This window comes from Dorea sp. AM58-8 (assembly GCF_003464045.1).
GTDB lineage: Bacteria > Bacillota > Clostridia > Lachnospirales > Lachnospiraceae > Claveliimonas > Claveliimonas ammoniilytica.
On sequence record NZ_QSDM01000002.1, the window covers coordinates 226,878 to 284,548 of the forward strand.

The 57,671-nt window shown below is 43.2% G+C and carries 61 protein-coding genes, 1 tRNA gene, 2 pseudogenes and 1 riboswitch (2 of these 65 cut by a window edge); of the genes and pseudogenes, 59 read left to right on the forward strand and 5 right to left on the reverse strand.

The annotated features are described in order from the left end of the window. The 27 genes and pseudogenes from DXA18_RS02885 to DXA18_RS03005 all read left to right on the forward strand — a co-directional run. Positions 1-139 carry the final stretch of a type II toxin-antitoxin system HipA family toxin gene (locus DXA18_RS02885; RefSeq protein WP_118382580.1) on the forward strand. It extends 1,145 nt beyond the left edge of the window, so the window shows 139 of its 1,284 coding nt (coding positions 1,146-1,284); its start codon lies off the left edge, out of view; it ends in the stop codon at positions 137-139. A 153-nt stretch (positions 140-292) separates the two neighbouring features. Further along, the gene (locus tag DXA18_RS02890) at positions 293-658 is read left to right on the forward strand and encodes a helix-turn-helix domain-containing protein (RefSeq protein ID WP_118382581.1); all 366 of its coding nucleotides are present in this window, start codon (positions 293-295) and stop codon (positions 656-658) included. Between the two features lie 13 nt (positions 659-671). Continuing rightward, positions 672-866: a helix-turn-helix domain-containing protein gene (locus DXA18_RS02895; protein WP_278337056.1), complete on the forward strand. Its 195-nt coding sequence runs from the start codon at positions 672-674 to the stop codon at positions 864-866. 216 nt (positions 867-1,082) lie between these two features. Next, positions 1,083-2,519 (forward strand): NAD(P)/FAD-dependent oxidoreductase, encoded by a 1,437-nt coding sequence (locus DXA18_RS02900; protein WP_243007004.1) that lies wholly within the window; start codon positions 1,083-1,085, stop codon positions 2,517-2,519. A 1-nt stretch (position 2,520) separates the two neighbouring features. Continuing rightward, positions 2,521-3,789: an NAD(P)/FAD-dependent oxidoreductase gene (locus tag DXA18_RS02905; RefSeq protein ID WP_118382584.1), complete on the forward strand. Its 1,269-nt coding sequence runs from the start codon at positions 2,521-2,523 to the stop codon at positions 3,787-3,789. Continuing rightward, positions 3,789-4,154: a DUF1667 domain-containing protein gene (locus DXA18_RS02910; RefSeq protein WP_118382585.1), complete on the forward strand. Its 366-nt coding sequence runs from the start codon at positions 3,789-3,791 to the stop codon at positions 4,152-4,154. Before DXA18_RS02905 ends, DXA18_RS02910 begins: the two co-directional genes overlap by 1 nt. Positions 4,155-4,181: 27 nt before the next feature. Continuing rightward, positions 4,182-5,684 carry a glycerol kinase GlpK gene (glpK, locus tag DXA18_RS02915; RefSeq protein WP_118382586.1) on the forward strand — a complete coding sequence of 501 codons (1,503 nt, stop codon included), beginning with the start codon at positions 4,182-4,184 and terminating at the stop codon, positions 5,682-5,684. Between the two features lie 379 nt (positions 5,685-6,063). Next, positions 6,064-6,324 carry an HPr family phosphocarrier protein gene (locus DXA18_RS02920; protein ID WP_118382587.1) on the forward strand — a complete coding sequence of 87 codons (261 nt, stop codon included), beginning with the start codon at positions 6,064-6,066 and terminating at the stop codon, positions 6,322-6,324. Positions 6,325-6,361: 37 nt separating this feature from the next. Next, the gene (locus DXA18_RS02925; protein ID WP_118382588.1) at positions 6,362-7,879 is read left to right on the forward strand and encodes a BglG family transcription antiterminator; all 1,518 of its coding nucleotides are present in this window, start codon (positions 6,362-6,364) and stop codon (positions 7,877-7,879) included. Between the two features lie 232 nt (positions 7,880-8,111). Beyond that, positions 8,112-8,405: a hypothetical protein gene (locus DXA18_RS02930; protein WP_118382589.1), complete on the forward strand. Its 294-nt coding sequence runs from the start codon at positions 8,112-8,114 to the stop codon at positions 8,403-8,405. A 12-nt stretch (positions 8,406-8,417) separates the two neighbouring features. After that, positions 8,418-8,813: a hypothetical protein gene (locus DXA18_RS02935; protein ID WP_147345564.1), complete on the forward strand. Its 396-nt coding sequence runs from the start codon at positions 8,418-8,420 to the stop codon at positions 8,811-8,813. 149 nt (positions 8,814-8,962) lie between these two features. Next, positions 8,963-9,421, forward strand: a complete 459-nt coding sequence (locus DXA18_RS02940; RefSeq protein WP_118382591.1) for a PTS sugar transporter subunit IIA — start codon at positions 8,963-8,965, stop codon at positions 9,419-9,421. 29 nt (positions 9,422-9,450) lie between these two features. Beyond that, entirely contained in the window at positions 9,451-9,750 is a 300-nt protein-coding gene (locus DXA18_RS02945; RefSeq protein WP_118382592.1) for a PTS fructose transporter subunit IIB, read from the forward strand. Between the two features lie 36 nt (positions 9,751-9,786). Next, the gene (locus DXA18_RS02950; protein ID WP_118382593.1) at positions 9,787-11,232 is read left to right on the forward strand and encodes a PTS galactitol transporter subunit IIC; all 1,446 of its coding nucleotides are present in this window, start codon (positions 9,787-9,789) and stop codon (positions 11,230-11,232) included. Between the two features lie 82 nt (positions 11,233-11,314). Next, positions 11,315-12,367, forward strand: a complete 1,053-nt coding sequence (locus DXA18_RS02955; RefSeq protein WP_118382594.1) for a 2-hydroxyacid dehydrogenase — start codon at positions 11,315-11,317, stop codon at positions 12,365-12,367. Between the two features lie 46 nt (positions 12,368-12,413). Then, the gene (locus DXA18_RS02960) at positions 12,414-13,094 is read left to right on the forward strand and encodes a class II aldolase/adducin family protein (RefSeq protein WP_118382595.1); all 681 of its coding nucleotides are present in this window, start codon (positions 12,414-12,416) and stop codon (positions 13,092-13,094) included. A gap of 17 nt (positions 13,095-13,111) precedes the next feature. Further along, the gene (locus DXA18_RS02965) at positions 13,112-14,137 is read left to right on the forward strand and encodes an alcohol dehydrogenase catalytic domain-containing protein (RefSeq protein WP_118382596.1); all 1,026 of its coding nucleotides are present in this window, start codon (positions 13,112-13,114) and stop codon (positions 14,135-14,137) included. A gap of 38 nt (positions 14,138-14,175) precedes the next feature. After that, a complete protein-coding gene (locus tag DXA18_RS15975; RefSeq protein ID WP_243007005.1) occupies positions 14,176-14,718 on the forward strand; it encodes an aldehyde dehydrogenase family protein in 543 nt (180 codons plus the stop codon). After that, positions 14,697-15,548 carry a hypothetical protein gene (locus tag DXA18_RS15980; protein ID WP_243007006.1) on the forward strand — a complete coding sequence of 284 codons (852 nt, stop codon included), beginning with the start codon at positions 14,697-14,699 and terminating at the stop codon, positions 15,546-15,548. Before DXA18_RS15975 ends, DXA18_RS15980 begins: the two co-directional genes overlap by 22 nt. Before the next feature lie 28 nt (positions 15,549-15,576). Further along, on the forward strand, positions 15,577-16,764 hold the full coding sequence (locus tag DXA18_RS02975; protein WP_199665532.1) for a thiolase family protein: 1,188 nt from the start codon (positions 15,577-15,579) through the stop codon (positions 16,762-16,764). 1 nt (position 16,765) lies between these two features. Further along, entirely contained in the window at positions 16,766-17,179 is a 414-nt protein-coding gene (locus tag DXA18_RS02980; protein WP_118382597.1) for a Zn-ribbon domain-containing OB-fold protein, read from the forward strand. Then, positions 17,179-18,504: a CoA-disulfide reductase gene (locus DXA18_RS02985; RefSeq protein WP_118382598.1), complete on the forward strand. Its 1,326-nt coding sequence runs from the start codon at positions 17,179-17,181 to the stop codon at positions 18,502-18,504. Before DXA18_RS02980 ends, DXA18_RS02985 begins: the two co-directional genes overlap by 1 nt. Positions 18,505-18,521: 17 nt before the next feature. Then, positions 18,522-19,799 carry a nickel-dependent lactate racemase gene (larA, locus tag DXA18_RS02990; RefSeq protein WP_118382599.1) on the forward strand — a complete coding sequence of 426 codons (1,278 nt, stop codon included), beginning with the start codon at positions 18,522-18,524 and terminating at the stop codon, positions 19,797-19,799. Positions 19,800-19,805: 6 nt separating this feature from the next. Then, positions 19,806-20,102, forward strand: a complete 297-nt coding sequence (locus tag DXA18_RS02995; protein ID WP_118382600.1) for a UxaA family hydrolase — start codon at positions 19,806-19,808, stop codon at positions 20,100-20,102. A 32-nt stretch (positions 20,103-20,134) separates the two neighbouring features. After that, positions 20,135-20,451 (forward strand): annotated as a pseudogene (locus DXA18_RS17270) (UxaA family hydrolase); the annotation flags it as partial. 141 nt (positions 20,452-20,592) lie between these two features. Continuing rightward, entirely contained in the window at positions 20,593-21,288 is a 696-nt protein-coding gene (locus DXA18_RS03000; RefSeq protein ID WP_334294366.1) for a hypothetical protein, read from the forward strand. A gap of 3 nt (positions 21,289-21,291) precedes the next feature. Beyond that, positions 21,292-22,203 carry an AEC family transporter gene (locus DXA18_RS03005; RefSeq protein WP_118382601.1) on the forward strand — a complete coding sequence of 304 codons (912 nt, stop codon included), beginning with the start codon at positions 21,292-21,294 and terminating at the stop codon, positions 22,201-22,203. Between the two features lie 205 nt (positions 22,204-22,408). On the opposite strand, the gene DXA18_RS03010 is transcribed toward DXA18_RS03005, so the two are convergent. The 3 genes from DXA18_RS03010 to DXA18_RS03020 all read right to left on the reverse strand — a co-directional run bounded on the left by DXA18_RS03010 (position 22,409) and on the right by DXA18_RS03020 (position 25,600). Beyond that, complete coding sequence (locus tag DXA18_RS03010; RefSeq protein WP_118382602.1) at positions 22,409-23,020, reverse strand: TetR/AcrR family transcriptional regulator; 612 nt, start codon at positions 23,018-23,020, stop codon at positions 22,409-22,411. Between the two features lie 143 nt (positions 23,021-23,163). Next, positions 23,164-24,555, reverse strand: a complete 1,392-nt coding sequence (locus DXA18_RS03015) for an alanine/glycine:cation symporter family protein (protein ID WP_118382603.1) — start codon at positions 24,553-24,555, stop codon at positions 23,164-23,166. 187 nt (positions 24,556-24,742) lie between these two features. Then, positions 24,743-25,600: a MurR/RpiR family transcriptional regulator gene (locus DXA18_RS03020; protein WP_118382604.1), complete on the reverse strand. Its 858-nt coding sequence runs from the start codon at positions 25,598-25,600 to the stop codon at positions 24,743-24,745. 276 nt (positions 25,601-25,876) lie between these two features. On the opposite strand from DXA18_RS03020, the gene ald reads away from it, so the two are divergent. Both ald and DXA18_RS03030 read left to right on the forward strand, forming a co-directional pair. Beyond that, positions 25,877-26,992: an alanine dehydrogenase gene (gene ald / locus DXA18_RS03025; RefSeq protein WP_118382605.1), complete on the forward strand. Its 1,116-nt coding sequence runs from the start codon at positions 25,877-25,879 to the stop codon at positions 26,990-26,992. Positions 26,993-27,234: 242 nt separating this feature from the next. After that, positions 27,235-29,385: a Tex family protein gene (locus DXA18_RS03030; RefSeq protein ID WP_118382660.1), complete on the forward strand. Its 2,151-nt coding sequence runs from the start codon at positions 27,235-27,237 to the stop codon at positions 29,383-29,385. A gap of 90 nt (positions 29,386-29,475) precedes the next feature. Here the strand turns inward: DXA18_RS03030 and DXA18_RS03035 are convergent, their stop codons facing one another. After that, the gene (locus tag DXA18_RS03035) at positions 29,476-30,099 is read right to left on the reverse strand and encodes an ECF transporter S component (protein WP_118382606.1); all 624 of its coding nucleotides are present in this window, start codon (positions 30,097-30,099) and stop codon (positions 29,476-29,478) included. Between the two features lie 124 nt (positions 30,100-30,223). Then, positions 30,224-30,355: riboswitch (FMN riboswitch) on the reverse strand. Between the two features lie 146 nt (positions 30,356-30,501). On the opposite strand from DXA18_RS03035, the gene DXA18_RS03040 reads away from it, so the two are divergent. The 17 genes and pseudogenes from DXA18_RS03040 (at position 30,502) to DXA18_RS03110 (ending at position 41,745) form a co-directional block, all read left to right on the forward strand. Next, complete coding sequence (locus tag DXA18_RS03040; RefSeq protein ID WP_118382607.1) at positions 30,502-31,683, forward strand: aldo/keto reductase; 1,182 nt, start codon at positions 30,502-30,504, stop codon at positions 31,681-31,683. Between the two features lie 82 nt (positions 31,684-31,765). Then, a complete protein-coding gene (gene tsaE, locus DXA18_RS03045) occupies positions 31,766-32,200 on the forward strand; it encodes a tRNA (adenosine(37)-N6)-threonylcarbamoyltransferase complex ATPase subunit type 1 TsaE (RefSeq protein WP_118382608.1) in 435 nt (144 codons plus the stop codon). Then, complete coding sequence (tsaB, locus tag DXA18_RS03050; RefSeq protein ID WP_118382609.1) at positions 32,188-32,925, forward strand: tRNA (adenosine(37)-N6)-threonylcarbamoyltransferase complex dimerization subunit type 1 TsaB; 738 nt, start codon at positions 32,188-32,190, stop codon at positions 32,923-32,925. The genes tsaE and tsaB overlap by 13 nt, the downstream gene beginning before the upstream one ends. Before the next feature lies 1 nt (position 32,926). Beyond that, on the forward strand, positions 32,927-33,367 hold the full coding sequence (gene rimI, locus DXA18_RS03055) for a ribosomal protein S18-alanine N-acetyltransferase (protein WP_118382610.1): 441 nt from the start codon (positions 32,927-32,929) through the stop codon (positions 33,365-33,367). Between the two features lie 103 nt (positions 33,368-33,470). Then, the gene (locus DXA18_RS03060; protein ID WP_118382611.1) at positions 33,471-33,704 is read left to right on the forward strand and encodes a hypothetical protein; all 234 of its coding nucleotides are present in this window, start codon (positions 33,471-33,473) and stop codon (positions 33,702-33,704) included. Position 33,705: 1 nt separating this feature from the next. Beyond that, positions 33,706-34,617 carry a ribonuclease Z gene (locus tag DXA18_RS03065; RefSeq protein WP_118382612.1) on the forward strand — a complete coding sequence of 304 codons (912 nt, stop codon included), beginning with the start codon at positions 33,706-33,708 and terminating at the stop codon, positions 34,615-34,617. Between the two features lies 1 nt (position 34,618). Next, a pseudogene (tsaD, locus tag DXA18_RS17275) lies at positions 34,619-35,646 on the forward strand (tRNA (adenosine(37)-N6)-threonylcarbamoyltransferase complex transferase subunit TsaD). A 3-nt stretch (positions 35,647-35,649) separates the two neighbouring features. Then, entirely contained in the window at positions 35,650-36,351 is a 702-nt protein-coding gene (gene ispD, locus DXA18_RS03075) for a 2-C-methyl-D-erythritol 4-phosphate cytidylyltransferase (protein WP_118382613.1), read from the forward strand. A gap of 186 nt (positions 36,352-36,537) precedes the next feature. Further along, positions 36,538-37,503 (forward strand): sugar-binding transcriptional regulator, encoded by a 966-nt coding sequence (locus tag DXA18_RS03080; protein WP_118382614.1) that lies wholly within the window; start codon positions 36,538-36,540, stop codon positions 37,501-37,503. A 144-nt stretch (positions 37,504-37,647) separates the two neighbouring features. Then, positions 37,648-38,166 (forward strand): PTS glucitol/sorbitol transporter subunit IIC, encoded by a 519-nt coding sequence (gene srlA, locus DXA18_RS03085; RefSeq protein ID WP_118382615.1) that lies wholly within the window; start codon positions 37,648-37,650, stop codon positions 38,164-38,166. A 21-nt stretch (positions 38,167-38,187) separates the two neighbouring features. Beyond that, positions 38,188-39,183, forward strand: a complete 996-nt coding sequence (srlE, locus tag DXA18_RS03090; RefSeq protein ID WP_118382616.1) for a PTS glucitol/sorbitol transporter subunit IIB — start codon at positions 38,188-38,190, stop codon at positions 39,181-39,183. Positions 39,184-39,228: 45 nt separating this feature from the next. Further along, positions 39,229-39,600, forward strand: coding sequence for a PTS glucitol/sorbitol transporter subunit IIA (locus tag DXA18_RS03095; protein WP_118382617.1), 372 nt, complete (start codon positions 39,229-39,231; stop codon positions 39,598-39,600). Between the two features lie 38 nt (positions 39,601-39,638). Next, on the forward strand, positions 39,639-40,172 hold the full coding sequence (locus DXA18_RS16565) for a hypothetical protein (protein WP_199665533.1): 534 nt from the start codon (positions 39,639-39,641) through the stop codon (positions 40,170-40,172). Then, positions 40,136-40,663, forward strand: coding sequence for a hypothetical protein (locus DXA18_RS16570; protein WP_330424373.1), 528 nt, complete (start codon positions 40,136-40,138; stop codon positions 40,661-40,663). The genes DXA18_RS16565 and DXA18_RS16570 overlap by 37 nt, the downstream gene beginning before the upstream one ends. 170 nt (positions 40,664-40,833) lie before the next feature. Then, a complete protein-coding gene (locus DXA18_RS16575) occupies positions 40,834-40,956 on the forward strand; it encodes a hypothetical protein (protein ID WP_330424374.1) in 123 nt (40 codons plus the stop codon). A gap of 131 nt (positions 40,957-41,087) precedes the next feature. After that, the gene (locus DXA18_RS03105; RefSeq protein ID WP_118382618.1) at positions 41,088-41,546 is read left to right on the forward strand and encodes a transcriptional regulator GutM; all 459 of its coding nucleotides are present in this window, start codon (positions 41,088-41,090) and stop codon (positions 41,544-41,546) included. Positions 41,547-41,659: 113 nt separating this feature from the next. After that, a tRNA-Ser gene (locus DXA18_RS03110) sits at positions 41,660-41,745 on the forward strand. A gap of 211 nt (positions 41,746-41,956) precedes the next feature. On the opposite strand, the gene DXA18_RS03115 is transcribed toward DXA18_RS03110, so the two are convergent. Next, a complete protein-coding gene (locus tag DXA18_RS03115; RefSeq protein ID WP_118382619.1) occupies positions 41,957-43,081 on the reverse strand; it encodes a DUF4317 domain-containing protein in 1,125 nt (374 codons plus the stop codon). Between the two features lie 225 nt (positions 43,082-43,306). Here DXA18_RS03115 and DXA18_RS03120 point away from each other — a divergent pair, with 225 nt between their 5' ends. The 13 genes from DXA18_RS03120 to spoIVA form a co-directional block, all read left to right on the forward strand. Continuing rightward, a complete protein-coding gene (locus DXA18_RS03120) occupies positions 43,307-44,458 on the forward strand; it encodes a D-alanyl-D-alanine carboxypeptidase family protein (RefSeq protein ID WP_243007007.1) in 1,152 nt (383 codons plus the stop codon). Between the two features lie 42 nt (positions 44,459-44,500). Continuing rightward, positions 44,501-45,451: a metallophosphoesterase gene (locus DXA18_RS03125; protein ID WP_118382621.1), complete on the forward strand. Its 951-nt coding sequence runs from the start codon at positions 44,501-44,503 to the stop codon at positions 45,449-45,451. A 35-nt stretch (positions 45,452-45,486) separates the two neighbouring features. Further along, a complete protein-coding gene (locus DXA18_RS03130) occupies positions 45,487-46,230 on the forward strand; it encodes a segregation and condensation protein A (RefSeq protein WP_118382622.1) in 744 nt (247 codons plus the stop codon). Positions 46,231-46,246: 16 nt separating this feature from the next. Continuing rightward, positions 46,247-46,819: an SMC-Scp complex subunit ScpB gene (gene scpB, locus DXA18_RS03135; RefSeq protein ID WP_118382623.1), complete on the forward strand. Its 573-nt coding sequence runs from the start codon at positions 46,247-46,249 to the stop codon at positions 46,817-46,819. A gap of 77 nt (positions 46,820-46,896) precedes the next feature. Continuing rightward, on the forward strand, positions 46,897-48,195 hold the full coding sequence (locus DXA18_RS03140; RefSeq protein ID WP_118382624.1) for a D-alanyl-D-alanine carboxypeptidase family protein: 1,299 nt from the start codon (positions 46,897-46,899) through the stop codon (positions 48,193-48,195). Positions 48,196-48,360: 165 nt separating this feature from the next. Further along, a complete protein-coding gene (locus DXA18_RS03145) occupies positions 48,361-50,349 on the forward strand; it encodes a 2-isopropylmalate synthase (RefSeq protein WP_118382625.1) in 1,989 nt (662 codons plus the stop codon). Between the two features lie 139 nt (positions 50,350-50,488). Beyond that, a complete protein-coding gene (locus tag DXA18_RS03150) occupies positions 50,489-51,928 on the forward strand; it encodes an acyl-CoA carboxylase subunit beta (protein WP_118382626.1) in 1,440 nt (479 codons plus the stop codon). Positions 51,929-51,942: 14 nt separating this feature from the next. Further along, positions 51,943-52,725: an OadG family transporter subunit gene (locus DXA18_RS03155; protein ID WP_243007008.1), complete on the forward strand. Its 783-nt coding sequence runs from the start codon at positions 51,943-51,945 to the stop codon at positions 52,723-52,725. Between the two features lie 13 nt (positions 52,726-52,738). Continuing rightward, positions 52,739-53,116 carry a biotin/lipoyl-containing protein gene (locus tag DXA18_RS03160; protein WP_118382627.1) on the forward strand — a complete coding sequence of 126 codons (378 nt, stop codon included), beginning with the start codon at positions 52,739-52,741 and terminating at the stop codon, positions 53,114-53,116. A 57-nt stretch (positions 53,117-53,173) separates the two neighbouring features. Continuing rightward, on the forward strand, positions 53,174-54,325 hold the full coding sequence (locus tag DXA18_RS03165; RefSeq protein WP_118382628.1) for a sodium ion-translocating decarboxylase subunit beta: 1,152 nt from the start codon (positions 53,174-53,176) through the stop codon (positions 54,323-54,325). A 55-nt stretch (positions 54,326-54,380) separates the two neighbouring features. Further along, positions 54,381-55,796 carry an oxaloacetate decarboxylase subunit alpha gene (locus DXA18_RS03170; protein WP_118382629.1) on the forward strand — a complete coding sequence of 472 codons (1,416 nt, stop codon included), beginning with the start codon at positions 54,381-54,383 and terminating at the stop codon, positions 55,794-55,796. A gap of 12 nt (positions 55,797-55,808) precedes the next feature. After that, positions 55,809-56,447: an HAD family hydrolase gene (locus DXA18_RS03175; RefSeq protein ID WP_118382630.1), complete on the forward strand. Its 639-nt coding sequence runs from the start codon at positions 55,809-55,811 to the stop codon at positions 56,445-56,447. A 79-nt stretch (positions 56,448-56,526) separates the two neighbouring features. Further along, positions 56,527-57,671, forward strand: the 5' portion of a protein-coding gene (spoIVA, locus tag DXA18_RS03180; protein ID WP_118382631.1) for a stage IV sporulation protein A. It continues 328 nt past the right edge of the window; 1,145 of the gene's 1,473 nt are visible here — the first part of the coding sequence; the start codon lies at positions 56,527-56,529; its stop codon lies beyond the right edge, outside the window.

Genomic DNA, 57,671 nt, shown 5'->3' on the forward strand with positions numbered 1-57,671 from the left:
ACGACTGGATACGCTACGAAAGAATTTTGTGGAGGCGTTAAATACTGGGGCTCAAGTGTTAGAAGAGCAAGGTTTTGAAGGAACTAAGGATATTGCAGAGCAGATTATGAGCTGTGGAGGCATACGAAATTACATATAAAGGATTCTGTAAAGGGTTCTGCTTGACGAGATACATCTGTCGCTCTGAGAAAAATTTTATAAAATTTAAACTACCGAGGCAATGCTATGCATATAATTAATGGTCATATGAAAGGCTATTCTTTACAATAACGGTAAGAATGCTGGAGGTAGGATGATGGATTATAAAAAACTGGGAGAAAGGATCAGACAGGCACGCAAAGCACTGCATTATTCGCAGGAACAGTTCGCAGGCGAAATCGGATATTCTGTACCGCATATTTCACATGTAGAAAATGCAAGAACCACTCTCAGTGTTGACTTCTTAGTTAAGGCGTCGAATGCCTTACATGTATCTGCTGACCAGCTTCTGTGTGACAGCCTGAAATATACCAATGATGTATACAAAGGCGAGATAGTGGAAGCGTTAGAAGATTGTAGCCAAACGGAACTTATGATTATCAGTCAGACAGTTATGGATCTGAAACGCAATTTGAGAAAGAACATAGGTGTTGATGATGAAGAAGGAAGAGTTGGGTAAGAATCTGAAGTATATGAGGGAATGTCATAACATGTCACAGAGTCAGCTGGCAGGGAAATTATGGTTAGACCGCAGCTCTATTTCCGGATATGAGATTGGCAAACGGATGCCGGATATCTTGATTTTGTGGGAAATGGCAGAGATTATGAACGTATCTCTGGACGAGCTGGTCGGAAGAAAAAAGATGAGTAAAGCAGTTGGATTATAAAAAGGTATTGCCATATTCTGAGAAAAGTGCTATGGTAATTACAGTTAAATAATGATTTTGGAGAAAACGGAGTACAAAAATAGACGGCGTGAAGCCGGCTTGTTTTTGTACTCTTTTTTTGTTTCGTTCAGAGCCCAGCAGAATTGGAAACAAAAGCGAAACGTGCAGCGTTTTGGAAGTGGCTCTGGACGAAAGTTAACAGAAGGAGGATATAATATGCGAGACATAGTAATAATTGGAGCCGGAGTCACGGGAAGTGCGGTGGCGAGAGAACTGTCCAGATATCAGTATGATGTACTGGTGGTGGAAGCTAACAGTGATGTGTGCGAAGGAACATCCAAGGCCAACAGCGGTATTGTTCATGCAGGATTCGACACAGAGCCAGGTTCTATGATGGCGAAGATGAATATCAGAGGCAATGAGATGATGGAGCAGCTGTCCAAGGATTTGGATTTTCCATTTAAACGAAATGGGTCACTGGTTCTCTGCTTCGACGAGAAAGATATGGATAAGTTAGTATATCTTCTGGAAAAAGGTCAGAAAAACGGTGTTCCGGGTCTTCGGATTATCACAAAAGAAGAAGTGAAAGAGATGGAGCCGAATGTCACCGATGACATGGTGGCAGCTTTGTATGCGCCGACTGGTGGAATTGTATGTCCGTTTGGATTGAACATTGCAATGGCTGAAAATGCATGTGAGAATGGTGTGGAGTTCCAGTTTGATACAGAGGTTCAGAATATCATACCGATCGAAGGTGGTTACAGACTGGAAACTTCTAGGGGTGACATGGAGACAAAGATGGTTATCAATGCGGCGGGTGTCTATGCGGATAAGTTCCATAATATGGTCAGTGAAGATAAGATTGAGATTATTCCGAGAAAAGGTGAGTACTGTTTGATGGATAAAAAGGTGGGAGATTTTGTAAAGAGTACAATTTTCCAGCTTCCTACAAAATACGGTAAAGGCGTACTGGTAACACCTACGGTACACGGTAATCTGCTAGCAGGACCAACGGCGGTAGATATTGAAGATAAGGAAAATACACAGACGACTGCCGAAGGTTTGGAAGAACTGCTGACAAAGGTAAAAGTCAGCGCACCGAACATTCCGACACGTCAGGTGATCACATCATTTACAGGTCTTCGAGCACATTGGACCGGACATGAATTTATTATCAAGGAAGTAGAAGGAGCACCGGGATTTATTGATGTGGCAGGTATTGAGTCACCGGGACTTACCAGTTCTCCGGCAATTGGAGAATATGTAGCAGAGTTGGTGCGGGGCATTTATCCGAAGGAAAAGAAAGTACATTTCAAGGCAACAAGAAAAGGAATTCCGAATGTGGCAGAGGCATCATTTGAAGAGCGCCAGGAACTGATCAGACAGAATCCGGCATACGCCAATGTGATCTGTCGATGTGAAGTAGTTACAGAAGGCGAAATTATGGATGCGATTCACAGACCACTTGGAGCTACAACACTGGACGGCATCAAACGTCGTACCAGAGCAGGGATGGGAAGATGTCAGGCAGGATTCTGTGCACCAAAACAGGTGGAGATCCTGGCAAGAGAGCTTGGCAAAGACGTATCGGAGATTACCAAATCCGGCGAAGGTTCTGCATTTTTAACAGGTTACGATAAGGAGGATATATAAGATGAAGACAGAGATCGCAATCATCGGGGGAGGACCGGCAGGACTGGCGGCAGCAGTTGCAGCCAGAGAGGCAGGGGTACAAGATATCCTGATCATAGAGAGAGATAATGAACTTGGTGGTATTTTGAATCAGTGCATACATAACGGATTTGGACTGCATACATTTAAGGAAGAATTGACCGGACCTGAGTATGCCGGAAGATATATTGAAAAGGTAAAGGAAATGAAGATTCCGTATCTGCTTCATACGATTGTTGTGGATGTGTCCAGGGACAAAGTTGTTACTGTAATGAATAAAGAACAGGGCATGTTCCAGATTGAGGCAAAAGCAGTGATTCTGGCAATGGGATGCAGAGAGCGTTCCAGAGGTGCACTGAATATTCCGGGTTATCGTCCGGCGGGTATTTATTCCGCAGGAACTGCACAGAGATACGTCAATATGGAAGGAAGAATGCCTGGTAAAAAGGTTGTGATCCTGGGTTCCGGAGATATCGGACTGATCATGGCGAGACGTATGACGCTGGAGGGTGCCAAGGTTCAGGTGGTAGCAGAGTTGATGCCATATTCCGGCGGCCTGAAACGTAATATTGTACAGTGTCTGGATGATTATGGTATTCCGCTGAAGCTGAGTCACACAGTGGTAGACATCAAAGGAAAGAAGCGCGTGGAAGGTGTAACACTTGCACAGGTAGATGAGAATCGCAAGCCGATTCCGGGTACAGAAGAATATTATGATTGTGATACCTTGCTTCTGTCCTGTGGATTGATCCCGGAGAATGAACTTTCTTCCCAGATAGGAGTAGAACTGAATCCGGTGACATCCGGTCCTGTAGTGAATGAAAGTCTGGAGACGAATGTAGACGGCGTATTTGCCTGTGGTAACGTGCTTCATGTCCATGATCTGGTAGATTATGTATCCGGAGAAGCAAAGACTGCCGGTGAAAATGCGGCAGCATATGTACAGGGCAATCTTCCGGAAGCTGGCAAAGAGATTCCATTAAAAGGTGAGAATGGAGTACGTTATACGGTGCCTTGCAGTGTGGATGTCGACCGTATGACGGATAAGCAGGTAGTACGTTTTCGTGTGGGAAATGTTTATAGAGACAAGTATCTCTGCGTGTATTATAATGATAAGTGTATCAGCAGGGTTAAGAAAAAAGTAATGGCTCCCGGCGAGATGGAACAGGTAATCCTTCTGAAATCCAAGCTCAAAGAATTTGAAGGACTTGAGAGCATTACCATTCGGATTGAAGAGGAGGAACAGAGATAATGAGAGAGAAAGAGTTAGTATGTATCGGATGTCCTCTGGGCTGTAGCCTGAAAGTGACCATCCAGGACGATAGCACTATGGAAGTAACTGGCAATACATGTCCGAGAGGAGCGGACTATGCCAGAAAAGAACTGACAGATCCAAGACGGATCGTCACGTCTTCAGTCCCGGTAGAGGGAGGCCATCTGCCATGTGTATCTGTGAAGACAGAATCAGATATACCAAAAGACAAGATATTTGACTGTATCAAAGCACTGAAAGATGTGAAGCTTCAGGCTCCGGTGAAGATCGGACAGATCGTATTGCCGGATGTGGCAGGTACAGGGGTCAACGTGTTGGCAACTAAGAATATTCAGGCCCTGTAGCAGAATCAAACAGAGAGGATGAATTGTATGGAGCAGTATGTAATGGCCCTGGATCAGGGGACGACCAGTTCCCGCTGTATATTGTTCAATCATGCGGGGGACATCTGTGGTATGGCACAGAGGGAATTTGAACAGATTTATCCGCATCCGGGCTGGGTAGAGCAGAATCCGAGAGAGATCTGGTCATCCCAGTATTCCGTTATGGCACAGGTGATGGCGGAAAATGGAATTGATGCGAAGCAGATAAAGGGAATCGGTATTACTAATCAGAGAGAGACGACAATTATCTGGAACCGTTATACGGGTGAACCGGTGTACAATGCAATTGTGTGGCAATGCCGCCGGACAGCGGAGATGATTGATGCATTAAAAGAAGAGGGATTCGATCAGGTGATCCGCGAGAAGACAGGATTGATCGCAGATGCGTATTTCAGTGCCAGCAAGATCGCATGGATTTTAGATCATGTAGAAGGCGCCAGAGAACAGGCTGAGAAAGGCGATTTACTATTTGGAACAGTAGATACCTGGCTGATCTGGAATCTGACCGGGGGACTGGTACATGTGACCGATTATACGAATGCATCCCGGACGATGTTATTTGACATTCATAAGTTGTGCTGGGATGAGGAAATCATGGCGAAGTTCCGTATTCCACGTGCAATGCTGCCGGAAGTAAAGCCATCCAGCTGCATTTACGGTTATACGGATGAGAAAGTTCTGGTAGGTAACGTACCGATAGCAGGTGCAGCAGGCGATCAGCAGGCGGCACTGTTTGGACAGGGATGTTATCAGCCTGGGGACGTGAAGAATACATATGGTACAGGATGTTTCCTGCTCATGAATACAGGAACAGATCCGGTAATGTCAGGCAATGGACTCCTGACAACGATCGCGGCCAGTACAGATCCGGAGAAGGTCGAGTATGCCCTGGAAGGCAGTATCTTTGTAGCCGGAGCCGCTAATCAGTGGCTGCGTGACGGCATGCGCCTTGTAGAGAGTACGCCGGAGACAGAAAAGTACGCCAGTCAGGTGGAAGATACAGATGGCGTATATATTGTTCCTGCATTTGCGGGAATGGGCGCTCCTTACTGGAATCAGTATGCCAGAGGTACAGTGGTCGGACTGACGAGAGGCTGTACCAGAGAGCACTTTATCCGTGCAACGCTGGAATCTATCGCATATCAGGCATATGATGTGATTAAAGCGATGGAAGAAGATGCAGGAGTACGGTTGAATGTGCTGAAGGTAGATGGAGGTGCCAGTGCCAATAATATGCTGATGCAATTTCAGGCAGATATCAATAATACCATTGTGCATCGTCCGAAATGTATTGAGACTACAGCGCTTGGAGCAGCATATCTGGCAGGACTTGCGACCGGATACTGGAAGAGCAAAGACGAGATCAAAGAGAACTGGCAGCTTGGAAGAGCATTTGAGTCAGAAATGGATGAAGAGAAGAGAAATCAATTGCTGAAAGGCTGGAAACGCGCAGTGCGCTGTGCGATCGCCTGGGCAGAAGATGATGAGTAAAAGAGAATAAAGCATAAAATGAGAGGCGTCATTGCGGTGGTAGCGATGGCGTCTTTTTTTGCATATCAGCAGGATTAATCATAGATTCTATTATAGAAAATATCTATTAGATGAAAATGTTATATTGAAGTAATCTATGCATATTGTTGAATCGATAATTTTAAATATACGCCAATTTGTGCGTGTTTTAGCACTTTTTTGCAATGTAATTGTGATGAATATGTTGATGAGTGCAATTTTTGCACGAATTGTCAAAAAATAAGTGCAAATGTTTGCTATTTTTTTGTTATTGATGTGTTGATAGAATGTAAAGCATAAAGAAAGTCCTTGGAGAGGGACGGTAAATACTACTACAAATAATAAATTATGAGGTGAGAAAATGTTTGAAAGAAATCTGGTAGTAAAAAACAAAACAGGACTTCATGCAAGACCGGCAGCAAGTCTGGCGTCACTGTGTGGCAAGTTTAAAAGCGAGATCAGAATTTACACAGAGGACACAGAGATTAATCCCAAAAGTGTTCTGAGCATTATGGCAGGCGGCGTGTACGCAGGAACGCCGATCAGATTAACCGTTGAAGGTGAAGATGAAGAAGAGGCTGGTGCAGCAATTGTTGAATTGATTGAAAATCTGGTTGACTAATTTAAAAGAAAAATGTTTCTGATAAGGAGCAGGTGACGTGGAATTACGAAAACGACAGGCAAAGATATTACAGGATCTTTTTGAAAAAAAGAGAATATCCGTAGATACAATACTGGACGAATATGGAATTTCAAAGAGAACATTATATTATGATTTGAATAAAATTAATGACTGGCTGAGTGAAGATAATTTTGGCATGGCCAACATTGAAGATAAAGAAATCGTGATAGAGATTACCAATCTTGCAAGTATAGAAAAGCAGATGCATAGAGGAAAAGAATATTATTTTTCTTCAGAAGAGAGAAGGGCGATAGAGTTTCTATTTATCACACTGAATTCTGAAAAAATTGTAATCGATGATCTGAAAAATGCATTTGATGTTAGTCGCAATACGATACTTTCTGATTTGAAAAGTGTAAAAAGCGAAATAGAAGAAAGTGGAGAATTGAAATTCTGTAATTCCATTAAACAGGGCTATTATGTTACAGGAGATGAATCCGCATTAAGAAAGATTATTCAGGAAAAAATCAATGAGTTGAAAACTCCGGAAGGAAAAGCAGTGTTGAAGATTTATATGCAGAATTCATTGTTCAGTCTTACGGAAAATGAAATTGATTTTTACAAACTGTGTATCTGTATCATTAAACAGTATGAACTGGATATTAAAAATGAATATATATTGTCAGATATGCAGACGGAAGGATTCATGATCCAGGTATCCTGGATACGTAGTCTGAAGGGATATACGATAAAACTCAGTGATGATGAAAAAAATGCACTTACAGGAACATTGTCGTATCGATCTGTTGAAAACAGTGTGGAGAAGATGGCAAGATGTGGCATCGAGATGGTGCAGGAAGAAGTATATTATCTGGCATCCATGCTGCTTGGAATCGAAACAACAGGATTCAAGACACACAGGGAAGAGGAGAGATTTATTGAAAAGATTGCCGATCAGTTTATCTCTAATTTTGAGAGAATTACTTGCTTAGTGTTTTATAACCGTAGCAAATTACGGCATGAGTTGTTTCACCATCTGCGGGCATTGTTTTACCGCATGAAATACGGAACACCGTCTGATAATCCGCTGACCAGAGATATTAAACAGATGTATTCGTTTGTGTTTGAGGCTACGAGACGGGCAATTGCAGAGGTGGGCAATAATTTTATGCGGGATATTCCAGATACAGAAATTGCGTATCTCTGCATTTATATGGTAAGTAATCTGGATGAAAAGAAAGTGCATCAGAGTGCAAAATACGATGGAAGTATTCTGATTGTAGGACCTAAAAATATGGCAATCGCGACTCTGATCAAAGAACAGATTCAGAATTTGCTTGGTGACAGCTTTGAGTATGATGTGATTTCGTTGAGCCGACTGAAAACCAGAATGCTGAGCGAGTATGTAATGGTAGTGCTTGTGGATGTGCCACGAGGGAAGGTGACAGGAGAAAATGTCGTTGAGACAGTATCGTACTTAACAAGGAAGATCAGCAGAAGATTGTGGATATATTGCAGAATGAGAAGCTGTTATCCAAATACAACAACAAAATAGAAGATATTCTATCAATAGTAGAAGAAAATGTGACACAGCCGATTGAACGAAAAGAACTTTATTTCAGTTTATTTCGTTATTTTAATTCACGAAAAGGATATAACCCATCAGAACAGCCGGGCATGGAATGTATTCTGGGCGAGAAGACCAGGACGGAAGTATTGCCGGATCATATGGATTGGGAAGATACGTTGCATTATGGCAGTGAGTTGTTGGATAGTTCGGAGGCCGATTGTGGGAACGAATTCAGAATCTGGTATCCAGAGACAAGTTGCAGACCTATCGTTTTGAGAAGGATGCAATCCTCATTCATTACCCGATGCAGGGTGAGCAGCAGAGAGAAATCAAGCTTCTCAAAATGATTTCAGAAGAAGGTGTGGTTTGTCCAGACGGCAAGAAAGCATATCTGATTTTATGCCTTACTACGATTGACAAATATTCTCATTTTTCTTTGTTGGATGAGGTATATCGTTTTTACGGAAAGAAGACGAAGATTACGGAACTGGTTGAATCGTATAAGCAATAGTCTGGGAGGATTATGATGAAGTGTATATATTGTGGAAAAGAAACCGAAAAGAATAAATATACAATTCGAGTTAATAAAGGTGCAGAAGAAGTTCAGTGCTGTGGACGGGAATGTTATCTGAAAACACGTAAATTTATCGATGCAGACAACAGTAAAAAGAAACTGCTGTTCTATATTATTGCAGCAGTACTTGTAGTAATTAATTTGTTTGTATTAGGTTACAAATTGCAGGTGTGGTGGATGTATATGCCAATGATTGGACTTGGAGCAATCGTGGTTGCACAGCCATCTATGTATTGCACACCATTCTTTTATGAAAGTTTCGGTATGGTGAAAGCGTGGAAAATTATACGCGTAATAGGTGTGGCCATTGTGCTGATTGGTGTATTGATTACGCTGTTCCAGTAGCGCGATATATTGATATTACACAAAAAAACACAACTTTTTGCATCGGATATGTGCGAAATAGTGAACGCTTTTGGTCTGTTTTGTGAAAAAAAAGAATGCTACTATATATTTAGCAAGAAAAATAAAACAAACATATGGGAGAGAGCAAGATGAAAAAGTTAAATGAAGCACTGATCGTGCTGGATGCAGATGTTGAGACTGCAGAAGACTGTATTCGCCTGGCAGGAGAGATGTTTGAGAAAAACGGATATGTAAACGCTGGATATGCGGATGCGGTTGTAGAGCGGGAAAAAGAATACCCGACAGGACTTCCTGGAAAAGGAATCAATATTGCAATTCCTCATACCAACAACAAGCTGGTAAACGAGCCGGCAGTTGGAGTGATCATTCCGAAAAAGGCAGTGACATTCAGTATGATGGGAATGAAAGAGAACAAGTTGGAATGCGAAGTGATTTTACCATTAGTGGTAAAGGATTCGCATCAGCAGATTGGCATGTTAAAGAAAATGATGTCAATCATTCAGGATGGTGAACTACTGAAGCGACTTAGAGATTCGAAAGATAAGACTGAGATTTTGAGTTTGTTAAGTGCTTTAGATGAAGTTTAAAACCCATATAAAAGGAAGGAGGAACTAAAATGAGACCAATTAACATTTTGTCAGTATGTGGATCAGGTACTGTTAGTTCAGCAATGCTTACATCCAAACTTACAGACATCCTGGAGGAGAATGGATACGAGGTAGAGGCTACTGAGGTAGCACCTGGCGGAGTAGAACTTGCAGTTCAGACAGCTAATTATGATCTGATTGCTTATACAAGCCCGGTAGAAGATAGCTTTGGCTTGCCTTTGCTGAATGCAACAGGCTTCTTGGTAGGAATCAATGAGGACGAATTCATTGAAGAGCTTATGGAAGTTGTAAGAAACTTAAAACTGTAAACAATCTAAAAATGAAATGAGAGGAGAGAAAAAGGCATGTTTGATACATTGAAACTTGTTTTTGACACCTTTGGAAAAGACCTCATGGTTCCAGTGATGATCTTCGTTATTTGTATGATCTTCAAAGCACCTGCGAAAAAAGCATTTTCATCAGCAGTGCTGGTTGGTGTTGGTCTGAAAGGTATGACATTCATTACCACTGAGTTTGGTGCGGTACTTTCACCATTGGTTCAGCAGCTGATTGCTACAACAGGACTGAACCTGAAAGCACTTGATATCGGATGGCAGGCGGTTGCATCTGTTGCATACTCTACCGATATTGGTATGATGTTTATCGGAGTTGGACTTGTATTCCAGATTGTTTTATGGCTGGTAAAATGGACAGACATTTTTATGCCGTCAGATCTGTGGAATAACTATTCTATCATTGTTTGGGGATCAATGTTCTATGCGATCAAAGCGAACCTTGCGGTTGCATTTGTACTGATGCTCTTCATCAACGTTGTGACACTGCTGATTGCAGAGGTTATGCAGAAGAGATGGTCTACATACTATCACTATCCGGGTTGTGCAATGACTGCACCTCACCATATGGGTGATGCTCCAATGTATCTTGTACTGAATATTATTGGTAACAAGATTGGGCTGGATAAGATTAAAGCTGACCCAGCTTCTATTAAAAAGAAATTCGGATTTATGGGTGAGCCAATGTATATTGGACTTATTGTAGGATTATTACTTGGTGTTGTAGGTAATATCGGAGATCTTAATACAATGGCAGCATGGGGAACTGTTATGAATGTAGCAATCACATGTTCAGCTGTAATGGCAATCTTCCCGAAAGTTGCCGGTCTGTTCGCATCTGGATTTACAGTACTTACAGATTATTCAAGAAAGACTCTGAAGAAGAGCAAATACGGAGCTGACAGAGAATTTATCGTATCAGTTAACGATGCTCTTGGATATGGTGAAACAGCAACACTTACTACCGGTCTTCTGGTAATTCCGGTATGTGTACTTCTGGCATTTATCCTGCCAGGTAACGTGGTAGTTCCTCTTATGGTACTTCCTTCTCTTCCGTACATGGTAGAGGTTCCTGTTTGCCTGTCAAACGGAAATGTAATTAAGTCATGGATCATGGCTTGTATCGTATTCAGCGCAAAGATACTTATGGCATCTTATTGGGCTGGAACATTTACAGAGATTGCTGCTGGAGCGGGATTTGAAGCTGCTACACAGGCTCTGGAAGGTGGAACGCTGATTATTGGATTTATCATGTCAAACTGTACAGCAGGTTTGATTACGATGGCGTTCTTAACCATGAACCCAGTTATTATTATTGCAGTAGTAGCAATTTACTTCGTACTGTATGTTCTGTTCAGAAAGAACAAATCTTCTGTGCGTGAGTACATTGAAAAGATTGCGCTTGGTGACAAATATGTAGCACCTGTAGCACCGGAAGCTGCTGCGAACGGACAATAAAGCAAAAGGTAAATATTGATGATTAACTTTCGTTCCATGGCTTAACTGCAATGGAACGAAAGTTTTTAGAAAGAGGCGTGTTATGAAGATACTGGTAATTGGAGATATTGTAGTGAGTTGTGATCTTCTGGTTGAAGCGGCTAAGTCACTTCCGGGTGGAGAGCATGAAGTGGTAGCTGTTGAATGGAAAAGTGAAACCAGACAGGAATTTCAGAAAAAGGCATTGAACATTGAGAAAAATGGACCGACAGCAGAGGAACCGCCAAAGGAAGCATATGAGCAGATTGGTGATGCTGATATCTTACTTTCTCATTTCTGCCCAATTCCAGAAGATCTGATCGAAGCAGGAAAGAACCTGAAACTAATCGGAACATGTAGAGGCGGAATGGAGCATGTAGACATTGCTGCAGCTACAAAGAGAAACATTCCGGTCATCCACTGCATCAGAAATGCAGAAGCTACTTCAGATTTTGCGGTTGGACTTATGTTTGCAGAGACAAGAAATATTGCTCGTGCACATGCGGCTGTAAAACAGGGAGTATGGAGAAAAGAATATGTGAATAGCCAGTATACAACATCTATGTGTGAGATGACAGTCGGTGTTGTAGGACTTGGGCATATCGGAAAACTGGTTGCAAAGAAATGCCTTGGTATTGGCATGAAGGTGATCGCACACGATCCATTTGTAACACAGGAAAAAGTAGATGAAATTGGTCTGGATGTCAAGATGGTGAGCAAAGAAGAACTGTTTAAGACAGCGGATATCATTACACTTCACCTGAGAGTAACACCAGAGACAAAGAACAGTATTAACAAAGAATATATTGGATTGATGAAGCCTACAGCATATCTGATCAATACTTCAAGAGCCGGAGTACTTGATAAGGATGCTTTGGTCGAGGCTTTACAGAACCGTACAATCGGCGGAGCTGCAATTGATGTGTTCTGGGAGGAACCGGTTCCGAAGGATGATGTACTTCTGACACTGGATAACCTGACAATGACACCTCATAATGCAGGAAATGTTGTAGATGCACTTCCGAAGTCCCCATTATTACTTGCAAGAACGATTAAGGAGTTCTGGGATACAGGAAAGAGCGATATGGTTGTAAATCTTAGAAATATAACAATTTAACACAAAATAATAAAATGATTTAAGAGCAGATTGGAGGATTACCGGCATGTTAATGGAGAAAGAAAGAATAGAGATTGTTGAGTATGGTAAGAAGATGAGCAGTGCAGGACTCTGCAAAGGCACAAGTGGAAATATCAGTATTTATGATCCGGAAACCGGATATATGGCTATCAGTCCATCCGGAATCGGATATTTTGAAACAGAACCTGAAGACGTAGTTGTTATGAAACTTGACGGAACAATTGTTGAAGGTAATCGTGCTCCATCTAGCGAACATGGTCTTCATTCAGTGATTTATCTGAATAAGCCGGAAGCAAGAGCGGTAGTACATACACATTCTATTTACTGTACTACGTTTGCTGCGCTGAATCAGCCGCTGAAAGCTGTTCACTATGTAATCGGCGGAGCTGGAGTGTCTGAGATTCCTTGTGCTCCATATTGCACATTTGGAACACCGGAACTGGCTGAAAGTGTAAAGAATACAATTGGCGACAGCAAAGCAGTTCTGTTGCAGAACCATGGTCTGGTAGCAAGCGGACCGAAGCTTGCAAAGGCATTCAGCCTTGCAGTTAACCTGGAATTCGTTGCAGAGATTCAGTATCGTGCACTTTGCATCGGACAGCCGTGCGTACTGTCTGATGAGCAGATGGCAGAAGTAATGGTTCGTTTCAAATCATACGGACAGCCGGCTAAGAACAATGAAAAGAAAGACGGAATGGGCTACTAAGATTAGGAGGAGCATTCATGTTAAGAGCGGTACTGTATAAAGAAAAGGAGCTTCGCATAGAGGAAGCTCCAATACCAGAGATTGGCGATGATGAAGTTCTGGTAAAGAACAAAGTATCGACAACCTGCGGAACAGATGTAAAGATCTATAAAAGAGGATATCCGCTTCTTACGCCACCACATCCATTTGGACATGAGTATTCTGGAGTGATCGCAGCAGTAGGAAAGAATGTGAAGAAGTTTAAAGAAGGTGACCGCGTAGCAGTTCATAACACAGCACCTTGCGGACATTGCTATTTCTGCAAAAAGGGTCAGTTCTCTATGTGCGAAGATATGTTGTTTAATCGCGGAAGCTACGCTGAGTACGTAAAAGTGCCTGGAAGAATTGTTGAACAGAATATGTTTAAACTGGATGATACGATCTCACACAAGACGGCGTCATTGATGGAACCATTTTCCTGTGCAGTATATGGAATCGATAATTGTCCGATTCAGCAGGGAGATACGGTTATCGTAAATGGTGCCGGACCGATCGGCCTTATGTTTGCAAGACTTGCAGTGCTAAGAGGTGGTAAAGTCATTGTATCTGATATGAAAGAGAATCGTCTGGAAACAGCGAGAAAGCTTGGCGTCTGGAAGACAGTGAATTTGACAGGAGTAGAAGATGCAGTTGCTGCGCTTTGCGCAGAAACAGAAAACGAGCGAGGAGCAGATGTTGTTATCGAAGCCACAGGCTTGATCGGCGTATGGGAGACCAGCGTACAGATGGCGAGAAAAGGTGGATTCATCCTTCTCTTTGGTGGTACAAAGGGAGGAAGCGTACTTCATGTAGATGCAACGCTTTTACATTATTCACAGGTAACGATAAAGGGTGTGTTCCATACCACTCCGCTTCATGTAATGAAAGCACTGGAGCTGTTGAAGATGGGTGTGATCTCAAGTGATGATTTCATTCAAAATGAATATCCGCTTCAGGAACTGGAAACAGCCATTCTGGAACATGCAGAAGGCAAGGTAATCAAAAACTGTATTATATACGATTAATAAAGATAGACAGGATATAGCATAAAAGGAGAAATAAAATGGAAGAATTAGAATTTTCAATGATTGATGAAATGCTGGAAAAGGCTAAAAAAGCACAGGCTGAAGTAGAGAAATATACACAGGAGCAGGTGGATGCACTTGTAAAGGCAATCGGAAAAGCAATCTATGACAATGCAGAAATGCTTGCAAATGAAGCGGTAACAGAGACCGGTTACGGAAGAGTAGACAGCAAGATTTATAAACAGAAGAAAGCAACTGCAGCGGCATGGTATTATCTGAGAGATAAAAAATCTGTAGGTATCATTGATAATGATACAATCAACGGAGTTGTAACATTCGCAAAACCAGTTGGAGTTGTTGCTTGTCTGACACCTAGTACAAACCCGACTTCTACAACAGGAAGCAATGGTATGAACGTAATCAAATGCCGTAATGCGATGATCGTATCACCACATCCGGCTGCAAAGAATGTAACTATTCACGGAGTTAATCTGATTAATGCAGCATTAGAGGAACTTGGCGCACCGGAGAATCTGATTCAGGTATCGAAGCTCCATCTATGGATGCAACAAAGGAACTGATGCAGAAAGTAGATGTTATCGTAGCTACAGGTGGACATGCAATGGTTAAATCCGCATATTCAAGCGGACGTCCATCATATGGTGTTGGACAGGGAAATGTACAGGTTATCGTAGCAGAAGACTATACAGATTATGACAAGATGGCTGCAACAATTGTAGGAAGTCGTGCATATGATAATGGTATTCCGTGTACAGGTGAGCAGGCAGTTCACTTCCCGAAAGAGAAGTATGATGAATTTGTTGCTGCAATGAAACGTGCAAAAGCAGCTATGATCCCAGATGACAAGGTAGATGAACTGCCGAAGATCCTCTTTAAAGAGAACGGAGCAATCGATGCAAAACATGTTGGTATGAAGCCGGTGAAGCTTGCTGCTGAAATGGGATTTGAAGTACCGGAAGATACGCAGATTCTTATCTTTAACAACAGAGGAATCAGCAGAGAAAACATCCTGTGCAGAGAAAAACTTTGCCCGGTAATCCAGCTTTTCCCATATGAGTCATTTGAGCAGGCAGTTGCAGATGCTAAGACAAATCTGCTTTGGGAAGGTGCAGGACATACTTCTGTTATCTATACAAATGATACGGAAAAAGCAGAGTATGTAGGACATGAACTTCCAGTAGGACGTCTGGTTGTTAACCAGGCTGGTGGAGCTGCATCAGGCGGAAACTATATCAATGGTCTGCATCCTACGATGTCTCTTGGATGCGGAAGCTGGGGTAATAATTCAATTTCAGAAAACCTTACTTACAAACATCTGATGAATACAACAAGACTTGCATACTACCATGACTGCACAATGCCAGAACTGGATGAAGTATGGAAACTGTAATCAGAAGTGAAAGATAGGAGACTGTGAAATGGCTATGAATGATTTGAAGAATAAAATTGCCATTGTCGGAGTCGGATATACACCACAAGGAAAAATCGAAGGTAGAACAGCGGTTGGATTTCATTGCGAAGCAATTCGCAATGCGATCCAAGACGCTGGAATAGGAAAAGAAGATATTGATGCAATGCTGCTGTATCGTCATTTTGATGCGATCGGTGGAGATTATGATGTTACAGCATTTACCGTTGCAGAACAGCTGGGTATCAACCCATCTGTAGTGAGCCAGGAAACGTATTGTACAAGAACCTGGCTTTATCATTCCGTAGGAATGTTACTTAGCGGGCTTTGCAAATATGTGGTGGTCTCTTACGGTGACAATGCGAGAAGCTGTCGGAGAAGTTTCGTAAAAGAACTCTCCAATGGAAAAGCAACTGATGAATTGGCAGCATATGGTGATCTGAGTACCATGGCTAAATATGCAATGTTGTCAAGAAGAGCAATGGAAGAATACGGAACCGGACCGGAAGTCTGGAAGGAGATTTCCATTGCACAGAGAAGATGGGCAAATTTGAATCCGCAGGCATCTATGTATAAAAAAGTTCTGGATGATCAGGGATATTACGATTCTGCATATGTGGTGGAACCACTTAGACTCCTGGATGCTACACCAAATTCAGACGGAGGACGTGCGATTGTACTTACAACGGCTGAAAATGCAAAAGCAATGAAGCAGAAAGCTGTATTGATCCGTGGATTTGGCAATGCAAACCAGACGGTATCTCCATATAGATTGAAAGCACTTGATGAAAACAGTGCAGCAGTCAGATCATCAAGACTGGCTTATGCTATGGCAGGAGTTACCGCTGAAGACATTGATGCATGTGAATTCTACGATTGCTTTACTTATACGGTTGAGGCAACACTTCGTGACTACGGATTCTTTAAACCGGAGAATGTCAGAGAATTTATAACCAGAGAAAAGATTGGACCGGGTGGAGATCTACCGGTTAATACTTCCGGAGGTATGCTTTCAGAAGGATACTTTATGGGACTGACACCGGTAAGTGAAGCAGTTATGCAGCTTCGCGGTGAGTGTGGAGATCGTCAGCTTGGAGTATATCCGGGCACAAAGAAACCAGAATTAATTATGTGCAGTGATAACGGAGCAGTGTTCCAGAGTAACAGTGCTTTGATTTTGGAAAGAGGGGATTTCTAAGATGGAAAAACTTGATTTTTTTGCACCCAGAATCAGTGCTGACACAAAGACGTTCTGGGAAGGCTGTAAAGAACATAAATTAGAGATTCAAAGATGTAAGAAATGTGGAAAGCTTCGCTGGCCGGCAGCATTCCTGTGTCCTGACTGTTTGAGCAGTGAGACAGAAATGCAGGAAATGTCAGGAGAAGGTACATTGTATTCTTATGTGACATTCCAGAAAGCGTTTCATCCGTCAGTGCAGGATAAGGTGCCGTACACAGTCGGTGTGGTTGAAATGGAAGGCGGCGTGCGGATCATCAGTAATATCGTAGACTGCGAACCGGAACAGCTTGCATGCAATAAGAAAGTAAAGATGAAATGGATGGACTGTGAGGAATACACGAAGCCAGTCTTTGAATTAGTGGAGGAAGCGTAATGAAAGCGTTAGTAATAGGTGGCAATCCGGCGGGAATGAGTGCTGCATCCAGAATGAAGAGAAAAGCTCCGGATACAGAGGTGATTGTATTGGAAAAAAGCCATGAGGTATCATACGGAGCATGTGGTCTGCCATATTATGTTGCAGGCTTAAATGACGATCTGGACAGAATTCGTATTCGAAAAGCACCGGAATTTGAAAAAAACGGAATCAGCGTTGGTCTTGGTCAGGAAGTTATCGCAGTGGATACAGAGAAGAAAATTGTAACTGCCAAGAATGAGCAGGGAGAAGAGAGTACATATAATTATGATAAATTGCTTATTGCGAGTGGAACCTCACCAAAAGTACCTCCGATTCCGGGAATCAGACAGAATAATATTTTCTGCCTGAAGACACTTCAGGATGCAGAAGCTATCAAAACTGCAATTCAGAAAAGCAAGGGAAATGTAGTTATCGTAGGTGGCGGATACATCGGACTTGAGATCGCAGAAGCCTGTGTATTACAGAAAGTGAAGTCAGTCCGCATTGTAGAAGCACTCGATCAGGTACTGAATGTATTTGATGAAGAGTTTGGACAAGCAGTAAAAGACGAACTGGAGAAAAACGATGTGGCTGTATGCACCGGCGAGCGGGTACAGTCGTTTGAAGGTATAGATGGAACGGTAACGGAGATCGTCACAGACAAGGGAAGATATCCGGCAGATATCGTAATCTTATCTATCGGTGTATCACCGAATACGAAATTTATCGACTCTGTTGAAAAACTTCCAAACGGTGCAATCATTACCAATACAGCAATGGAGACTTCCGTAAAGGATGTCTATGCAGCAGGAGATTGCGGTACCGTATATCATAAGATTTTAAAGAAACCGGCATTTATCGCACTGGGAACTTATGCCAATAAGCAGGGAAGATTAGCCGGAGACAGTATGATCGGAAAGGAAGTATGTTTTGATCGCGCACTTGGCACCTCTATGCTTCGTTGTCTTGGAATGGAGTTTGCAAAAACGGGTATTTCTGAAAAAGAAGCGAAAAGAGAAGGTCTGGACGTTAAGATCAAAACAGTAACAACCAGAAGCCATGCAAGATATTATCCGGATCCGGTAGAACTTACGATTAAATTTGTATATGATGCAAAAGATCATACACTGCTTGGCGCTCAGATCATGGGAGCGAAAGAAGCCGCATGGAGAATTGATGTATGTGCATGTGCGATCGATCAAGGGATGACGACCGAAGAGCTGGGGTATCTAGATCTCGGATATGCGCCAATGTTCGCTGGTGTCTGGGATGCAATTGGTATTGCAGCAAATGCTTCTAAATAAGCATAAGGAGAGAAGATATGCGTACAATTAAGATTCCATATTATACAAGTACCATGGAGCTTCATGTGGAAGAAGAGAATCTGAAAGCAGTGATGTATGCGAAGGCAGATGATTATCAGCCGGGTAAAACTGAGACAGAGGTCATCGAAGAGGCATTGGAGCATCCAATCGGTACAAAGAAATTATCGGAACTGGCATTAGGAAAGAACAAAGTAGTTCTTGTAACCAGTGATCATACGAGAGCAGTGCCGAGTAAGATTACATTACCGATTCTGTTAAAAGAGATAAGAAAAGGTAATCCGGATGCGGATATTACGATATTGATTGCAACAGGACTTCACAGGGCTACCACAGAGGAAGAACAGCGTAGAATGTTTGGTGATGCGATCGTAGACAATGAGAAGATTGCAGTTAATGATGCATTTAAACCAGAGGAATTTACTTATATGTGTAAATTGCCTTCCGGAGCAGACTTCTATGTGAATTCGCTTGCTGCAGAATGTGATCTGCTGGTTACGGAAGGCTTCATTGAGCCGCATTTCTTTGCCGGATTTTCCGGAGGAAGAAAGAGTATTCTGCCGGGAATTTGTAATGAAGTTACAGTAAATGAGAACCATTCATATCGTGCAATTTCTAATCAGAATGCGCAGGCAGGTGTATTGCATCATAATCCGATTCATGAGGACATGGTATATGCGGCGAGAAAGGTTAATGTGCAGTTTATTTTAAATGTGGCTCAGAACAGTGAAAAAAAGATTTTGGCAGCATTTGCAGGAGACCTGGAACAGGCACATGAAGAGGGTGTTGCGTTCGTACGGAAGCTGTCTCAGTGTCCAAGCATTGAAGGAGATATTGTAATCACATCAAATGGTGGATATCCGCTGGATCAGAACCTTTATCAGACACCGAAAGCAGTTGCAACAGCGGAAGCCTGTGCACGGGAAAATGCAGTAATTATTATGTGTGCATCCTGTGTTGATGGTATGGGCGGCTCGCATTTTGAGAAGCTGATCGTTAAAGGCTCTGTAGATGAAATTGATGCATATCTGTCTAAAATCCCACCAAAGGAAACGATTCCAGAACAGTGGTGTGCACAGATATATGCGCGGATTTTGAAAAAACATAAAGTGATACTTGTTACAACATATCTGGATAAAGAGACAGTTGAAAAGGCCAATATGATCCATGCATCCAGCCCTGATGAAGCATTGCGGATGGCATATGAGATGAAGGGAAAAGATGCAGAAGTGGTAGTAATACCAGATGGAGTGTCTGTTTTGGCTGTAAAGGAGTAAAAGTTTATGGAGCTAAAGATTGCATTAAAGGTAGATGATAAAGATAATGTCGCAACCATTTTTGCAAATGGGATTACGGATGGAACAGAAGTAGAGATCCGCGACAAAAAAGGAAATGTAGATCTCGTGAATGTAATTGGAGATATACCATATGGACATAAGATCGCAGTTCGAGATATAAAAAAGGATGAAGCTATTATGAAATATGGCGAATCGATTGGCGGAGCCAGTCAGGATATCAAAAAAGGCGAATATGTACATATACACAATATGGAAGCAAGAAGAGGTCGGGGAGACTTATAGGAGGAACCATGAGCATTACATTTCAAGGATATATGAGACCGGACGGAAGAGCCGGAAGTAGAAATTACGTGGCAGTCATCCCCAGCGTAATCTGTGCAACAGATGTTGCGCAGGCAATATGCAGACAGGTGCAGGCACAATCGGATTTTTTCATCATCAGGGATGCTGTCAGTTACCAATTGATCTGAAGCGTGTTACAGATACGCTGACCAGTTTGGCGTTAAGCCCGAATGTGGGTGCTGTCCTGCTGGTAAGTCTTGGATGTGAAGGCACAGATACACAGAAGATCATGGAAGAAGTAGAAAAAAGCGGCAAGCCATTAGAAGTAATCCGCATTCAGGAACTGGGCGGAATGAGTCGTGCAATTCAGCAGGGTACTGATCTTGCACAGAAGTTAGTTCAGCAGATTTCAGGGCAGCAGAGAGTTCCTGTTGACATTTCAAATGTTATCATGGGAATTAAGTGCGGAGGTTCCGATACAACCAGCGGAATGGCATCAAACTGTGTGATTGGATATGTAGCCGATAAGTTAGTTGATCTTGGAGCTACGGTTGTATTTGGAGAGACGACAGAATTCCTTGGAGGAGAAGATATACTGGCGAACCGTGCAGTAGGCGGACCGGATGGTCCGGTTGGCAGGAAGATATACGAGATTGTAAATCGTATGGAACAGAGAGCCAAGGCGATCGGAGAAGATATGCGAGGCGGACAACCGACTCCTGGTAATATTAAGGGCGGTTTGTCCAGTATTGAAGAAAAATCTCTTGGCGCAATTGTCAAGAGTGGTCACAGACCGATTCAGGGCGTGTTGGAATATCCAATGCGTGTAACCACGGAGAAAGGTTTGTGGATCAAGGATGCACCGGGACGTGAGCCTGAGATTCTTACAGGTATGGCAGCGACCGGAGCACAGGCACTGATGTTTTCTACTGGAAGAGGGGCACCGCAGGGATTCCCAAGTATGCCCGTTATGAAAATATGTGGTAATCCGAATACTTATGAGAGAATGCAGCATGATATGGATCTGAATGCCGGAGTGATCATTCAGGGAAAGAAGACGATTGAAGAAGTCGGTGAAGAAGCATTTGCAATGTTCCTTAGAGTATTAAATGGTGAAATGACTAAGAATGAAGCAATTCAGTATGTAAGCACGATGGATATATACTGTCTTGGACCGGTAATTTAAGCTATGCTGTTACTTCAACAGATGTTAGTACTGTTCATCTATATGATGCTGGGCTTTTTCCTGGCGCGTAAAGGGGTTCTGGATGAACGGGCTGGTAAGACATTTAGCTGGATGGTTGTAAATGTGGCGAATCCGGCATTGATCATTCTGCCTACAATTAATAAAGAAACCACATTATCGCCGGAACAGATTTGGGAAGCATTGAAATTGGCTGTCATTATGTATGTGGCATTGATTGTAATCGCGAAAGTCATTACGATGTTTATGCGTACATCAATGGAAAAGAATCTGTATCAAATGATGATGATTTTTAATAATATTGCGTTTATGGGATTTCCAATCGTAGCAGCGGCATATGGACCGGATGCACTATTATATTCGGCATTGTTCACATTACCGTTCTGTATGTTGATTTATACTTATGGAATTGTGCTTATCACAGCAAACGGCGAAAAGCAGGAAAAGCTGAAACTCAGGAGCATATTTAACATAGGTGTGATTGCGGTTATATTTGCGTTGGCAATGTTGTTTATTAAGCCGGATATGCCGGAATTTGTGATCACAGCAACCAAAGGAGTCAGTAATCTGACGGGACCGCTGAGCATGATGGTAATCGGAATATCATTAGCAGGAATGAAATTAAAAGATGTATTTTGTGATAAGACATTATGGTTGTTTTCATTTGTTAAACTGTTAGTGATTCCGATTATTGGAACGTTGATTGTGATTCGATTGCTGGACAATGATCTGCTTTGTCATGTCTGCATGGTAATGCTGGGAACACCGGTAGCAAGTATGGTTGTAATGCTTGCGCAAACTTATGATGCAGACAGTGAATTGATGAGTCGAGGAGTAGCATTGACTACAATTCTGTCGGTTATCACAATTCCGATGGTATCGTTTATTGTATTTTAGGCTATTAGAATTTAAATTAGAAATAGTATCCCAATATAAAGAGTCTTTTATAGATAGCATCTATAAAAGGCTCTTTATATTAAAAATACTGATTGGAAATTCCAATAAATGTGAGTTATAATAAAAACAATAAATGATTGACATGGCAATTAGCCAATTTGCTAATAAAAGAACTTTCAAGCCCGCTACTTGAAAGGTTCTTTTGTTAAATATCTTTATTAATCACGCCGTCCAGATAACATTCCAGTGATCTGCGCATATTCTGCTCAAAATCAGCCTTGCCATTTTTCAGACACCATTCGAATACATTTCCGATAACGATCATACGGATATCGGTGCTGACATCCTCTAATGGACGACGGAGTGCAATTGCTCCGGCATCGATTGATTTCTGGAGATAATTGTGTACAGTCAGAATCGGATAAGGACGTTCCGTACGAATATCCGGATTCAGTGACTGGTTCTTAGGCGTATAATAGTTGGATATGAATTCTAATCCCAGTTCCTTGCAGTATTCTACATAGTTTAGATAGACATGGACGATAGTGGTGATCGCTTCTTCGGCACTGCCAGGCAGATCCAGCAGATCAGGATTAATACTTGGCTGTTCCTCGATATAATAGGAAAGAAGATCATCCTTTGTCTTGAAATGATGATAAAAACTTCCGTTGGATACGCCGGCCTCTTCGCAGATGTTCTTTATAGAGAGAGCTTCATATCCTTTTTCCTGCAGGATAGTCTTGGCTGCTCGGAAAATCCGTCCCTTGGTTTCTTTTGATTTGAGTTGCTGTTTGGATAACTCCTGTGTATCAGACATTGTAAATACTCCTTTACGTTGATGGATTCAGTATAACATAAGAAGTGTACAAATACAAGAAAACCGAGCGAGCTCTGTAACGTTATCCATACTATGTTTTTGTCGTGCATTTGAAAGAAAATATACAAATTCGTTGAATATCCTTAACCTAATTCCTGAATGCCTTCAGCAGCAACGACAGTTTCTTTTACCTGAAAATATTTTCTGGTTTCGCTGATGACAACCTTACGCAGACCAAGAAGTGCAATTAGGTTAGGAATACCCATCAGGGCATTGGTAATATCTGCAAGCATCCAGATTGGATCAAGGGTCATGAACGGTGCAATTGCAATAGCAAGAATATAAATAATCTTAAAAGGCTTAATACTCTTTGTAGTTCCGGTCAGATATAAGATACAACGTTCACCATAATAATTCCAACCAAGAATTGTAGTAAATGCAAAGAAAATCAGACCAAATGAAATCAAATAAGTTCCAATATTGATCGGAAGTCCGGCATTATAGGCTTCTGTGACGAGAATACTTCCGCTTAACTCTGAATTGTCAAGCAGACCACTGGAAATAACAACAAGACCAGTCATCGTGCAGACAACAATCGTTGTAAAGAATACACTTGTCATAGAAATCAGACCCTGCTTTACACAGGAATTCGTTTTTGCGGCAGCGGCAACGATCGGAGAACTTCCGAGTCCGGCTTCGTTTGTATATACACCACGAGCAACTCCCATTCTCATAGCTGTCATAAATGAGATCACTGCAGTTCCGGCAGTTCCGCCCAGTACAGATTCTTTAGAAAATGCACATGCAAAGATGCGACCAAATGTAGCAGGAATTACCTTGCAGTTCCATACAAGAATCAGAACAGATCCGCCTACAAAGAAAAGTGCCATGAAAGGAACGATAAATTCCGCTACTTTGGAGATGGATTTGATTCCACCTAATGTTACAACAGCAGTCATAATGGTAATAATTGCACCGACAAGTAATACTGGAAGATGAAAAGAAGTGCTTACCGATTCTGTAATCGCATGTACCTGTGGAAAAGTACCACTTCCGAGAAGTGCAGTTACAGCGCCAAAAAAGGCAAATAATTTCGCGAGCCATTTGAATTTGTCGCCGAGACCATTCTGGATATAATACATAGGACCGCCGGCAATCTCACCATTCTCGTCCGTTGTACGGTATTTAATGGCAAGAAGCCCTTCGGCGTATTTCGTAGTCATACCAAGAATTGCGGATACCCACATCCAGAAGAGAGCACCGGGACCGCCGATACGCAGAGCGGTTGCAACACCGACAATGCTTCCGGTTCCGATACAAGCTGCAAGGGTAGTACAAAGAGTTGCAAAAGATGAAACGTCTCCGTCTCCATCTTCTTTTTCAAAAATACACTTTAATGCTCTTGGGAATTTTACGACTTGCAGTCCACCTAACGCGATCGTGAAAAAAAGCCCTGTTCCCATAAGTAAAAAGAGAGTGGGTGGTCCCCAAACAGCCGTCTGAATTTTTGCTAATACATGTGTTAATACATCCATAATATAAATGCCTCCAATATTTTTCGCTTTATTTGATAATAGACGGAAGTGAAAAATATTCTTCGTAAAATACACATGATGAAAAATTATATTTTTTGCTTGAGTTCATCCTAGCACATGAGAAATAAATGTGCAATAAAAGTTATTTCTTTCACGTGGATGATATTTTTTGGACATGACCGCAGAGCTAATAGTTGCCAAGTTTACTAAGATATTTGTCAATAGTAACGAGACGTTTTTCAATTCCTTTTGCTTTGTGACTGATTGTTTCCAGTAAAGCTTCAGATACAAACTGTGGGGCAATCATGGAATTGAAAAATGTATTGCTGTCTACGGGAACAGTCAGAAGCACGGTAGCATACTTGGCAAGTTCAGAGCTTGGTTTGTCTGTGATAAGGATAATGTCAGCTTTGGCATTATAAGCCATCTCGGCAGTAACCTTATCTTGCAAGGAATACCTTGGAAAGCTGAAAAGAATCAGACAATCCGTATGGGAAATATTGCACATATGATCAATCGGGCTCATAGTGGTAGTGGTGGTCATTGTTACGTGTGGCACCATCTGTTTTAAATATAAGATAAAATAATCAGCCAGGCAGATGTTTCCTCGTGTGGCTGCGATATATTTATGTTTGCAGGAAACAATTATATCAGCAGCCTTTTCAAAGTTCTGAATAGGATTCTGGATAAAAATTTCTTCCAAATTATGGGCGGCATTTTTAAAATGTCGGTTAATATATTCGGCAGAAGTATCCAGTTTTGCCTGCTTGGCAATTCTCTGGGAAGGAGTCGTGATACTGCTGGAGATACTGAGAACTTTATCCTGGTAGTCCTTTCGCAGTGCTTTCTGAAAGTCTATAAATCCGGAAAAACCAATCGTGCGGCTGAAACGTATGACGGAAGATTCGCTGACACCAAGTTTCAGGGCGATTTCGGTAGATGTCATAAAACAGGCATCGGATGCGTTGTCCAGAATGTATTCAGCAATAATCTTTTGCGTTTTGGTCATGTGTGCTGAGCGAAGTAAATCCTGCATATTTTCCATAGTCTTATCCTCCGGGAGATTATATTAATAGTTAGATTTAAACATGAAAAAGAAATTTGTGCAAGATGTGGAAGACATTCTTATAGAAGAAAAAGCGTAATATTAAGTGAAAAAATAAACTTACTGGTGAAAAAAATAACTTTTATTGTAATGTACAACAGTGTGTGCTAGTATTAGGTCAGACGGAAGAGAAGAATATTATTCAGCAAAGAATAAAAATGAAAAATAATATTCACTCAAAAAACAAACGGATTAAAATTTTAGGAGGATTTTAAAATGAAAGTAGGATGCGTAAAAGAGATCAAAAACAACGAGTTTCGAGTAGGTATGACTCCTGACAATGTAAAGAGTTATGTGAATGCAGGACATGATGTCTATATCGAAAAAGGAGCCGGAGAAGGATCAGGATTCTTAGATGCTGAGTATGAGGCAGCTGGAGCTAAGATGATCGATACTGCTAAAGAAGTATGGGACACTGTTGAAATGATGATCAAAGTAAAAGAGCCGCTTCCGGAAGAGTATCCATTATTCCACGAAGGACTTATCCTTTATACATATCTTCACCTTGCAGCAGACAAGCCGCAGACAGATGCTCTGCTTAATTCCAAAGTAAAAGGTGTTGCATACGAGACACTGATCGAAAGAAACGGAAGCATCCCTCTTCTTGCACCAATGAGCCAGATCGCAGGACGTCTGAGTATTCAGGAAGGTGCTAAATATCTTGAGAAGAGATTCGGTGGAGAAGGAGTTCTCCTTGCAGGCGTTCCGGGAACACCGAAGGCTAACATCGTAATCCTCGGTGGTGGATCTGTAGGAACTAACGCATGTAAGATCGCTGTAGGAATGGGCGCTAACGTAACAATTATGGACATCAACCTTCAGAGACTTGCTTATCTTGATGATATCTTTGGAGCACGTATCCAGACACTCGTATCTAACGATGCTAACATTGAAAAAGCAGTGAAAGAAGCTGACCTTGTAATCGGATGTGTTCTGATCCCAGGAAAATCTGCTCCGAAGCTGTTCAAGAAGAAATATCTCAAAGAGATGAAACCAGGTGCAGTATTCGTAGACGTTGCTGTAGACCAGGGTGGATGTGGTGAGACAACTAAGGTTACATACCATGATGATCCGATCTTCATCGAAGACGGTGTTGTTCATTACTGTGTAGGCAATATGCCAGGAGCAGTTCCGAGAACATCTACAATCGCTCTGACAAACGCTACACTGTCTTACGGACTGCAGATCGCAGGCAAGGGACTTGAGCAGGCATGTAAAGATAACGAAGTAATTTACTCAGCTATCAATACATACGATGGAAAATTAACATGTAAGAACGTAGCAGACAGCTTTGACTGCTATGAATACACAGATGTCAGAACTGTATGCTAATTAGCTGCAATTATAATAAGTAGAAACTGAATGATTAATTCCTATTAACGGAAAGTGCCGGTATCTTTAAGGTGCCGGCATTTCCTGTATCACTGGGTGTTTGTATGGAACTGTCATTGTCTGAATTTCGGGTAGTTAAGATGGAAAAACACATTGTAATCACAGAATGGAAAAGGTATACTATAAGGCATGCAGAGCACATACATAAGTGCACATTAAGATGTTGCAGAAAGGGTGTATATATGGATATTAATCAGAAGATAACGGAAGAACTTGGTGTTAAGCGGTGGCAGGTAGATGCGGCTGTGAAGCTGATTGACGAGGGGAATACGATTCCGTTTATTGCACGATATAGAAAGGAAGCGCATGGTACATTGGACGATGAACAGCTTCGTAAGCTGGCAGAGCGACTGACCTACCTGCGCAACCTGGAAGAGAAAAAAGAACAGGTATTGGCAAGCATTGAAGAACAGGGGAAACTTACAGAGGAGTTGCGAGACAGGATCCTTGAGGCACAGACGCAGGTGGCAGTGGATGATCTGTATCGTCCGTATCGTCCGAAGCGTCGTACCAGAGCAATGATTGCGAAAGAGAAAGGACTGGAGCCGCTGGCTATGCTGATGCTGCTTCAGCAGTCCAAAGAGCCGTTGGATAAATTGGCATCAACGTATATTAATCCGGAGAAGGAAGTAAAGACTGTTCAGGATGCGGTGGCCGGAGCAAAGGACATTATTGCGGAGCAGATTTCGGATGATGCGGCTTACCGCAGCTGGATCCGCAATATGACTGTGAAAAAGGGCAAAGTAGTATCGCAGGCAAAGGATGCAGAAGCGGAATCTGTCTATGAGATGTATTATGAATTTGAAGAAGCAGTGGTTAAGATCGCGGGACACCGTATTCTGGCACTTAACAGAGGCGAGAAGGAAAAATATTTGACGGTGAAGATCGAAGCACCGGAAGAAGATATTCTGCGTTACCTGAAGAAAAAGATGTTACATGGAGATCATACTGAAATCACAGCAGCTATTGAAGCAGCAATTGAGGACGGATATCAGAGACTGATCGCACCGGCTATCGAACGCGAGATCCGGAATGAACTGACAGAGAAGGCAGAAGATGGTGCAATCCAGGTGTTTGGCAAGAACCTGGAACAGCTTCTGATGCAGCCGCCGATCGTTGGCCGCACAGTACTGGGGTGGGATCCGGCATTTCGTACCGGTTGCAAGCTTGCGGTGGTAGATCCAACCGGGAAAGTTATTGGCACTACGGTTATTTATCCGACGGCACCAACTACTCCACAGAAGATTAAAGCATCCAAAGATTTGTTGAAGAAGATTATCCCAAAGTATAATATTTCTTTGATCTCACTGGGTAATGGAACCGCATCCAGAGAGTCGGAACAGATTATTGTGGAGCTTCTGAAGGAAATTCCAGAGAAAGTGCAGTACGTAATTGTAAATGAAGCCGGCGCATCTGTATATTCTGCCAGCAAGATTGCAACAGAAGAATTTCCTAAATTTGATGTAGGACAAAGAAGTGCAGCATCTATTGCAAGACGACTGCAGGATCCGCTGGCAGAACTGGTTAAGATTGATCCGAAATCCATCGGTGTCGGACAGTATCAGCATGACATGAATCAGAAGAAGCTTGGCGAGGCATTACATGGTGTTGTAGAAGATTGTGTAAATAAAGTCGGCGTAGATCTTAACACTGCCTCTGCGCCGCTGCTCTCGTACATTTCCGGTATCTCCGGAACAATTGCCAGGAATATTGTGGCATATCGGGAAGAAAATGGAAGATTCAAGAGCAGAAAAGAACTCTTAAAAGTAGCGAAACTCGGACCAAAAGCATATGAACAGTGCGCCGGATTTATGCGAATCCACGAGGGTGCTAATCCGTTGGATGAGACCAGTGTACATCCGGAGTCTTACGAAGCTGCTAAGAAGCTGCTGGAAAAACAGGGATTTCAGATATCCGATATCACAGGCGGCAAGCTTGCGGGATTGTCACTTACGATTCGCGATTATAAGAAGACAGCACAGGAACTGGGCGTAGGAGAGATTACCCTGCGTGATATTGTAGCTGAACTGGAGAAACCGGGCAGAGATCCACGTGATGAGATGCCGAAACCAATCCTCCGCACGGATGTGTTGGATATGAAAGATCTGAAAGAAGGTATGGTTCTCAAAGGAACAGTAAGAAATGTTATTGATTTTGGTGTGTTTGTAGATATCGGTGTACATCAGGACGGACTGGTGCACATTTCTGAGATTACCAATAAGTTCATTAAGCATCCACTGGAAGCAGTTAGTGTTGGCGATGTCGTGGATGTGAAGGTCCTGAGTGTGGATCTGAAGAAGAAACGAATCGCACTTACCATGAAGAACGTATAAAGTAAGAATGTATAAAAAAGAGGTTTGAATGACTGTGTTTACAGCGTTCAAACCTCTTTCTATATAATGAGTTATGATACTTTGGGATGGTTACTGCATCCGAAATACCGGACGGATCTTCTTGTAAATCAGGAATACGATCAGGGAATCGATGATTCCTTTTAAGATATTAAATGGTGCGACTGCAAATGCCACAAAGGTAAACAGGCTGGTAATATGAGCATTGACTGCAGTTCCCATTCCTACAAGTGCTTCCATTGGCATGCCGAAAGCTTTGCCGTAAGCCGGAAGCAATACAAATGCATTCAGGAAACATCCAAAGATTGTCATCAATACAGTACCTGTTGCCATACCGATGATGGCACCCTTTCTGGTATGCATTTTGCGGTAAATGATTCCTGCCGGTACAACGAAAGAACATCCGAGAAGGAAGTTGGCAAGTTCACCAACACCTGCGGTAATCGTGCCGTTGATTGCAAAGTTCAGAAGAATTTTGATTAGTTCGATCGCAGCACCTGCAACTGGACCCATAGCAAAACATCCTACCAGTACTGGTACTTCACTAAAGTCAATCTCGTAAAAGGCCGGTGCAAATGGCAGTGGGATCTCGAAAAGCATCAGTACAACAGAGATGGCTCCGAGCATTCCAATCTGTGCCAGAATCCTTGTCTTAGAAGACGTGTGTGTGCGTTCGTTAGTTAATGTGTTATCCATTTTCTTTCTCTCCTTTTGATGTGGATTATAAAAGGAAGAACTCTTCTCGAAATGTGCGTAGAGAATGCAAATAAAAAAACCCGACATCATATGCCGGGGTCAATTATCATTCAAATGATACTGCACAATCCTTCTCTCATCCAGACTTTACTGTCGGTTCTGGAATCTCACCAGATCAGCTGCTGCACTGTGTAGGATACAACAGGTCGCGGACTATACCGCCGGTTGGGAATTACACCCGACCCCGAAGAATTACTATTCCATTTATGTTGTAAGGATAGCACACTATATCCAAGAATGCAAGTCTCTTTACATGAAAAATGGATTCACGTATAATAACTCTTACAGCTGACCACAGGTGTGCTAATTAATTTTAAGATTTTGTGATCAAAGGAGAATGATATGCAATATAGAAAAGATCGATATGGAGAACAAATTTCTTTGCTGGGATATGGTTGTATGAGATTTACAAAAAATGGTAACAGCATAGATCTCGATAAAGCGGAAAGGGAATTGATGCTTGCCATTAAAAGTGGTGTGAATTATCTGGATACAGCATATATCTATCCGGGAAGTGAGGTGGCAGTTGGCGAGATACTACATCGCAATCACTGCCGGGAAGAAATTAGGCTTGCAACCAAATTGCCGCAGTATTATATCAAGTCAGGTGCAGCAATTGAAAAATATTTTAATGAACAGCTCACACGTCTTCAAACAGATTACATTGATTATTATCTGATGCATATGCTGACAGATGTTGCGGCATGGGAGAAACTGAAGAAGCTTGGTATTGAAGCTTGGATCACACAGAAAAAGAAAGAGGGCAAAATTCGCAATATCGGATTTTCTTTTCACGGTAATACGGAGATGTTTATCCAGATTCTGGATGCTTATGACTGGGATTTCTGCCAGATTCAGTATAACTATATGGATGAACACACGCAGGCAGGAAGAGCAGGTCTTCAAGAAGCAGCAAAACGCGGGATTCCAGTGATTATCATGGAACCTTTACGCGGTGGAAAACTGGTGGATCTGTTACCGGAAAAAGCAAAAAAGCGAATTGCAGAAGATCCAAAGAAACGTACTCCGGCAGAACTGGCATTCCGCTGGCTGTGGGAACAACCGGAGGTGACCTGTGTGCTTTCGGGGATGAATTCAGAAGAGATGATCCGTGAAAATGTTCGTATAGCATCGGAAGTACAGACCGGCGAATTTACAGAAGAAGATTTCTCATTGATTGAGGCGGTAAAAAAAGACATACAGGACACCCTGAAAGTAGGATGCACCGGATGTGGATATTGTATGCCGTGCCCGAAAGGAATTGACATTCCGGCAGCTTTTCGTTGTTATAATCACATGTATACAGAAAAGAAAGGCGCGGGACGTCACGAATATCTTCAGACTGTATGTCTACGGAAAGATTTCCGACCGGTCAGTGCCTGTGTGGGATGTGGTAAATGCGAGAGCCACTGCCCGCAACATCTGGCAATCCGCCAGAAGCTGAAAGAGGCAGATGGCAAGCTTCTTCCGTTTTATTATAAGATCGGTCTTAAAGTTGTGAAGAAACTGGGGCTGTTCTGGTAAAGCAGTGTCATATATAGAAAAAAAAAGAAAGATATGCTATAGTGTGTGTATACTCGAAATAGAAAATGGATGGTTTATTAATATGAAGAGAGAATTGATAGAATCAAATTGCGAGAAGGATACTCGTGATCTGGGATTTCGACTGGGACAGGCTGCGGAGCCTGGTCAGGTGTATACGCTGGTGGGAGACCTTGGTGTCGGCAAGACGGTGTTCACGCAGGGACTGGCAGCAGGTCTTGGGATTGAAGAGCCGGTGAGCAGCCCGACATTTACAATTGTACAGGTGTATGAGGATGGCAGACTTCCGTTTTACCATTTTGATGTATACCGAATCGGTGATGTGGAAGAGATGGATGAGATCGGATACGAGGATTATGTATACGGGCAGGGAGTGTCCCTGATCGAGTGGGCGAACCTGATTGAAGAGATTCTTCCGGAACATTATACAGAGATACGGATTGAGAAAGATCTGGATAAAGGATTTGATTATCGGAGGATAGAAATATGCGAATATTAGCATTGGATAGCTCGGGACTTGTAGCGAGTGTAGCTGTTGTAGAAAAGGATGGAGAAGAGACAAGTACCATCGCAGAATATACGGTTAATTATAAGAAGACACATTCCCAGACGTTATTGCCTATGTTGGATGAGATTGCGCACATGACAGAACTGGATCTGAATACAGTAGATGCCATTGCAGTAGCGGGAGGACCGGGATCATTTACCGGACTCCGAATTGGATCTGCGACGGCGAAGGGTTTGGGACTTGCACTGAAAAAGCCATTGATCCATATCCCGACTCTGGAAGGACTTGCGTATAATCTCTGGGGAACAGATAAGATCGTGTGTCCGATCATGGATGCAAGACGCGGTCAGGTATATACTGGAATTTATGAATTTGACGGTAATGAATTACGTGTGCTGGAAGATCAGATGGCGGTCAGTATTGAAGAACTGGGTGAGAAGCTGAAACAGTATAGCAGACCAGTTGTTTTTCTGGGAGATGGAGTGCCGGTATTCAGGAAAAGACTCGTGACAGAGATTATGCCAGAGTCTGATCTACATTTTGCACCTGCATCTATGAATCGTCAGAGAGCAGCTTCGGTAGGAAGCCTGGCGATCCGCTATTATGAAGAAGGCAAGGCGGAGACGGCGGTGGAACATCAGCCGGATTATCTCCGTGTATCACAGGCAGAACGTGAGCGCGCGGAAAGAGAACGTGCGAAACAGGAGGCAAGATAATATGTTTTGTATCCGTAGAATGCGGGAAGAAGATCTTGCGGATGTGGCAAGGCTTGAAAAAGAGATATTTTCAGATCCATGGAGTGAGAATGCAATCAGAGAAAGCATGGAACAGTCGCAGACGCTGCTTTTGTCAGCACTGGAGGATGGTGTACTGGTTGGCTATCTGATTGTTTATTATGTATTGGAAGATGGAGAGATTGCCCGTATTGCGGTAGAATCGGACTTTCGCAGAAACGGTGTAGCTTCTCGTTTGTTGAAAGAACTGGCGTTTATCTGTGCGGACAATGGCGTAAATAAATTACTGCTAGATGTTCGGGAAAGCAACGAATCAGCAAAAGCTTTTTATAAGAAAAAGGGGTTTGTCCTGGATGGCGTGCGGAAAAATTATTATACAAATCCGACAGAAAATGCGATTCTTATGAGTCTGGAACTGTTGTGACAGGTGGCAATAAAGGAAAGAGTTCCCACTAGGATAACGTCTGGACGATGGTTATAATGTAGGCGTAAGACGATATACAGTTTATAACAACAGGAGGAGTCGTATGCGCAAATATGGGATGAAAGAAACGAAAGAAATTAAAAAAATTATCTGTAATAAATGTGGAAGGGAAATTACAGCTGTGAATGGATTGCTCAGCGAAGACGTGCTGTCTGTAGAAAAACGCTGGGGCTATTTTTCCAGAAAGGACAACCGGGTAGACAGATTTGATCTGTGTGAAGATTGCTATGATGAGATGGTTGCTGCATTTTTACTTCCACCGGAAAGTAGAGGATAGAATGTTAGATGTATGTTTGCTGGGAACCGGCGGTATGATGCCGCTTCCTTACAGATGGCTCACTTCTTTGATGGTGCGTTATAATGGCAGCAGTCTGCTGATCGACTGTGGCGAGGGTACGCAGATTGCCATCAAAGAAAAAGGATGGAGCTTTAAGCCGATCGATGTGATCTGCTTTACGCATTATCATGGAGATCATATCAGTGGGCTTCCGGGACTATTGCTTACTATGGGCAATGCAGATCGGAAAGAACCACTTACCCTGATCGGGCCGAAAGGTCTGGAGCGGGTTGTGGGCGCCCTGCGCGTCATTGCGCCGGAACTGCCATTTCAGATTATATATAAGGAAATCAAAGGTCCGGAAGAGACATTTGAGATGAATGGTTACCGCTTGAAGGCGTTTCGTGTAAATCACAACGTATTGTGTTATGGATATACGATGGAGATTGACCGGGCAGGCAAGTTTGACGTCAGCCGGGCAGAAGCAGCAGAGATTCCAAGGAAATACTGGGGAACTCTGCAGCGTGGTGAAATTGTGGAGGAAGATGGAAGAATCCTGACTCCGGATATGGTACTTGGACCGGCCAGAAAAGGTCTCAAGATCACTTATGCAACAGATACCAGACCGACCGAGTCGATTCTGGAGAATGCAGAGCATGCCGATTTGTTTATCTGTGAAGGTATGTATGGAGAGAAGGATAAGTTAAAGAAAGCAAAAGAATATAAGCATATGACGTTTTATGAGGCAGCTGAACTTGCAAAGGCGGCAGAGGTAAAAGAAATGTGGCTGACTCATTACAGTCCGTCGTTGAATCGACCGGAGGAGTACCTGAAAGATACACAGGATATTTTTGAAAATACGGTGGCATCAAGAGATGGACAGTCCGTTGAGCTTGTATTTGAGGAGGCATAATATGGAAGAAAAAAAAGATTTGCTGATTCTGGCAATCGAAAGTTCCTGCGATGAAACAGCTGCGGCTGTTGTGAAAAATGGCAGAGAAGTATTGTCTAATGTGATTTCTTCGCAGATTGCACTGCATACGCTGTATGGTGGCGTGGTGCCGGAGATCGCATCCAGAAAGCATATTGAAAAGATTAATCAGGTGATTGAAGCAGCACTTGATGAGGCGAAGGTTACATTGGATGACATTGACGCCATTGGTGTAACTTATGGACCAGGACTTGTGGGAGCGCTTCTGGTCGGAGTGGCTGAGGCAAAAGCAATCGCTTATGCGGCTAGGAAACCTTTGATCGGTGTACACCATATTGAAGGACATATTGCTGCAAATTTTATTGAACACAAAGAATTGGAACCGCCGTTTCTCTGTCTGGTGGTGTCCGGTGGACATACACATCTGGTGTGTGTGAAAGATTATGGAGAATTTGAGATTCTGGGACGCACAAGAGATGATGCGGCAGGTGAGGCATTTGACAAAGTGGCCCGGGCTATCGGACTTGGATATCCGGGTGGTCCGAAGATTGATAAAGTGTCAAAAGAAGGCAATCCTGATGCAATTGAATTTCCAAGAGCGCACATGGAGATACGCCATACGATTTCAGTTTCAGTGGTGTGAAGTCGGCGGTGCTCAATTATCTGAATGGATGTAAGATGAAAGGCGAGACCTGGAATCAGGCGGATGTTGCTGCTTCATTCCAGAAAGCTGTTACAGATGTACTGGTGGCTAACTCTATGCAGGCAGTGAAAGAATACGGACTTCGTAAGTTTGCAATTGCCGGCGGAGTTGCATCGAACAGTGCACTTCGCAGTGCTATGAAAGAGGCCTGTGAAAAGAACGATATTGATTTTTATTATCCGTCTCCGATATTCTGTACGGACAATGCGGCGATGATCGGCGTGGCAGCATACTATGAGTACCTGAAGGGAACCCGTCATGGATGGGATCTGAATGCAGTACCGAATCTGAAGCTGGGGGAACGATAGGACATGAAGGACAGATGTACTGCGATCGTACTTGCGGCAGGGCAGGGACAACGTATGAAAAGCAAAGTGAAGAAGCAATTTTTGAGCATAGCAGGAAAGCCTATTGTGTATTATGCGCTGCAATGTTTTGAGAAAGCATCATTCATTAACAATGTTATTCTGGTAACCAGCGAGGATTGTGTGGACTATTGTCAGAAAAAGATAGTAGAAAAATATGGATTTCGAAAAGTAGAAAAAATAGTTGTTGGCGGAAAGGAACGGTATGATTCTGTGTATGCCGGTCTGCTGGCCTGCGGAGAAACGGATTATGTATATATCCATGACGGTATCCGCCCGTTCATCACCAGAGATATTTTGGAGAGAGCTCTGGATGGAGCCAGAGAGACTGGTGCATGTGTGGTTGGAATGCCTTCTAAGGATACGGTGAAGATTGTTGATAAAGAACAATTTGTTACAAAAACGCCAAAAAGAGCCCGTGTGTGGGCGGTTCAGACGCCGCAGGTTTTTCGTTATTCAATTATCAGACAGGCACATGAAAAAGCACGGCTTGGAAGAATGGATGGAGTAACGGATGATTCGATGCTGGTGGAAAAATATGGTGACTGTAAAGTAAAAATGGTAGAAGGATCCTATGAAAATCTAAAGATAACAACGATGGAGGATCTGTTTGTTGCGGAAGTTATACTGAGGGGAAATGAATTGTAAACATTGGGGCGTGTAGACGAGAAGTGTTATCTTTGTTAGATAATTATCAATTGTTACAAAAGCATTGAACAAATGTAAAAATGGGGTTGTGAGAAATAGTAAACTTTTACAAATATTCAACTCGAATCTATTGAAGTTGAGGTAAATATGTACTAAGATTTAGGAGAAGAAAGCGAGAAGATCTGGATGAAGAAAATTGTAGATGATTGGCGGCTGATATATAAAGTTTGTAGCTTGTATTACGAAGATGATATGCGTCAGCAGGAAGTCAGTGATTATCTGGGAATTTCCAGAGCTACAGTGTCGCGTATGCTTCAGAAAGGAAAAGAAAGTGGGATTGTCCGTGTAGAGGTGATTAATCCTGTACAGTTTTCCTACAACAAGCTGGAAAAGGCATTGGAACGCAAATATGGTCTGAAAGAGGTTATTGTCGTAGAAAGCAGTGCACTGGATACTAAGACGGAGTCGGTATCGCGTATGTATGAGCGGGCAGCTCTTTATCTTTCGCAGTTCTTTAAAGATGGGGACTGGATCGGAGTAACCATGGGACATACGCTTCACAATATCGTGAAGACGAACCGGGCGTTCGAAAAAGATAAGAAGCTGATGTTTGTACCGATTGTCGGAGGTATTGGACAGAGTACGATTGATAAGGTGGATGTGCAGAGTAATCGTATTGCACAGGAGTTCTCCAGAAAGTTTGGAGGGACTTATACACAGTTCCTGTCGCCGGCAGTTTTTTCAGAGCAGAAAGCAATGGAGTATTTTCTAAAAGAGAAGTCGATAAGTTACATATTTGATGATTTTCAGAAGTTAGATACGCTGATCATGGGAATCGGCATTCCACAACGAGTGGAATCAACACTGGTTCGGGCAGGGTATATTACAGGTGAGAACCTGGAAAAGTTTGCCCGAGACGGAATGGCAGGAGATATCGCATTGCATTTCTTTGATGAAGATGGGGCTACTGAGAAGTTTCGTGCATTTAATGACCGTGTAGCAGGTATGCCGTTGGAGATGATGAAAAAAGTCAGAAACAGAATTGGCATAGCGGGAGGCGAGAACAGAGCTGAAGCTATCAGAGGAGCGATTAAGGGTGGATTCATCAATATGTTAATTACGAATATTGATGCAGCAGAGAAGTTGCTTTGATAATATTATTTTAGATATATAAATGAATAGCGAAAGCCGGGTGGATTTTGCAGTCAAGGGCCCAGACATGTGAACGAAGCCGGACAAGCTATGATCATTATATATAAAGTAGGATACTATAAATGAGTAAATGGAGGAGAGACTATGGAAGCTATTTCTAATGTAGCAAGTGGATTTATTGGTCTATTTCAGGCAGGTGGAGAAACATTTATGGGCTGGGTTACCGGCATCATTCCGCTTGTAGTGTGCTTGATGACAGCGGTAAATGCTATCATCAAACTTGTAGGTACAGAGAAAGTTGAGAATTTCGCTCAGAAAATTACGAAGTATATGATTCTTCGGTACACATTACTTCCTTTAATGGCAGTATTCTTCCTGGCAAATCCGGCATGTTATACATTCGGACGTTTCCTGGAGGAGAAGTACAAACCGGCATTTTATGATGCAGCAGTAAGTTTTGTACATCCTATTACAGGACTTTTCCCGCATGCAAACGCTGGTGAGCTTTTTGTATGGACAGGTATTTCAGCAGGTGTTGCTGAGGCTGGTTATGCAACTGCTGGTCTTGCAGTAAGATATTTCCTTTGTGGTCTGGTAGTTATCCTGATCCGTGGTATCTTGTGTGAGAAATTGTACGCGTCAATGGCAAAGAAGAGTGCTTAATTAGTTGGAGGAGGTAGAATCATGTATAAATCTATTACTATTAAAGCTGGATCAGGCGGATGGGGCGGTCCTCTGACTATTACCCCTACAGAAAAATGCCACAAAATCTTAAATGTTACAGGTGGAGGAATTACACCGGTAGCACAGAAGATTGCAGATATGACTGGAGCAGAAGTTGTTGATGGATTCAAGACAGGATGCCCGGATGATGAAGTTATGGTAGCAGTTGTTGACTGCGGCGGAACAGCACGTTGTGGTGTATATCCGAAGAAAGGTATCTTTACTGTTAACCTTACACCAGTAGGACAGTCTGGACCTCTTGCACAGTACATCCAGCCGGAAATCTACGTATCAGGTGTTACAGAAGCGGATCTGTTCATGGCTGATGGTTCTGAAGTAGAAGCTGCTGCTGCTAAGCAGGAAGCTAAGAGTGAAGCAAAGACTAAAGAACAGGCTAAGGCAGATGTTGCTGCAGCACAGGCTGGTCAGAAGCAGGGTATCGTAGTTCGTATCGGTAAGGGCGTTGGTAGTGTTGTAAATAAATTCTTTGCAGCAGGTCGTGAGACTATCGATATGGTAATTAAGAACATTCTGCCATTCATGGCGTTTACAGCTACATTGCTTGGTATTATCAGCGCTAGTGGACTTGGTGATATTATCGCCAACACAATCGCTCCGCTGTGTGGAACACTTCCGGGAATGCTCGTTATTTCCTTCATTTGTGGATTGCCGTTCCTGTCACCGATTCTGGGACCTGGAGCTGTTATTGCACAGGTTGTTGGTACTCTGCTTGGAGCACAGTTCGCAACAGGAGCTATTCCTGCTAAGTATGCACTTTGCGCATTATTCGCAATCGATGCACAGGTTGGTGGAGACTTCGTACCGGTTGGACTTTCACTTGGAGAAGCAGAGCCAGAGACAATTGAGCTTGGTGTTCCGGCTGTACTGTTTGAGCGTATGATCACAGGACCTTTATCTGTACTGCTTGCATTCGTATTCAGTATTGGAATGTTCTAATTCTGAACGAAATATCATTCAGCTTGAAAAGAAGGAGACATTTAAATGAAATTTCAGGTAACAATCGTAGGACATGGTGCAGAAGCACTTGAGTTTTTAAATGACTCAGATAACAGTTTTTTCATTCTCTTTAACGAGAATGCGCCGGAAGAACTGGCAGAGATTTCTGTGTTACATACAATTTCTGCAGTTTATAAAGAACCGGCACCTGGTGATACCATGAAGATCGGTGATAAGGAGTTCAAGATCACTGCAGTTGGTGTGGAAGCTCCATATACACTGAGAGAACTGGGACACTGCACTGTCAACTTTGGCGGCGGCGAAGAAGCCGCACTTCCGGGATGCATTATGCTGGAAGGCTCTGAGAAAGTAACTGTGGAGGATCTGCAGGCCGGAACAGAGATTTCTATATACTAATCAATTAAATTCATAACATAAGTAAGGAGAGATGAGTTATGCTTAACATGGACAAAAAACTTCTTAAAAGAGAAGAAGAAGGCAAAGTTATTCGCGTAGGTATCGTAGGAGCCGGCCAGATGGGTCGTGGAATGGTTACACAGATGGTTCTTATGAAAGGTATTACACCGGCAATCGTATCTGATATCAAGATTGAGAATGCTGTACACGCGTTTAAATATGCTGAAGTTCCGGACGAAGAAATCGTAGAAGCTAAGACATTAGAGGAAGCTAATGCAGCTATGGAAGCTGGTAAATATGTTGCTTGTGAGGATGCTAATTTCGTATCTCAGGCTAACCTTGTTGAATGTGTGATTGATGCAACTGGTGTACCGGATGTTGGAGCTAAAGTAGCTACTGATGCTATGAGAAATAAAAAGCATGTTGTAATGCTGAATGTTGAGACAGATGTTGTTATTGGACCATACCTGAAGAAACTTGCAGAAGAAGAAGGCGTTATCTACACAGGATCTGATGGAGATGAGCGGGTGCAGTTATGCATCTGTATAGCTTCGCTAAAGCAATGGGCCTGAACGTAGAAGTTATGGGTAAAGGAAAGAATAACAAGATCGACTACGATTGTAACCCTGATACAGTTCTTGAAGAGGCTACTCGTCGTAAAATGAGTCCTAAGATGCTTTGTGCATTCAAAGATGGTACAAAGACAATGGTAGAGATGACTGCTATGTCTAACTATACAGGACTGATCCCGGATGTTATCGGAGGACATGGTCCGAAGACAGCTCCTGGAACAGAAGGTATCAAAGAGCTGAACGAGATCTTCAAACTGAAAGAAGATGGTGGTATCCTGAACAAACACGGCGTAGTAGAATACGTTAATGGAATTGCTCCGGGAGTATTCGTAACAGTATCTACACCAAATGCAGAGATCGCATACCAGCTTGGATATCATAGCATGGGACCTGGACCACTGTGGACACTGTATCGTCCATATCACCTCTGCAACCTTGAGACACCTCTGTCAGTTGCAAGAGCAGTAATCGAGGCGATGCAACATGTGTAGCTAAAGATGGTCTGGTATCTGAGTGTATTACAAGAGCTAAGATCGATCTGAAGGCTGGACAGACTATCGATGGTATCGGTGGATACACAACACACGGATCAATTGCTACAGCAGAAGAGTCTAACGCTAAGGGATATGTGCCATTCGGTCTTGTTACTAAGAATGCAGTTATGAAACAGGATGTTAAGAAGGGTACTCTGATCACATATGATATGATTGATCTGGATAAGACAACTCTGATTTACAAGCTGAGAAAAGAACAGGATGCAATGTACGGAAGACACGTACTGTAGTCCATAATATTAAAAGATATTAAATACCTACAATACCATAATAATACCGGGAAAGGGTAGATGACCTGGGAATCCTTTCAGCGATACGTAAGGCTGATGGGGCTCCTTCCCGGCTATAGGAGGAAGTGTGCATGTTTAGTCAGTTACCTATGATATCCAAACTTTTATTCGTCATATTGATTCTTTTTATCCTGCAGGCATTAGGTGGATACTATCAGGTGAAGAATTATCGTGCTACTGTACGGGAAATTCATAAATTGGGCAATGTGGGCATTGGTCAGAAAAAAGGTAAATTTTTTAATGGTAATATTGTTATGGTAGCATCAGATAGTGATGGTATCATTAAAGGTGTTGTGATTCTGGATGGTATTACATTCCTGTCCAAATTTCATTCGGTAGACGAATTTTTAGGCAAACCATTAGTGGGGAGCAGCATCTATTCATTCCTGGAAGTGACGGACGGATTTGATAAGAAAGAGCGCAAACAGTATATGGGATGGATTCGTGCGTTTGAAGCTCTACGCACCAGATTTGAAGCGCAGGAAGATTCAAATGAGTCGGAAGACGCGGAAAACACAGAAGCGATATAAGGGATTTTTTGAAATTTACGCAAAAAAATAAAAAAATCAAAAAATGTATTGACATACAGTATTCTAAATGCTAATATATTAGAGCACCAAGCGAGTGCAACAGTAGAATACATGGAGAGGTATCGAAGTGGTCATAACGAGGCGGTCTTGAAAACCGTTTGTCCGCAAGGGCGCGTGGGTTCGAATCCCACCCTCTCCGCTTTTGGGAGTTTTGCTAATGCAAGACTCCTTTTGTTATATCAGCTGGGAGTCAATCCCCCAGCTGATATAGCCTCCGGCAGGATTGCAGAGGTGCGCAGTAGAAGTATGTCATGCAATTGCATGACGCGCACCTCGCAGCAAGAATGCGAGGCATTCTTGAACAAAAATAATCACCTGAAAGTTCTGGCTCATTTATTATGTGAGATCTATTATTTTGCATTTACAGCGATACCGTTGACTTCGACCTCTTCATCGATTGGAATGACCAGACATTTTCTGCCGTCAATGACCTGAATATCCACCAGATCAGCACGATCCGGGTTGACATTTACCACAATCTCAGGTGTTTTGACGCTGAACTTGCGGGTTTCGGCAATGTTCGATGCAAGCAGGGTGGTCTGTCTGCCGATGGTCTCATCGTAATCTTTGTCAAAGCTTTCCATCTTTTCTTCCGGTACGCCGCTGGCGGTGAAGAGGCGTTTGACTTCCTGCTTGCCGAGAGTCAGCGGTTCCGGTGCATCCTTGGTCTCCTCAATCATTTCATTTAGATTTTCGTGAATCGTGCGGACAACCGAATAATCGCAGTCATCCTTTAAGGTGCTGACGAGAATATCCTGGAAAGATTCTTTCTGCGTGCCGGCACTTATGGCTTCGCTGCAGCCTAAGACATTTGCCACAAAGTAATCCTGCAGTTCTTCCGGCTTCTTAGAATAGAACATCAGGTGATGCAGGTCGGTGCTGCGGTCATTAAACGCCGGGAAGAGGAATGCATTGGCAGGCATGCCCACTACCCAGTCGCGGACACGGTCTTCAATACTGTTATTGACAGCGTTGTAGCAGAGCCCAGGCTTAGACATGGCTACCGGACAGATGCAACAGAGAATGTGCTCATAGACCTCATCGGAAGCGTCAAACATTTCCATGCCGTCAGTAGACTTGCCAGGGATATCATATACCGCATGGATCAGCAGGATCAGATAATGTTCGCCAAAATCATAGAATTCAATGACCTTATCATAGAATTCTTCCAACAGAATATCATCTTGTAATTTACTTTCTTTCAAGCGAAGCAGAGACTCCTGTGTACCGCCTGCAAGCTCCTGCTCCAGGGGAAATTCCATGTGGATCAGGTTCTTGCCAATCGTGCCGGACAGGGCCTTTTTGAAAATGTCAAAGTATTTGAAGGATTCTTCTTCCGGAAGTGACAGGAACGCTTCTTTAAATTCCATTTTTTTCTCCTTGTCACCATCTACATAACAGCCGCAGATGCGGGTGATCGCACAGTTCTCCGGGGAAAACTGTTTGCGTATTTCAAGTATTTCTTTCTTATTCATATTGATCTCTCCATTCCGCCGCAGAGTACGGCACAAAGTAAAATCTATTTTAGCACAAAAGAAGAGAAGAGTGCAAATAATCTGGATTAAGATATGAGTGAATAAATCACAAGTTCTATTTATGACATTTGCGGCTTACAATAGTAATAAATACTCAGGGTGTGGTATATAATGCGTAAGATTCTGATTTATCCACTAACTATATTATTACTATTGTCAGGAGTAATGTTGCAGCTGGCAAACGTATTTACGTTACAGGCAGAAGGACAGCAGACATCCGGACCGGAGATTACTTCTCCCTCTGCGATATTGATGGAAGCTGCTGGTGGTAATGTGATCTGGGAGAAAGATGCGGATACCAGACGTGCTCCTGCAAGTGTGACGAAAGTTATGACGTTACTGTTGATCTTTGATGCACTGGAGGAAGGGAAGATTGCATTAGAGGATGACGTGCAGACGTCGGAGTATGCGGCGTCCATGGGTGGATCACAGGTGTTTTTGGAGCCGGGTGAGACACAGACGGTAGATACGTTGATTAAATGCATTGCCGTGGCAAGTGCGAATGACGCTTGTGTTGCCATGGCTGAGTATATCAGTGGCAGTGAGGAAGCATTTGTGGAGCAGATGAATCAGCGGGCTGAGGGACTTGGTATGGTGAATACGCATTTTGTAAATTGTAATGGCCTGGACACAGATGGACATGAGACGACAGCCAGAGACATTGCACTGATGTCAAGAGAACTGATCATTCATTATCCGAAGATTCATGAGTATTCCATGATATGGGTGGATACAATCACACATGTGACCAGAAAAGGGACATCAGAATTCGGGCTTACAAATACCAACAAGCTGATCAGACAGTATGCTTATGCAACCGGACTTAAGACAGGATCTACAAGCAATGCGGGATTCTGCGTGTCGGCTACGGCTGAAAAGGATGGTGTGGAATTGATTGCAGTGATCATGGGGGCGGACAATTCCAAAGACCGCTTTCAGGATGCTGTAAAGCTTCTGGATTATGGATTTGGGAAATGTACTTTTTACGTGGATGATGCGGTAAAAAATGTGGCGGAAGTTCCAGTGACAGGGGGTATACAGGAAGAAGTGTCCGTACATATGGCTGGGGAGTTCCATTACGTGGATACCACAGGAGCAGATCTGAGTCAGATACGCCGGAAGGTGGAAGTCAGGAAAGGACTTCGGGCGCCGGTGGGAAAAGGTGATCCGGCAGGAGAGATGGTCTACTATCTGAACGGCAAGGAGATTGGCAGGCAGAAGCTTGTAGCGTCAGAAAATGTGGGACGTATGCGGTATACCGATGCACTGGAACGGACCATGGATCGGTTTTTCCTTGAAAATGCAAAACATCAATGATAAGCTGAAAGTATCTGTAATAAACATATCGGAGGAATATCAGTGAAAAAGTTGAAGAGGAAATCTTTGAAAATACGAAAGAATATCAAAGAGGCTGCTCTTGCTGCAATTACAGCGGGCAGTCTTTCTGTTGTTATGGAACTTCGCCGGGAGTTGAGTGAATTTTTAATAAGGAGATATCGGATCTGTGTGCCTGACCCAAGAGGGATAGGGCAGGATAGCCAGACGACAGTGAAACTTGTCTTTTTATCAGACCTTCATGGCAAACGCTATGGAACAGGTAATCAGGAGCTGATTCGCGCAGTGAAGCATGAGAAGCCTGATTATATCCTGGTCGGCGGTGATCTGGTGACCAGGTCGAACCCAAAGACAGATGCGATAGCACTGGAACTCATCAGGCAACTGGTAAAGATCTGCCCAGTCTATCTCGCTAATGGCAACCATGAACAGAAGATGCGCATTTGCACAGAAGAATACGGAGACCGGTATGAGAAATATATGGCTGCAGTGCAGGAAGCAGGTGTCCATGTGCTGGAAAGTGCATCCGAAGAAGTGTCTATGAAGGGCGTGCCGGTGCAGATAAGCGGACTGGAGCTCCCAGTCAAATGTTACGCCCGATTCTTTGCACAGAAATTGCAGATTCAGGATGTGAGAGATGCAATCGGAGAACCGAAAGAAGGATGTTATCAGATCCTGCTTGCACACACACCGGTATTTATGCCGGTATATCAGCAGTGGGGGGCGGATATGACATTATCCGGGCATCTGCATGGAGGGATAATCGGACTTCCCGGAATCGGAGGACTGATTACACCGCAGGCAGTACTATTTCCTAAATATGCGGGCGGTATTTACAGAGAAGGAAAGCATGTTGGTATTGTCAGCCGTGGACTTGGAACCCATACGGTGAATCTCAGATTCTGTAATCCGGCAGAACTGGTGTCTGTATCATTAGAATTCCACTCTTGTGAAAATGTGGATAATCCAGTATAATAGTAGAGTTAATGACTATGAAGAGAGGATAAGCTATGGGAATACCGGTAAAGCTTCAGGTGTTTGAGGGACCGCTGGATCTGCTCTTGCATCTGATTGATAAAAATAAAATAGATATCTACGATATTCCTATTGTGGAGATCACCAGCCAGTATATGGATTATATCCGGGCAATGGAAGAGGAAGATCTGAACATTATGAGTGAATTTCTCCTGATGGCGGCTACACTGTTGGATATTAAGTGCCGGATGCTTCTTCCGAAAGAAGTGAATGAAGATGGCGAGGAAGAAGACCCAAGACAGGAACTGGTGGAACAGCTGCTTCAATATAAGATGTACAAGTATATGTCTTATGAACTGAAGGACCGTCAGCTTGATGGGGAACGCTATCTGTACCGCGGGCCAGACATTCCGGATGAAGTGGCAGATTACGTGGAGCCAGTGAACCTGGACGAGCTTCTTGGCGATCTGACACTTGGCAAGCTTCATAGTATTTTTAAAGAAGTAATGAAACGGCAGACAGATAAGATCGATCCTGTGCGAAGTAAGTTTGGTAAGATCGAGAAGGAAGAGATAACGGTCGAGGTGAAGATGACCGAAGTAGAGGCATATGCGCTGATGCATGAGAGATTCAGCTTCCGGGATCTTCTGACCAGCCAGAGCTCCAAGACACAGATCGTGGTGACATTTCTGGTAATCCTGGAAATGATGAAAGCAGGTAAGATTTCAATCGAACAGGAACAGCCGTTTGACGATATTGTTATTACATCGCAGATGTAATACAGGAGGATATATAGTGGAAATCAACAGATTAGAAGGAATTATTGAGTCCATTTTATTTACCATGGGTGATTCAGTGGAACTGTCTAAGATCGCACTGGCGATAGGACATGATGAGGACACCACAAGAAGGATCATCCATTGCATGATGGATAAGATCAATGGCGCAGAAGAGCGTGGCGTGAAGATCATCGAACTGGAAGACTCCTTTCAAATGTGTACCAAGGCAGAAAGTTATGAATATCTGATACGCATTGCAAAACAGCCTCGCAAATACACGCTGACAGACGTACAGCTAGAGACACTTTCGATTATTGCATACAAACAACCGGTAACAAAGCTTGAGATTGAGAAGATCCGTGGTGTGAAGTCTGACCACGCAGTGAACCGCCTTGTGGAGTATAATCTGGTCTGTGAGGTTGGCAGGATGAATGTGCCGGGAAAGCCAATTCTGTTTGGTACGACAGAAGAATTCCTGCGCAGATTTGGCATCCAGTCGCTGGATGATCTGCCGAGCATGAACCCAGAGCAGATTGAGAACTTCAAAACAGAAGCGGAGGAAGAAGCACAGTTAAAGCTGGATATTTAAATCAGTCAGGTATTTCATGGAATGGATATCGCAGTGGATACATACATATAGATTGAGAATCGGCTGCGGAGGAACATATGAAGCGTATCTGGAAGAACAGATATAAGAGACATATCGCAGTGATGGTAATGTTCATAAACAGTGTTGTATTTTTTATAGCTGGAACCGTAACGCATGGAGCAGAATCAGTGAAAGCGGAGCAGACTGCGGAACTGTCAGAACCTGAGGAAGAGGAACAAAATGTGCTTGCAGGACTTCATGCGAGATATGCGGTATTGCTGGATGGTGACAGTGGAAGAGTACTGCTTGAAAAGGATGGAGATGTAAAACGTCCCATGGCAAGCACTACGAAGATCATGACCTGTATTCTGGCTTTGGAACATATGAAGAGTGAACAGGAAATAGTGACAGCGTCAGCCGAAGCTGCATCGCAGCCAAAGGTCAGGCTGGGAGTCCGGGAAGGACAGCAGTTTTATCTGCGAGACCTTCTCTATTCTCTGATGCTGGAATCACACAATGACAGTGCAGTTATGATAGCGGAGCATATCGGAGGAAGTGTCCGGGGCTTCGCTTCTCTTATGAATAAAAAAGCGGCAGAGATTGGTTGTGAAGATACTTATTATATTACGCCTAACGGACTGGATGCATCGGATGAACAGGGAACACACTCGACTACGGCAAGAGAATTGGCGCTTGTGATGAGGTATTGTCTGATGGAGTCGCCGAAGAGTCAGGAGTTTCGGGAGATTACCGGCGCAGCAACGCAACAGTTCCGGGATGTGGAGGGCAGACAGTCATTTTCCTGCACCAATCATAATGCATTTCTGACTATGATGAATGGGGCGGTGTCGGGGAAAACCGGATTTACCGCAGATGCCGGATACTGCTATGTGGGTGCACTTCAACGGGACAGCAGAACATTTATTGTTGCACTTCTGGCATGTGGCTGGCCGAATCACAAGACGTATAAATGGCAGGACACCAGAGCGCTAATGGGGTATGGTCTGAAGTATTATAAGAAACAGAGATATGATGGCAATGTGGGTCTGCCACAGCTAAGTGTGGCAGACGGTATTCCGGAAAATGGTGCACTGAGCGGTGTGTCTACGGTGAAGCTTCAGATCAGAGACAGAGAGAAAACAGATATTCTTCTTCGAGAGGATGAAGAACCGGCATACCGCACTCTGTTGGTAGATACATTAAAAGCAGCAGTAAAGGCGGGAACAGATGCCGGGACAGTGCAGCTTGTACTGGATAATCAGGTCCTGGCAGAATGGAAAGTGGAGACAGCAGAGAGTATTGCAAAACGCGATTACATATGGTGTTTGTGCCAATTGATGATGCAATTTACACATATGAATAAAATAAATCAATAAAAGTGATTAAAAACGTCACTATTATTTTCGGTAAACCTGTGATAGACTAAGTGACAGTTAAAAAAGGACAAAGAAATTGATGATTATTTATCTAGGTCCTGTGAAATACAATATGATTTTCTAAGCGATCAGATTGCTTTGGATTACATAGAAGGGAAGGATATTATGAAGAACAGCAGTAAATATGAGAGACAGTATTTTATGCCGTCAGAGGTCACCTATGACTGGGTAAAGAAGGAGTATATTCAGGCACCGCCAGTATGGTGCAGTGTAGACTTGCGTGATGGTAATCAGTCACTGATCGAGCCTATGAGTCTGGATGAGAAGCTGGAGTTCTTTCAGTTGTTAGTAGATGTTGGATTCAAGGAGATTGAGGTTGGATTCCCGGCTGCTTCTGATACAGAATATCAGTTTATGCGTACATTGATCGAGAAGGATATGATTCCGGACGATGTAACCGTTCAGGTGCTGACACAGGCCAGAGAGCATATCATTAAGAAGACATTTGAAGCTGTAAAGGGCGCTCCGCATGCAGTTGTTCATCTGTACAACTCAACATCTGTTGCGCAGAGAGAACAGGTGTTTAAGAAAGATAAAGAGCAGATCCTGAAGATTGCTGTAGATGGTGCGAAGCTGTTGAAGACGCTGGCAGATGAGACAGAAGGCAACTTTACATTTGAATACAGTCCGGAGAGTTTTTCAGGAACTGAGGTAGAATACGCAGTAGAGGTATGTAATGCAGTATTAAATGTGTGGGAGCCAACAGCTGACAATAAGGCAATCATCAATATCCCTACAACGGTTGAAAATGCAATGCCGCATGTATTTGCCACACAGCTTGAATATGTACATAAGCATCTGGCACACAGAGACAATGTAGTGTTAAGTCTTCACCCGCATAATGACCGTGGATGTGGTGTGGCTACAGCAGAGCTTGGTATGCTGGCAGGCGCAGATCGTATCGAAGGTACATTGTTCGGTAACGGTGAGCGTACTGGTAACGTAGATATTATTACACTTGCTATGAACATGTTCTCTCATGGCGTAGATCCGAAGCTTGATTTCTCTGACATGAAGAAGATCCGTGAGACATACGAGCGCCTTACAAGAATGCATGTATATGAAAGACAGCCATATTCAGGAGATCTGGTATTTACTGCATTCTCCGGTTCTCATCAGGATGCGATCGCCAAAGGTATGGCATGGAGAGACGCAGGTAAGAGCGAGAAGTGGACCGTTCCGTATCTGCCGATCGATCCGCAGGATGTGGGAAGACAGTATGATTCGGATGTTATCCGTATCAACAGCCAGTCTGGTAAGGGTGGCGTGAACTACATCCTGAAACAGAGCTATGGTATCAACCTTCCAGAGAAGATGCGTGAGGAAGTAGGATACCTTGTAAAGGGTGTATCTGACAGAGCACACAAAGAGCTGACACCGGAATGGGTATATCAGATCTTTAACGATAACTATGTCAATGCAAAGAGCGTATTTGCTATTGATGAGTGCCATTTCAAACAGACTGACGGTATTATCGCAGACGCAACGATCCAGCATGGCAGTGACACAAGAATTGTGACAGCTTCCGGTAACGGACGTCTGGATGCAGTAAGTAATGCGATCAAGCAGTATTTCAATATCAGCTATGAGCTGAGATATTACGAGGAGCATTCATTGACACGCGGTTCTTCCTCTAAGGCAGTTGCATACGTAGGTATCGTATGCCAGGGTAAGACCTACTGGGGTGTTGGTATTGATGCTGATATTATCAAAGCTTCTATCGAGGCATTGATCGTAGCGGTTAATAAACTGGATCAGATTAATACAGCAGATACAGTCAATGATCCGCGTATGATTGAAATCATGAATTATATTCAGGCTAATTACATTGATGTGACACTGGATGACTTGGCAGAGAAGTTCTACCTTTCTAAGCCGTATCTGTCCAAGTACATCAAGGAGAAATCCGGAGTAACATTTGGGGAACTGGTTAAAAAAGTACGTATGAAAAAAGCACGTGCAATGCTGAAGAGCAGCAGTATGACTGTTGAAAATATTGCATTGACCGTAGGATACCAGAACGTGGAACACTTCAACCGTCTGTTTAAGAAAGCATACAATATGACGCCGGTTCAGTTCCGTAATCAGAAATAATATAAAAGAAGGGGTGTTATCTGTAAAAAAAGCAGATAATACCTCTTTTTTTTATCCAAAGATTGAAATTAGGAAAAATAACGGATATAATGTAGGATGTTAAAGTATTAAAATAAGGAAATGAATGGAGGGCTGTTTTATGAATAGTGTTACAGCAGATAGCACAGCCGTAATGAGAATAGCTGCGTTGCTGGATGAAGGCAGTTTTGTGGAGATTGGTGGAGCAATCACGGCAAGATCTACAGATTTTAATCTGCAGAATGCCCCGACACCGGGAGATGGTGTCCTTACAGGATATGGTCTGATTGATGGTAATCTGGTTTATGTGTACTGTCAGAATCCGGAAGTGCTGCATGGAACGATCGGTGAGATGCATGCAAAAAAGATAGCCAATGTATATGATATGGCAATGAAAATGGGAGCACCGGTGATTGGATTGATCGATTGCGCAGGTATGCGTCTGCAGGAGGCTACGGATGCATTGTATGGATTTGGTAATCTTTACCTGAAACAGACTATGGCATCAGGAGTGATTCCACAGATTACAGCTGTGTTTGGTGCATGTGGTGGCGGACTTTCTGTAGCAGCAGGTTTGTCTGATTTTACATTTATGGAAGCAGAGAAGGCAAAATTGTTTGTGAATTCTCCAAATGCGATTCCTGGGAATTGTGAAAGCAAGTGTGACACAGCTTCAGCAGAGTACCAGAGCAGTCAGTCTGGGTTAGTCGATGGAACCGGAAGTGAAGTAGAGATTCTTGGAAAGATCCGAGAACTGATCTGTATGCTCCCGGCTAATAATGAAGACGAATCACCTTATGCAGAGTGTGCAGATGATCCGAACCGCATTTGTGCTGATCTTGCAGGAACTGTTGCAGATACGGGACTTCTTCTTGCGAAGATTGCAGATCAGCAGTATTTTCTAGAATTAAAAGAAGATTATGCGAAAGATATGGTGACAGGTTTCCTTCATTTGAATGGTCAGACGGTGGGAGCGGTTGCAAACCGTTCTGTTATCTATGACATAGAAGGTAATGCAGAGAATGTATCAGATGGAGGACTCAGTGTAGAAGGAGCAGAGAAAGCAGCAAGATTTGTGGAATTCTGTGACGCATTTCATATCCCGGTGCTGACAGTGACCAATATAAATGGCTTCAAAGCATCGGAAGAAAGTGAACGGAGACTTGCAAAAGCTTCTGCAAGACTGGTATATACATTTGCCAATGCAACTGTACCGAAGGTCAATGTGATTGCCGGAAAAGCATATGGAAGTGCAGGGGTTGTGATGAACAGTAAGTCGGTCGGCGCAGATATGGTATATGCATGGCCGGATGCTGAGATTGGTATGATGGATGCAGAGCTTGCAGCAAAGATCATGTATGCAGACGAGACAGCACAGGTGCAGAGAGAAAAGGCGGAAGAATATAAGAATCTTCAGTCAAGTCCTGTATCAGCAGCCAGAAGAGGCTATGTGGATACCTTGATCCAGCCGGAGAATACAAGAAAATATGTGATCGGAGCGTTTGAAATGCTTGCTACCAAGCGGGAAGAGCGTCCGTTTAAGAAGCATGGAACAGTATAGAGAGGTGAAGCAGAGTGAAAAATAAGATTCGTGTTTTAACAGGAATGTTGATTATGATCCTTCTGCTTACAGCGGGTTGTGGTAAGAAGGAAACGCTTGCTTATGATCAGCAGACTATCACGCAGATTACGGAATTTATGATCGATTACAGTTCCAGTGCGGATGAGCAGACGGTAGAACAGCTTAAGGCAATGAGAGAGTCCACTTTTGAAGATCAGCTTGCCAATATGAACTTATCCATTACTCCGGATAATTTTGTGAGCGTGGTTGAGGCGTGGAAAGTCGGTGAAAAAGAATGTGGTGCGTATGTGGATCATGGTGCTTATACAATCGAAGCAACTGCGGATGAACTGCATGTGACTACAGAAGCGAAGTTCCAAAATCGTGATGCGGAATTGGAATTTGTGTTTGATAAGAACCTGTATCTGGAAAGCCTGACTGTAGGTGCCCATTATTCAATGGGAGAGATTCTGGAAAAAGCCGGAATGAATACACTTCTGGGAATGGGAACGGTATTTGTGGTACTGATATTGATCTCCGTGATTATTTCATTATTCAAATATATACCGGCAATGCAGGAGCGTATGAAGAATAAGAAGTCTAAAAAGAAAGATGTCACAGCCGGTACAGAAGAGACCGCTCAGGCAGATATTACAGAAGCTGCGGACAATGTGACGGAGGATGAAGAGCTTGTAGCAGTCATTGCGGCAGCAATTGCAGCGGCAGAGGGTACTACAACAGATGGCTTTGTGGTAAGAAGTATTCGAAGAAGACCATCAAACAAATGGAATCGATAATGGAGGAATAAGGATGAAGAGCTATACAATTACAGTAAATGGAAATGTATATGATGTAACAGTAGAAGAAAAGGGTGGTGTGACACCGGCAGCAGCACCGGCACCTCAGGCAGCACCTGTAATGGCACAGGCTCCACAGGCAGCACCGGCACCGGCTGCAAAATCCACAGGAGCAGGATCTGTTCAGGTGAAGGCAGGAGCAGCAGGCAAGGTATTTAAGATTGAAGCCGGTGTGGGACAGACAGTAAAGCGCGGAGATGCGGTGGTAATTATTGAGGCAATGAAGATGGAGATCCCGGTTGTGGCACCAGAAGACGGAACAGTAGCAAGCATTGATGTGGCAGTAGGAGATGCTGTAGAAGCAGGCCATGTACTTGCAACCATGAATTAATATGACAGGAAATGGCATAACAGATGTTATGTAATAGACACAACTGGAGGTTATAAAATGGAATATATTTCAACAACATTACAGAACCTCGTGCATCAGACAGCGTTTATGAATCTGACGGGAGGCAATCTGGTCATGATCGGAGTCGCCTGCTTTTTCCTGTATCTTGCTATCCGGCACGAGTTTGAGCCGTTACTTCTGCTTCCGATTGCATTTGGTATGCTGCTTGTTAATATCTATCCGGATATTATGCTGCATGCGGAAGATTCTGCAAACGGAACCGGAGGACTGCTCTATTATTTCTATATTCTGGATGAATGGGCAATTCTGCCGTCGCTGATCTTCATGGGCGTAGGTGCGATGACAGACTTTGGACCGCTGATCGCTAATCCTAAGAGCTTTCTTCTTGGAGCAGCAGCGCAGTTTGGTATCTTTGCGGCATATCTGGGAGCAATGGCAATGGGATTCTCAGATAAAGCAGCAGCTGCTGTATCTATTATCGGTGGAGCGGATGGACCGACATCCATTTTCCTGGCAGGTAAATTACAACAGACAGGTATTTTGGGACCAATCGCGGTAGCAGCGTATTCTTATATGTCACTGGTGCCGATCATTCAGCCACCGATCATGAAGCTTCTGACAACGGAGGAAGAGCGTAAGATCAAGATGGAGCAGCTGAGGCCGGTATCGAAACTTGAGAGAATCCTGTTCCCGATCATTGTAACGATCGTGGTATGTATGATTCTCCCGACAACAGCACCGTTGGTTGGTATGCTGATGCTTGGTAATCTGTTCCGCGAGTCGGGTGTGGTAAGACAGTTACAAGAGACAGCTTCCAATGCGATGATGTATATTGTAGTTATTCTTCTTGGAACTTCGGTAGGAGCAACTACCAGTGCAGAGGCATTTCTGAACTGGGATACATTGAAAATTGTGGCACTGGGACTGATCGCATTTGCATTTGGTACAGCAGCCGGAGTCCTTTTCGGTAAACTTATGTGCAAAGTAACGCATGGTAAGGTGAATCCACTCATAGGATCGGCAGGAGTATCAGCAGTACCAATGGCAGCCAGAGTATCACAGAAAGTAGGAGCGGAGGCAGATCCGACTAACTTCCTGCTGATGCATGCCATGGGACCGAATGTGGCAGGTGTAATCGGAACTGCGGTAGCAGCCGGAACATTTATGGCGATATTCGGAGTATTCTAAGATGTCCCGGACATCAGAATCATTAGGAAGAAATGGACGTTAGGAGGAATAACGAATGGCAGAGATAGAAAAGAAACCGGTAAAAATAACAGAAACCATCCTGCGCGATGCGCATCAGTCTCTGATTGCAACCCGTATGACAACAGAGCAGATGCTGCCGATTGTAGAGAAGATGGATCAGGTGGGATATCATTCCGTAGAATGCTGGGGAGGTGCAACGTTTGATGCATCCCTCAGATTCTTGAAGGAAGACCCATGGGACAGACTTCGTAAATTCCGTGACGGATTTAAGCATACCAAGCTTCAGATGTTGTTCCGTGGACAGAATATTCTGGGATACCGTCCTTATGCGGACGATGTGGTAGAGTATTTTGTAGAGAAATCCGTGGCCAATGGTATCGATATTATACGTATATTTGACTGCCTCAATGACCTGCGTAATCTGCAGACAGCAGTATCAGCAGCGAATAAAGAAAAAGCAGAGGCACAGGTGGCACTTTCCTACACACTGGGAGATGCCTATACGTTGGATTACTGGGTAGACATTGCAAAGCGGATTGAAGATATGGGTGCAAATTCTATCTGTATCAAGGATATGGCAGGACTTCTGCTTCCTTATCAGGCAACCGAACTGATCGGAGCATTGAAAGATGCTGTAGATCTTCCGATTCAGCTGCATACACATTATACATCAGGAGTAGCTTCTATGACTTATCTGAAAGCAGTGGAAGCCGGCGTAGATGTTATCGATACAGCAATTTCACCATTTGCGCTTGGTACTTCACAGCCGGCAACAGAAGTTATGGTAGAGACATTTAAGGGAACTCCGTACGACACCGGACTGGATCAGAAATTGTTGGCGGAGATTGCAGATTATTTCCGTCCGATCCGCGATGAGGCACTGGCAAGTGGACTGTTAAATCCGAAGAATCTTGGTGTCAATATCAAGACACTTCTGTATCAGGTACCAGGCGGCATGCTGTCTAACCTGACTTCTCAGTTAAAAGAGCAAAATGCAGAAGATAAATACTATGAAGTGTTGGAAGAAGTTCCGAGAGTACGAAAGGATCTGGGTGAACCGCCGCTTGTTACACCGTCTTCACAGATCGTGGGTACACAAGCTGTATTCAATGTGCTGATGGGTGAGCGCTATAAGGTTGCAACCAAAGAGACGAAAGATATTTTGCGCGGTAAATACGGAGCAACGGTAAAACCTTTTAATGAAGAAGTAAAGAAAAAAGTCTTGGGAGATGATCCGGATACCATTACCTGCAGACCTGCAGATCTGATTCCGGATGAATTAGATACCCTGCGTAAGGAATGTGAACAGTGGATCCAGCAGGATGAAGATGTACTGACATATGCGTTGTTCCCGCAGGTTGCAGTGGATTTCTTTAAATACCGGGAAGCACAGCAGACGAAGATAGATCCGGATAAGGCTGATAAAGAAACAGGCAGCTATCCGGTGTAGTGAGAGGTATTAATGATTAAAAATGTGATATTTGACGTGGGTCGTGTATTGGCGGCCTACGATTATCAGAGCTATCTGAATCGTAAAAATTATAGTGAGGAAGAACAGAAGATCATTAAAAAAGCCATGTTTGAGAGTCAGACATGGCTTTTGGCAGATCGCGGCGAGGTACCGGAAGGGAAACTCCTGGAATTGTTTGTAAATAATGATCCGGAGCATGAAGAACTGATTCGGGATGCTTATGAGCATATGGAGGAAGTGATTTGGTTATTTCCGTATACTATGCAGTGGGTTAAGGATCTCAAAGAGCAAGAGTACAAGATCTATGTGTTGTCTAATTATGGAGAGGAATTACTTACGCGGACAAAAAGTAAACTTGAATTTCTTCCATATATGGACGGAGTTGTATTTTCATATGAGAGTCATTTTCTGAAACCGGAGGCAGACAGCTATCATTATCTGTGCCGCAAATATAATATCTGTCCGGCAGACAGTGTATTTTTAGATGACCGTCCGGAAAATGTGGAAGGTGCCAGAGCATACGGCATACATGGCATTTTATTTGAAAGCTATGGACAGGCAGATCAGAAACTAAAGGAATTGATTCGTTTGTATGAGGAAGATGACCGCATGTCATATTGTATGGAGTAATCTTGCATAAACTCTGCTTCTAAATGTCCCATTTTCTGCATATACTCTAACAGCACATACGGAGAGGGGCAGAAAGCAGATGGATGCGAATCATTTATACAAGGACATACAGGCAAGGACGAATGGTGAGATCTACATAGGAGTGGTGGGACCGGTACGCACCGGCAAATCCACCTTTATCAAGAGATTTATGGAGATTCTTGTGCTGCCGCATATGACAGATGAACCGGATAAGGCGAGAACCAGAGATGAACTTCCGCAATCAGCGTCAGGGAAGACAATTATGACCACAGAACCCAAATTCATCCCTAAAGAGGCGGCAGAGATCCGTCTGATGGATGATGTGACGGTGAAGGTGCGGTTAATTGACTGTGTAGGTTATATGGTGGATGGTGCTTCCGGACATATTGAAGAAGGGGAAGAACGTCAGGTAAAGACGCCCTGGTTTGATCAGGAGATTCCGTTTACCAAGGCAGCCAGTATTGGTACTCGCAAGGTGATCCATGAACATGCGACAATAGGTGTTGTGGTAACAACCGACGGAAGCATCGGCGAACTGGGGAGAGAACAGTACCTGGAAGCAGAAGAGAAGACAATCCGGGAACTGCAGAGTATCGGGAAACCATTTGTGGTGGTAGTGAATTCAGAGAAACCTTACAGTCCGGAAGCAAGGAAGATTGCGGAAGAAATTGAAAAGACTTGGCAGGTACATGCAATTCCGGTTAACTGCGAGCAATTGAAAGAAGAGGATATTCAGAGGATACTGGAAGCAGTACTTGCTACATTTCCGGTATCTGAGATTGCGTTTTATATTCCTAAATGGGTGGAAATGCTGCCGATGGATCATAAGATCCGGCAGGATATGACGACACATATCCGCAATCTGATGGATCAGGTTGGTGAAATGGGTGATGCATCTGCAGGAATCAGCAAACCTGACAGTCCGTACATTACTGATCTTAGGGTAGAGAAGATTGCCATGGACAGCGGACAGATTCAGATTCGGATTGATGTAGACGAAGCATTTTATTATGAGATGCTCAGTGAAATGACAGGATCACAGATTGACGGAGAATACAGTCTGATCGCAGAATTGAAAGAATTGTCAAAGCTTAAAAACGAGTATGAGAGCGTGCGCGATGCATTTACCAGTGTGAAAATGAAAGGCTATGGCGTAGTCAGCCCGACCAGAGATGAAATAACACTGGATGAACCGGTGGTTAT

Coding starts and splice junctions, on each gene's coding strand:
- DXA18_RS02945 (WP_118382592.1), top strand. CDS start 9,451: ATGAGACCAATTAACATTTTGTCAGTATGTGGATCAGGTACTGTTAGT.
- DXA18_RS03130 (WP_118382622.1), top strand. CDS start 45,487: ATGGGAATACCGGTAAAGCTTCAGGTGTTTGAGGGACCGCTGGATCTG.
- DXA18_RS03170 (WP_118382629.1), top strand. CDS start 54,381: ATGGCAGAGATAGAAAAGAAACCGGTAAAAATAACAGAAACCATCCTG.
- DXA18_RS02940 (WP_118382591.1), top strand. CDS start 8,963: ATGAAAAAGTTAAATGAAGCACTGATCGTGCTGGATGCAGATGTTGAG.
- DXA18_RS02935 (WP_147345564.1), top strand. CDS start 8,418: ATGATGAAGTGTATATATTGTGGAAAAGAAACCGAAAAGAATAAATAT.
- DXA18_RS02950 (WP_118382593.1), top strand. CDS start 9,787: ATGTTTGATACATTGAAACTTGTTTTTGACACCTTTGGAAAAGACCTC.
- DXA18_RS03040 (WP_118382607.1), top strand. CDS start 30,502: ATGCAATATAGAAAAGATCGATATGGAGAACAAATTTCTTTGCTGGGA.
- DXA18_RS03010 (WP_118382602.1), bottom strand. CDS start 23,020: ATGTCTGATACACAGGAGTTATCCAAACAGCAACTCAAATCAAAAGAA.
- DXA18_RS03065 (WP_118382612.1), top strand. CDS start 33,706: ATGTTAGATGTATGTTTGCTGGGAACCGGCGGTATGATGCCGCTTCCT.
- DXA18_RS02905 (WP_118382584.1), top strand. CDS start 2,521: ATGAAGACAGAGATCGCAATCATCGGGGGAGGACCGGCAGGACTGGCG.
- DXA18_RS02980 (WP_118382597.1), top strand. CDS start 16,766: ATGGAAAAACTTGATTTTTTTGCACCCAGAATCAGTGCTGACACAAAG.
- larA (WP_118382599.1), top strand. CDS start 18,522: ATGCGTACAATTAAGATTCCATATTATACAAGTACCATGGAGCTTCAT.
- DXA18_RS03105 (WP_118382618.1), top strand. CDS start 41,088: ATGTTTAGTCAGTTACCTATGATATCCAAACTTTTATTCGTCATATTG.
- DXA18_RS02890 (WP_118382581.1), top strand. CDS start 293: ATGATGGATTATAAAAAACTGGGAGAAAGGATCAGACAGGCACGCAAA.
- DXA18_RS03165 (WP_118382628.1), top strand. CDS start 53,174: ATGGAATATATTTCAACAACATTACAGAACCTCGTGCATCAGACAGCG.
- DXA18_RS16575 (WP_330424374.1), top strand. CDS start 40,834: ATGAAACAGGATGTTAAGAAGGGTACTCTGATCACATATGATATGATT.
- DXA18_RS16565 (WP_199665533.1), top strand. CDS start 39,639: ATGCTTAACATGGACAAAAAACTTCTTAAAAGAGAAGAAGAAGGCAAA.
- DXA18_RS02955 (WP_118382594.1), top strand. CDS start 11,315: ATGAAGATACTGGTAATTGGAGATATTGTAGTGAGTTGTGATCTTCTG.
- DXA18_RS15980 (WP_243007006.1), top strand. CDS start 14,697: ATGGATGCAACAAAGGAACTGATGCAGAAAGTAGATGTTATCGTAGCT.
- DXA18_RS03095 (WP_118382617.1), top strand. CDS start 39,229: ATGAAATTTCAGGTAACAATCGTAGGACATGGTGCAGAAGCACTTGAG.
- DXA18_RS02960 (WP_118382595.1), top strand. CDS start 12,414: ATGTTAATGGAGAAAGAAAGAATAGAGATTGTTGAGTATGGTAAGAAG.
- ald (WP_118382605.1), top strand. CDS start 25,877: ATGAAAGTAGGATGCGTAAAAGAGATCAAAAACAACGAGTTTCGAGTA.
- DXA18_RS03115 (WP_118382619.1), bottom strand. CDS start 43,081: ATGAATAAGAAAGAAATACTTGAAATACGCAAACAGTTTTCCCCGGAG.
- DXA18_RS03080 (WP_118382614.1), top strand. CDS start 36,538: ATGAAGAAAATTGTAGATGATTGGCGGCTGATATATAAAGTTTGTAGC.
- tsaE (WP_118382608.1), top strand. CDS start 31,766: ATGAAGAGAGAATTGATAGAATCAAATTGCGAGAAGGATACTCGTGAT.
- DXA18_RS03140 (WP_118382624.1), top strand. CDS start 46,897: ATGAAGCGTATCTGGAAGAACAGATATAAGAGACATATCGCAGTGATG.
- rimI (WP_118382610.1), top strand. CDS start 32,927: ATGTTTTGTATCCGTAGAATGCGGGAAGAAGATCTTGCGGATGTGGCA.
- DXA18_RS16570 (WP_330424373.1), top strand. CDS start 40,136: ATGCATCTGTATAGCTTCGCTAAAGCAATGGGCCTGAACGTAGAAGTT.
- DXA18_RS02920 (WP_118382587.1), top strand. CDS start 6,064: ATGTTTGAAAGAAATCTGGTAGTAAAAAACAAAACAGGACTTCATGCA.
- DXA18_RS03035 (WP_118382606.1), bottom strand. CDS start 30,099: ATGGATAACACATTAACTAACGAACGCACACACACGTCTTCTAAGACA.
- DXA18_RS03160 (WP_118382627.1), top strand. CDS start 52,739: ATGAAGAGCTATACAATTACAGTAAATGGAAATGTATATGATGTAACA.
- tsaB (WP_118382609.1), top strand. CDS start 32,188: ATGCGAATATTAGCATTGGATAGCTCGGGACTTGTAGCGAGTGTAGCT.
- DXA18_RS03030 (WP_118382660.1), top strand. CDS start 27,235: ATGGATATTAATCAGAAGATAACGGAAGAACTTGGTGTTAAGCGGTGG.
- DXA18_RS03145 (WP_118382625.1), top strand. CDS start 48,361: ATGAAGAACAGCAGTAAATATGAGAGACAGTATTTTATGCCGTCAGAG.
- glpK (WP_118382586.1), top strand. CDS start 4,182: ATGGAGCAGTATGTAATGGCCCTGGATCAGGGGACGACCAGTTCCCGC.
- DXA18_RS02975 (WP_199665532.1), top strand. CDS start 15,577: ATGGCTATGAATGATTTGAAGAATAAAATTGCCATTGTCGGAGTCGGA.
- DXA18_RS15975 (WP_243007005.1), top strand. CDS start 14,176: ATGGAAGAATTAGAATTTTCAATGATTGATGAAATGCTGGAAAAGGCT.
- srlE (WP_118382616.1), top strand. CDS start 38,188: ATGTATAAATCTATTACTATTAAAGCTGGATCAGGCGGATGGGGCGGT.
- DXA18_RS02910 (WP_118382585.1), top strand. CDS start 3,789: ATGAGAGAGAAAGAGTTAGTATGTATCGGATGTCCTCTGGGCTGTAGC.
- DXA18_RS02985 (WP_118382598.1), top strand. CDS start 17,179: ATGAAAGCGTTAGTAATAGGTGGCAATCCGGCGGGAATGAGTGCTGCA.
- srlA (WP_118382615.1), top strand. CDS start 37,648: ATGGAAGCTATTTCTAATGTAGCAAGTGGATTTATTGGTCTATTTCAG.
- DXA18_RS02965 (WP_118382596.1), top strand. CDS start 13,112: ATGTTAAGAGCGGTACTGTATAAAGAAAAGGAGCTTCGCATAGAGGAA.
- DXA18_RS03020 (WP_118382604.1), bottom strand. CDS start 25,600: ATGGAAAATATGCAGGATTTACTTCGCTCAGCACACATGACCAAAACG.
- DXA18_RS03150 (WP_118382626.1), top strand. CDS start 50,489: ATGAATAGTGTTACAGCAGATAGCACAGCCGTAATGAGAATAGCTGCG.
- DXA18_RS03015 (WP_118382603.1), bottom strand. CDS start 24,555: ATGGATGTATTAACACATGTATTAGCAAAAATTCAGACGGCTGTTTGG.
- DXA18_RS02900 (WP_243007004.1), top strand. CDS start 1,083: ATGCGAGACATAGTAATAATTGGAGCCGGAGTCACGGGAAGTGCGGTG.
- DXA18_RS03060 (WP_118382611.1), top strand. CDS start 33,471: ATGCGCAAATATGGGATGAAAGAAACGAAAGAAATTAAAAAAATTATC.
- ispD (WP_118382613.1), top strand. CDS start 35,650: ATGAAGGACAGATGTACTGCGATCGTACTTGCGGCAGGGCAGGGACAA.
- DXA18_RS02895 (WP_278337056.1), top strand. CDS start 672: ATGAGGGAATGTCATAACATGTCACAGAGTCAGCTGGCAGGGAAATTA.
- DXA18_RS03005 (WP_118382601.1), top strand. CDS start 21,292: ATGCTGTTACTTCAACAGATGTTAGTACTGTTCATCTATATGATGCTG.
- DXA18_RS02995 (WP_118382600.1), top strand. CDS start 19,806: ATGGAGCTAAAGATTGCATTAAAGGTAGATGATAAAGATAATGTCGCA.
- DXA18_RS03000 (WP_334294366.1), top strand. CDS start 20,593: ATGGCATCAAACTGTGTGATTGGATATGTAGCCGATAAGTTAGTTGAT.
- DXA18_RS03120 (WP_243007007.1), top strand. CDS start 43,307: ATGTTGCAGCTGGCAAACGTATTTACGTTACAGGCAGAAGGACAGCAG.
- DXA18_RS03175 (WP_118382630.1), top strand. CDS start 55,809: ATGATTAAAAATGTGATATTTGACGTGGGTCGTGTATTGGCGGCCTAC.